Genomic DNA, 56,998 nt, shown 5'->3' on the forward strand with positions numbered 1-56,998 from the left:
GGCGGCAAAGACGTCTTCGTCCACATCTCGGCTGTCGAGCGTTCGGGCCTGACCGGTCTGGCCGACAACCAGAAAGTCACGTACGAGCTGCGCGCTGGTCGTGACGGCCGCGAAAGCGCCGACAACATCCAGCTTGCATAAGCTTGAGATCGGGTGAGGGAACTCCCCTCGCCCTTTTTTCCGCCTCGCTGCCAGTGGCAGGCGGGACACATCACAACCGCGTGATGTTTGCCCTAGAATTGACCAAATATCATACCATGATGAAACTGAAACGCAGGTTTCTTCGGTCATTTGATGAGGGTTTCGATGTTCACACGCCGTATTTTTCTGGCCGGGACCGCGGCCAGCCTGTTGCCGGGTATAGCCAGCGCCAAGAAAGCGGTCGAGTATGATCCGACGCCGCAATTCGTGCGCATCAAAAAGCAGTTTGTACCTGGGCAGCTGTTGGTCGCACCCCGCTCGTTCTATCTCTATTTTGTCACTGAACCGCGCAAGGCGATCCGTTATGGCTGTGGTGTCGGCAAAGCTGGGCTGGAATTCACCGGCACAGCCACCATCGACGTGAAAAAGGAATGGCCCACTTGGCGGCCAACCGAGGAGATGATCGAGCGCGACCCGGTGGCTTATGCTAAGTTCAAAGATAACGAGTATGTCCAGCCCGGCGGAGGAGATAATCCTCTGGGCGCTCGGGCTCTGTATCTGTTCCAGAACGGTGTCGATACTTATTTCCGCATCCACGGCACAACGCAGCCACAGACCATTGGCCGAGCAGTATCGAACGGATGCATCCGGATGCTGAACGAGCATGTTGTAGATTTGTACAACCGGGTTCCGATCGGAACCGTTGTTACGGTCGTCTGAGTTTACGTGGAGGAGTTGTTACCCTTCACCGTCCGCCTTATCCACAAGCTTCAATACAGACGGACCCAGCGCGTCTACTATCATTGCCACACCAGCTGCATTCGGGTGAATTCCATCGGGTTGCATGAACTGCGACACGGCTCCGGGGTCGCCCTGTGCGGCAAGCCCTTCAAAGAAATTGGCGGCAAAAAGAACGCCAAACTCTTGCGACAAGTCAGGATACATATCGTCGAAGGACTGTTTGTATTCGGCGCCGTAATTTCCCGGTGCCTGCATGCCGACGAGCAAAACCGCGACATTCGCGTCGCGTGCAGCTTCAAGGATTTTGCGCAGATTGGCCCGCGAGGCGGCGGGGTCGATCCCGCGCAACAAATCGTTGCCACCAAGGGCAACGATCATACCGTCCACATCCGGCGTCAGGGTCCATTCCACCCGCGCAGCCCCGCCCGCTGTCGTATCTCCGGAAGCCCCCGCATTGATAATCCGAACATTCGCGCCATGTGCCCGCAGCCAACGGTCAAGCTGGGGAACAAATCCCTCCTCTTGAACCAGCCCATAACCATGGGTCAGTGAGTCTCCCAAAGCGGCAATCACCACCTGTTCGGCTGTGGCAGCGAAACCGCAGCACGTAATAAGACATGTCATCAAAGCCTTGCGCAACGTGGTGATCGCTCCATATCCCAAAAGACCGCTCCTTTTTCGGGTAGACCCATGACCTCTGCTGTTCTCACCCTTCAAAATGCCGCTTTGTCTCTGGATGGCAATGCCGGACGGGTCGATATTCTGCATGACATTACGTTGACTGTGAACAGGGGTGAAACGCTAGGGCTTGTTGGGCCTTCCGGGTCAGGCAAATCTTCGTTGCTGATGTTGATGGGCGGGTTGGAACAAGCGACGCGCGGTCAGGTCGCCGCTTTGGGTCAGGATCTGACCGACATGGATGAGGACGCCCTGGCCCGATTTCGACGCAATAGCATGGGAGTAGTATTTCAGAACTTCCACCTGATCCCGACAATGACGGCGCTTGAAAACGTGGCGACCCCCTTGGAATTGGCGGGGCACGAGGATGCGTTCGATCGGGCCGCGCAAGAGCTGGACGCGGTTGGCCTGTCGCATCGTCGCGATCATTACCCAGCACAACTGTCGGGTGGCGAACAGCAACGTGTTGCTCTGGCGCGGGCGTCTGCCCCGCGTCCCAAAATTCTGCTGGCGGACGAACCGACCGGGAACCTGGATGAAACAAATGGGACCGCGATTGTTGATCTGCTGTTTGGGCTGCGCCGGAGATACGATGCAACCCTCGTTCTGGTGACACACAGCCATACGCTGGCAGAACGGTGTGATCGGGTGATCCGCCTGCGCGACGGCAGGATCGCGGAAGAAACCCGGCAGGAGGCCGCAGAATGAGCCTGCGGCTTGCCGGGCGGTTGGCCCGTCGAGAGCTTCGCGGCGGACTGCGCGGTTTTCGGATATTTCTGGCATGTCTGGCACTGGGGGTTGCAGCCATTGCAGCGGTCGGGTCGGTGCGGCAGGCCATCCAGGCCGGGCTTGCGCAAGAGGGGGCATCACTGCTGGGCGGCGATGCCGAGCTTGAATTCACCTATCGTTTTGCCGACGAGGCCGAGCGTGCCTGGATGCAGCAGACGTCCGAGCAGGTATCCGAGATTGTCGATTTCCGCTCGATGGCCGTTGTGCCCGGTGCCGCCGGACCGGAACGGGCGCTGACGCAGGTTAAGTCCGTCGATGATTCTTATCCCCTGATTGGATCAGTTGCGCTAAAGCCGGACATCACGCTGAACGATGCTTTGAGCGCCAGTTCCGGTTTACCCGGGGCCATTATGGAGCCCCTGCTGATAGATCGGCTTGGGTTATCTGTCGGTGATCATTTTACGCTTGGCACGCAAGAGTTCATCCTGACGGCAGCCCTGCTGAACGAACCTGACAGCGCAGCGGACGGGTTTGGCCTTGGGCCACGCACATTGGTTCGGACAAAGGCGTTGCAGGCGTCCGGTTTGCTGGAACCCGGAACTCTGTTTTCGACGAAGTACAGGTTGTCGCTGCCCCAAGGCGTCAACCTTTCGGATGTGGCGGCAAAGGCCAGTGGGGCATTTGAAGGTACCGGGATGCGCTGGACCGACGCTCGAAATGGCGCGCCCGGAATATCCGAGTTCGTCAACCGCCTCAGCGCCTTTCTTGTCCTTGTCGGGCTGTCCGGTCTTGCCGTCGGTGGTATCGGCGTATCCGCTGCCGTGCGTGCTTACCTGACCCAGAAAACAGAAACCGTTGCAACACTGCGCACATTGGGGGCGGATCGCGCCACCATCTTCCAGACTTACATGATCCAGATCGGGGTGCTTTCCGTCATCGGCATCTTGATCGGCCTTGCGCTGGGTGGGCTGGCACCGCTTGTGCTTGCCCCATTGCTGGAAAGCCAATTGCCTGTTCCGGCAATATTTTCCCTGTATTCGAAACCGCTTATCGAAGCGGCAATCTATGGTTTGCTGACCGCATTTCTGTTCACACTTTGGCCACTGGCCCGAACCGAGGACGTGCGCGCCGCAACTTTGTTTCGCGATGCGTTAAGTTCGGCCCGTCCTGTTCCGCGCCTGATTTATGTCGTGGCATCGGGTATCGGGCTGGCGCTGCTCATCGCCATTGCATCGTGGTTCAGCGGTTCAACCCGGCTCACCCTCTGGACCAGCAGCGGGCTTGTTGGCGCGTTGGCATTGCTGACCTTCGCAGCCTATGCCATTCGCAAACTAGCCCGGGCTGGCACTCCCCTTGCCCGCGGCCGCCCCGCCCTGCGATGGGCCTTGTCCGCCATTTCAGACCCGCGTGAAAGCGCAGGGTCGGTGGTTCTGTCACTCGGGCTGGGCTTGTCGGTGCTGGCTGCGGTCGGACAGATCGACGGCACGCTGCGCAATGCGATCTCAGGCAATTTGCCGGATGTCGCGCCTTCGTATTTCTTCGTAGACATCCAGAAGGATCAAATGCCCGGCTTCACCGAACGCCTTCAAACTGACCCTGCCGTCAGCCGCATTGAAAGCGCACCGATGTTGCGCGGGATCATCACGCAGATCAACGGTAGACCTGCGCGGGACGTGGCCGGAGATCATTGGGTGTTGGAGGGGGATCGCGGCGTAACCTATTCGGTTGAACCTCCCTCGAATGCGCGCGTGACTGCAGGGGACTGGTGGGCCGAAGACTATGCAGGTGCGCCTCAGGTCAGCTTTGCCGCCGAAGAAGCCGAAGAGATGGGGTTGAAGCTTGGCGACCAACTGACCGTCAATATCCTCGGGCGCGACATCACAGCAGAACTGACCTCGATGCGCGAGGTGGATTTTTCTACGGCGGGCATGGGGTTCATCATGTCGATGAACCCGTCTGCGCTTGCCGGTGCGCCGCACAGCTTTATCGCGACAGTCTATGCTGAAGAACAGGCAGAGGCCGCCATCCTGCGAGACCTTGCAGGCCAATTCCCGAACATCACAGCCATTCGAGTACGCGACGCCATTGACCGGGTCTCGGGTCTGCTGGCAGGCATCGCCGCTGCGACTTCTTATGGCGCGGGCGTGTCCCTGCTGACCGGATTTCTGGTTCTGATAGGCGCGGCGGCGGCGGGTGAACCTGCCCGCAGGTACGAGGCGGCAGTCCTCAAGACACTCGGAGCGGACCGTGGCCGCATCCTGCGGAGCTTTGGCTTGCGGTCTGTCCTGCTGGGGGCCGCAGCGGGCTGCGTCGCTTTGCTGGTTGGCATCCTGGGCGGCTGGGCCGTAGCCACCTACATCTTTGAAACGGAATTCACAGTCATCTGGTCTTCGGCCTTCAGCATAGTTCTGGCCGGAATCAGCGTCACATTATGTGCAGGGCTAGCTTTCGCCCTGCGCCCCCTCTCCGTTCGACCGGCCCGGATTCTACGCGCCAGCGATTAGTTTTAACGAACGCAGGCCACAGGCTGCAAAAGCTTTAGCAACGGATCATTGTCACAAACCAGCGCGTCCAAAGAAACGTCGTCAAGAGACGCATAGAACACCTCAGCCGCGTCTTGCAACGCCAGCCGCAACCGACAGGCGTCCGTCAAAGGGCAAGTGTTGTCTGCATCAGCAAAACACTCGGCAATGGGCAATGCACCTTCGACATGCCTAAACACTGCGCCAATACGTATCTGGTCCGCCGGGCGCGCCAGTGACATCCCGCCGTTACGGCCGCGCTGCGTGCTCAGGTAGTTCAACTGGCTTAGCTGATTGATCACCTGCGCCAGATGGTTTTCCGAAATATTGCATACTTCGGCGATTTCGGATTTCGTGACCAACCTGTCCGGGTGAGCTGCGCAATACATCAACAGACGCACTGCGATATTCGTCCGCTTGGTAATCCGCATGAGGGCCTCCCTAATTTCAAGATACAACCTTATTGCATGTCCGGGAAAAAAGCGGTTTGACATACATCAATCGATGAAAAGGAAGCCCTTTCGATGGCTGATCCCTACTTCTTTGGCTATGGCAGCCTGGTGAACCTGGCGACGCATGATTTCCCCAACCCCCGCCCCGCGAGGCTGAAAGGCTGGCGACGAGCATGGCGCCACACTGACCTGCGCCCTGTGGCCTTTCTGACCGCTGTACCTGACGCAGAGTCCGAGATCGAAGGTATGATTGCACATGTGCCAAAAAACGACTGGGCCGCACTGGATGAGCGTGAATGGGCTTACGACCGAATTCTTGCGACGGATGCAATTTCCCATCCACTGACGCATGAGGTCGAAATCGCTGTCTATGCAGTTCCGCAAAGCCGACACAATGAACCCAGTAACCACCACCCGCTGTTGCTCAGCTATATCGATGTAGTTGTGCAGGGGTACTTGCGGGCGTTTGGAGAGGACGGCGCTGATCGCTTCTTTGCGACCACAAGCGGCTGGGAGGCCCCGATCCTGAATGATCGCGCCGAACCACGTTATCCGCGCCACCAGCAGCTCAAATCTGCCGAGCGTGGTTTTGTTGATGATCGCCTGACCAGTTTGTCGGTTCGAATCGTGCACCCGGCCTAACGATAAAGGGCCACGCCCGCGACGTGACCCCTACCTGCAATTCTTCACCGCGTTAGCCCCGCGCGCGTATCACCTGCATCAGCGGCAACAGAGCGGCCATTTCCGGCCCGCGCTCCATACCGGTCAGCGCCTTGCGCAGCGGCATGAACAGGTCTTTGCCTTTGCGACCAGTCGCCTCTTTCACGGCTTTGGTCCAGATACTCCAGGTCTCGCCATCGAATGGGCCTTCGGGCAACAACGCGATTGCATCGGCGATGAACTCACGATCTTCGTCGGCAACCATCGGCTCAGCCCCATCGCGGCAGAGCTCCCACCAGCCCTTGAGATCAGCCAGAGTGGTGATGTTTTCACGCGCCATGGCCCAGAAAGGCGCGGCCAGCTCCGAAGGAACGCCCGCATCAGCCACAGCGTCAGCTACATCCACCAGTGGCAGCGATTGCAAATGCTTGGCGGTCAGCGGGAACAGGTCCTGCACATCAAACTTTGTCGGCGCCGCGCCAAACCGGTTCACATCGAACCCTTCGATCAGTTCTGCCATGTCCGACCGCAGCTCAACCGGGTCAGACGAACCCAGCCGTGCCATCAAGCTCAGCAGAGCCATCGGCTGGACACCCTGTTCACGCAGATCTCGCAGGGCCAATGTACCCAGTCGTTTCGACAGCGCTTCGCCCTGTGGCCCTGTCAGTAGCGAATGATGCGCAAAGCGTGGGCAATTCCCGCCCAGCGCTTCGATGATCTGAATCTGCGTCGCCGTGTTGGTCACGTGGTCCGAGCCACGTACAACATCGGTCACTCCCATCTCGGTGTCATCCACTACAGACGCAATCGTATAGAGAACCTGGCCGTCGCCACGGATCAGAACCGGATCAGACACCGAGGCCGCATCGATCGAGATGTCGCCTAGAATACCATCAGTCCATTCGATCCGCTCATGGTCCAGCTTGAAGCGCCAGACACCGTTGCCACGCTCGGCGCGCAAAGCCTCTTTCTCGGCGTCCGACAGGTTCAGCGCAGCACGGTCATAGACCGGTGGCTTGCCCATGTTCAGCTGCTTCTTACGCTTCAGATCCAGTTCGGTTGGCGTTTCAAACGCCTCATAGAACCGGCCCATCTCGCGCAGTTTGTCGGCGGCCTCGGCATAACGATCCAAACGATCCGACTGCCGCTCGACCTTGTCCCAATGCAGACCCAGCCACTCCATGTCCTGCTTGATGGCATCGACGTATTCTTCTTTCGACCGCTCAGGATCGGTGTCGTCAATGCGCAAGATGAACGTACCGCCAGCCTTGCGGGCGATCAGATAGTTCATCAGGGCGGTGCGCAGGTTGCCCACATGTATATATCCGGTGGGCGACGGGGCAAAACGGGTGGTTGTCATGGGTGTCTCCTGTTGGCGCGGCTCTTGTCACATAGGGGCGATTTTGTCCAGCCGCCGCTTGGTCCTTCAGGCGTTTCAGGAAGGTTCTACTGGCCACAACTTGTTGAGATCGTCCAACCCTGCGCGAATTAACTCGGACAATACACCTGTATCGACATCCGCCAGCTTGTTCACATAAAGGCACGACTTACCCAGCTTGTGCTTACCCAATCTGGACGTGATATCCCCGAAATCTGCGTAGCCTGGCATGATGTAGATCACCAACGCCGATTTGCGTGGGGAAAACCCGGTTGCCAGGAAATCCCCTTCACGACCCGATTTGTAACGATAGTGGTACCGGCCATACCCGATGATCGACGGCCCCCACATGACCGGAGCATATCCGGTAACGGTACGAAAAAGATTGTCCAGCGCCTGTGCGTCTTCGGCCCGGCGTGCCGGTTTGATCGTCGCCAGGAAATCTGCAACGGCTTGATCCGTTGGAACCGTCTTGTTTTCTGATCGCGCCATGAACAAAAATTAACACGTAATGTTCATCCACGCACCCCATCTGGATGGCATATAAGCTGGCAAGAGACTCACGACGCCCTAATTGAACCGAAGATGTCCTGACAGGGAGAACGAAAATGACGATTAAACTCACTCGCCGCAGCGCCTTGGGGGCTGCCGCCGCCTTGCCGTTTGCATCCGCAGCAGCACCGGTTCTGGCCGCAGGGACGGAATCCAAAGCAAACTCGACCATCGCGAAGTCATTTCAAGTTGGCGATTTCACCGTCACGACCCTGCTGGATGGCAGCTTTCCGCGCGACGGCGCCAAAGAGATTTTCGGTGGCGGAGCATCAGACGAAGAATTCGCCAAGATTTCGGCGGAAAACTTTATTCCGGCGGATGCCGCGCAGTTTTTCTTTACCCCCTCATTGGTCAATACCGGCTCAGAGCTGGTTCTGTTTGACACCGGGCTTGGGCAAGGTGGCATTCAGGCCGCGCTGGCTGATGCGGGCTTGACCCCGGATCAGGTCGATGTGGTTGTGATCACCCATATGCACCCCGACCACATCGGCGGCATGACGACCGATGGCGCGCCTACTTTCGCCAATGCGCGCTATGTGACGGCTACACCGGAGTATGATTTCTGGGCAGCGCAGGACGCAGGCAATCGTGTCGGTGATCTGGTCGCCGAAAAAGTAACGCCACTGGCCGAGAAAATGACGTTTGTCGGGGATGGGGGCGAGATTGCATCGGGCATCACCGCAGTTGCCGCTTTCGGCCACACGCCGGGTCACACAGTGTATCATCTGGAAAGCAACGGGCAGCGTCTGGTGCTGACGGCGGATTTGGCCAATCACTATGTCTGGTCTTTCGCCCATCCTGAATGGGAAGTCCGGTTTGACATGGACAAAGCCGCGGCAACCGCTGCGCGCCGCAATGTTCTGGGTATGCTGGCGGCCGACAAAGTGCCGATGGTCGGCTATCACATGCCCTTCCCCGGTGCAGGCTATGTCGAACCTCGCGGTGACGGGTTCCGCTTTGTCCCGGTCAGCTATCAGATGATGGGTTAAGCTATCAGTACCCCGGATCCGGCCGCACTTTTGAACCATCGGTAAACCGCGACAGGCGAAAGGCGGCCGGGTCCACGCAAGGCGTTGTTTCGGCAACCAGATCAGCCATCAATCGCCCCGCTCCGGGTCCGATGCCAAAACCATGGCCGGAAAACCCTGTGGCAATGTACATTCCCGGCAAGTCATCCACACCCGAGATGACTGGAATGGCATCCGGGGTCACATCGATCATGCCCGCCCAGCTTTGAACGATCTCGCCGTTCAGCAAAATGGGATACCCCTTGCAAGCGCGGGCCCAAGCGTTGCGCAATACTTTTTGTGACGGCTCCGGGTCCAAAATCCGGCAATGCTCGAACGGTGTCACATCTGTCGGCAGCCATCTCCGGTCCTGCCGCGCTTCGATGGCCCAGCGTTTAGAGAGGCGAAAACGCAGGGACTTCCATTCCTGTGCGAAGGCGGGCAGGAACCGCATCGCCAGGCGGAAACTGTCGGGCACAATGTCCACTGTGTTTTCGTGACCGGAAGCAATTGTGTAACCGCCATCGGCCCGTTTTCGGATCGCAAAATCATCCGACCACAACGATACCTCGGGCCCGTCCGCAACCGGAGATGTGCGCAGGACCGTATTCAGAACCTTGAGCTGCGGCAGCTCAATTCCCGCATTGCCCGCAAACAGGCGCGACCACGCCCCCCCGGCCAGAACGACGCGGCCACAAGCAACCTTGCCGCGTTCCGTGAACACACCGGCAATACGGCCATCCTGTTCGTCCACACTCCGCACGGCACAGTTTGTCATGATAACTGCACCTTGGTTTCGCGCGGCCTCGACGATGGCCGGGGCAGTCCATTGTGGTTCGGCACGTCCGTCCTGCGGCATATACAACGCTGTTTCAAAACCCGTTTGGTTCCTTTGCAGAAGACCTGCCAACTGACCGCCCGAAACTATCCGTGCACCGGTCTGCAAACCTTCCACATGGCGCAACCAACGCTTCAAATTGCTCGCGTCCCTCTTGCCTGACGCGCCAAAAAGGATGCCGGATTGACTATAGCCCGTTTTGCGTTCCAGCCGGTCATCAAGGGATTGCCAGATGCGCAAAGCTTCTTGCATCAGGGGTATTTCCCGTGGATCCCGCATCCCCAAACGTACCCACCCCCAGTTGCGAGAACTTTGTTCAGCGGCGATCTGCCCCTTTTCGCACAGAAGGACCGAGGCACCCCGCTCAGCCAGTTCCAGCGCGGTTGAAACACCGATGATGCCGCCGCCAATGACCACAACATCGACGGATTTGGGAAGGGCAAGATCAGATTCTACAGGAGTCGGTTTAGGAGCGGTCATCAATAGGCCTTACTCTGTCGCTTGGACCGCTATGGAGACCAAGACACAAAGCAAAGGCAATATCCATTGCCGTGATGACCACAGGAAATTTGGCGTCAGTGACCTAGACGCCAAAGGTTATGAATGCAGCAGGAAGGTTTACGCCGCGCCGGACAGTTCTGCCCATTTCTGACGCAGAACAGCAGACAACCGCTTGTCTTTCATTGCTGCTTGCGCGGTCACGTCTTCCTGCGGAATCAAAATCGGAAACTCGGGCCGCAACGTGGCCACAGTCCGATCCTCTGACTGCCGCTGCTCGTTCAACAAATCGGCAATCGCTGCATCCAGCTTCTCTTCATCCAACTCTTGCGGCGGAGACTCCATCGTCCGCCATTTCAAAAGTGGATGAACAGGTCTTTCATATTCCTCGTACATTTTAACACCAAACCATTCACTCAGATATCCAACCCCGGATACGTCGCGTTCACCAAAATCAGCTTTGCAACTGCAACAAACAATGCGTCGCATCCGCCCCACATTGGGCAACTTCCAAGCAAAAATGTGTCAGAAAAATGTCATCCAAACAAGTCTGGGGTGGCCTTTTTTGCCTCTTTCCACAGGCAATACCCCCCGACCTGAGAACAATGCGCGCAAAGGAAACTTCACTGTTTCCAATTGCCTGGTGAACCTTCGGCTTTCAGCGACGTTCGCGCCAGCGATTCACGATCGGGTACCGCCGGTCCAGCCAGAATGCCCGGTTGCTCAGGCGCGTACCCGGAGCGGACTGGAAACGCTTGTACTCGCTGATATAGATCAGATGTTCGACCCTTCTCGCATCCGCCTCGTCAAATCCAGCGGCGACACAATCCGCGGTGGACCCATCCTGATCGACTAGAATATCAAGTATCCCGTCCAGTACGGGATAGTCCGGCAGGCTGTCGCTGTCCTTCTGATCCTCACGCAGTTCGGCGCTAGGTGGCTTGTCGATGACTGACGGGCGAATGACCTCACCGTCAGGTCCCATCATCCAGTCGCGATGATTGGCGTTGCGCCAGCGGCAGGTTTCGAACACGCGGGTCTTGTACATATCCTTGATCGGGTTATAGCCGCCATTCATGTCGCCATAGATCGTGGCATAGCCCACCGCGACCTCGGATTTGTTGCCAGTGGTCAACAGCATTTCGCCGAACTTGTTCGAGATCGCCATCAGTAGCAACCCGCGCAGGCGCGACTGAATGTTCTCTTCAGTCAGCCCTTCCTCCAGCCCTACAAACAGCGGGGCCAGAGTGTTGGTGACAGCTGTCCGGCTTTCAGCAATCGGCACAAAGTCATAGTGTACACCCAGCGCCTTGGCGACGGCCTCGGCATCTTCCAGTGATTCCTGGCTGGTATACTCCGATGGCAGCATCACGCAGCGCACGTTGTCAGCACCGATGGCGTCCACCGCAATGGTCGCGACTAACGCGGAATCGACCCCGCCAGATAATCCCAGCAACGCCTTTTTGAAGCCGGTCTTGCCCATGTAGTCACGCAAGGATTGAACCATCGCGCGATAGTCCTGCTCCCACACATCCGGCTGAGGCACGATCTCGGCAGGCACAATCTGCCAGCCATCATTGCCACGCTCAAGATCCACCTGAGTAACCGCTTCGTCGAACACAGGCATCCGGAATGCCAGTTCTCCGCCCGGGTTCAGGCCAAAGCTGGCACCGTCAAAGACCTGATCATCCTGCCCACCAACCATGTTCAGGTAAATCAGCGGGAGGCCAGTCTCGACCACACGCGCGACCATGTGGTTCAGGCGCACATCGTATTTGTTCCGGAAATAAGGCGATCCATTGGGGATCAGCAGAAACTCGGCACCAGTTTCCTCCAGTGTTTCGGCCACATCCGGGTGCCAGCCATCTTCGCAGATCGGGCTGCCTATTCGGAAATTTCCTACCGAGTACGGCCCGCCCAGAGGGCCTGCATTGTACAGGCGCACTTCGTCAAAGACGGTCTCATTCGGCAAATGGTGTTTCAGAACCTTGCTGGTGATCCGCCCACCCTTCAGGATCAGATAGGCGTTGTAGAGCTTTCCGTCATCGACCCAAGGACCACCTATGGCAATGGCGGGACCTTCGGCACATTTCTCGGCCAGCGCCTCGACCGCAGCCATGGCCGCCCAATGAAACACCGGTTTCAGAACAAGATCCTGCGTGTTGTAGCCGGAGATAAACATTTCGGGGTAGGCCACCAGATCGGCACCCGCCGTTTTGCCTTGTTCCCAGGCGGCAAAGGCTTTGGCGGCATTGCCGTCGATGTCCCCCACGGTCGGGTTCAGTTGCGCCAGAGTAATACGGAAACGGTCGGCCATGCTGCCCTCTTGCCTCGTCTGTCCTATTGCCATTTAGCAGATCACCGCGCGAGTAAAAGGCCAATGCGCCAAAACCCGTTGCCCTGCCCTCGACGGTATCCTAGTTTTGCGGCCAAAGATGCAATCAGCGATGACCCGGCAGGCAGGACCAACAATGAACATGATCCGAAACTCAATTCTGGCAGCGGGGATGAGCCTGACCGCCGCGACCGCTTTCGCACAGGACGGAACGGTTATCGTCAAGGATGACGAAGTTGGTGGCGTCTATGAAGGCACCTATGAAAACGGTTTGCGCCACGGAACGGGAACATACCGTCTGCCGAACGGATTCGAATACACCGGTCAGTGGATGGAAGGCGAAATTCAGGGTCAGGGCGTTACGCGCTACCCGGATGGATCAGTTTACGAGGGCTCGTTCGCCAAAGGTCAGCCCGAAGGGCGCGGCAAGATCATCTATGCCAATGGCAGCAGCTATGACGGCGAATGGTCTGGCGGCTCCATCAACGGCGCTGGTATCGCTGAATTTGCCAATGGCTCGCGCTATGAGGGTGAGTTCAAAGACGCTCAACGGTACGGCAAGGGCGTGCTAACCTTCCCAGATGGATACATCTATGATGGCGACTGGGTGGATGGCCAGCGGCAAGGCAAGGCGAAGATTACCTATGCAGATGGCAGTAAATACGAAGGCGATATCAGCGCAGGGCTACGTGATGGTACGGGTACTCAGACGATGCCCGATGGAATGGTATATGCGGGTGAATGGACGCAGGATCAGATCACCGGGACAGGTCGACTTACCTATGCCAATGATGACGTCTACGAAGGTGATCTGGTTGAAGGACGCCGCCAGGGCAGGGGCAAGGTCACTCACGCTGCAGGGGACGTATATGAAGGCGATTTCGTCGATGATCGTCGCCATGGGAAAGGTACTTTCACCGGAACGGATGGCTTTGTGTACACAGGTGACTGGAATCAGGGTCAAATCGAAGGCCTTGGTGAGGTAACCTATCCCGACGGCTCTGTATATGTCGGCGACTTCGTGGCCGATCTGGCGGAAGGAAATGGCCGTATCACCTATCCTGACGGTTCAACCTACGAAGGAGAGTGGATCGCGGGTGTGATCGAAGGTCAGGGCACAGCAACCTATGCCACCGGTATGATCTACAAGGGTCAGTTCAAAAACGCGCAAAGCCACGGCAAGGGCGTTGTAACCCGTGCAGACGGTTCGATCTATGATGGTGAGTGGGTCGACGGTGTCCGTGAGGGCAAGGGTAAGGCAACTTACTCGGATGGCACTGTGTATACCGGAGATTTCCTGAACGGAAAACGGCACGGCAAAGGCGAAATCGTAACCCCTGCCGGGTTCAAATATGACGGTGACTGGTCCGAAGGCAAAATCAATGGCGAAGGCATCGCGACCTACTCGAACGGCGACGTCTACGAAGGCAACTTCGTCGAAAACAAACGGCAGGGCAGCGGAACCATGCGCTATGCAAACGGGCAGGAAGAAACCGGCATTTGGGAAAACGGTGTCTTGCCAAATCAAACCCCGGCACAGCAGAGCGGGACAGACACACCGGCACAGCAGAGCGAACCGGATGCAGGAACCACAGAACCTGAAGCCTCTGACGGTTGATCACTCACCAGGGAACAGGTTTCCCGGCCCAGTCATAGAACCCACCGGTATTCTCCGGTTTTAACCCGTTGATCACAGACAACAGGTTGATGGCGGCTTCCTCAGGTTCAACGGCGGGATGTCGGTTCAGATACTCCTGAGTGAACTCCGTCTTGACCGTACCGGGATGCAAAGAAACACAGATCGTCTGTTTATGTGTCCGGGCCAATTCAATGGCCGCAGTATGGACGACCTGATTAACCGCTGCCTTGGCCGCGCGGTAACTGACCCAGCCACCCATCCGGTTGTCCCCGATGGATCCGACCCGCGCGGACAATACCGCGAAGACCGAACGCTTCTTTCTTGGCAACAAGTGATGTGCCCGGCTCACCACCAGCGCCGGACCAACAGTATTCAATGCAAACTGATCCAACATCGCCTTGGCTGAAACAGACCGAATGGTTTTTTCTGGCGCGCCGCCATCTATTTCCAGCGCCCCTGAAGCGACCAGAACAAGGTCGAATGGACCCGAAAGGCAGTCAAGCATCTGGAGCGCTCGGTTTGAATCCGTCAGATCAAACCCATCAACCGAGCGGGAGAGACGCGTCACCGAAACGCCCTGTGCTTCCAACTGCTTGCAAATTGCCGCGCCAATCCCGCCGGAAGCACCAATAATCAAGGCCGTATCCATTTGCGACCAGCTAGCGGCATCGGCGGATCAATCAAGAGAAATGGAATAAAGAAACTCTTACACTTCAACCTGTCGAAAATTCGTTCTTTTCATTCCTGTCGTCGTCTGTATAACCTCAACCCCATGATCAACCGCGCAGATATCCCTTTTGCCGACACCGCCCTTCGCGGTGCGTCTCTGCGTGGCCTACTGATCCTAATCCGCCTCTGAGCGTGCCATCCGGCGCGCCCGCTCAGAGGAGGACGCCAGCGCGCCAAAAAGGCTTTAGGACAGACAAGAAAGAGATTCCCATGACCAACGTGACCGACCAAGACCGCGTCTTGATCTTCGATACCACTTTGCGCGACGGCGAGCAAAGCCCCGGCGCGACCATGACCCATGCTGAAAAGCTTGAAATTGCCGAGCTGTTGGACGACATGGGCGTCGATATCATCGAAGCCGGTTTCCCTATCGCTTCGGAAGGTGACTTCAAAGCGGTCTCCGAGATCGCCCAGCGGTCGAAGAACAGCCGCATCTGCGGTCTGGCTCGTGCCAATATCAACGACATCGACCGCTGCTGGGAGGCGATCAAACACGCCGAAAAAAGTCGAATTCATACCTTTATCGGCACCTCTCCGCTGCACCGCGCCATTCCGAACCTGACTCAGGATGAAATGGCTGACAAGATCCACGATACGGTCAGCCATGCGCGCAACCTGTGTGAAAACGTGCAGTGGTCGCCGATGGATGCAACCCGAACCGAATGGGATTACCTGTGCCGCGTGATCGAAATCGCAATCAAGGCGGGCGCAACAACCATCAACATCCCCGATACTGTGGGTTATACCGCCCCGCTGGAATCCGCTGACCTGATCAAGCGCCTGATCGAAACCGTTCCCGGCGCCGATGAGGTGATTTTTGCGACCCACTGCCACAATGATCTGGGCATGGCGACGGCAAACTCGCTGGCGGCTGTTATCGGCGGAGCGCGCCAGATCGAATGCACCATCAATGGTCTGGGCGAGCGTGCTGGCAACACTGCGCTGGAAGAGGTCGTGATGGCAATGCGTACACGCAATGACATCATGCCCTTCCACACTGGCATCGACACCACCAAGATCATGCATATCTCGCGTCGGGTCGCCACCGTGTCAGGCTTCAACGTGCAGTTCAACAAGGCCATCGTCGGCAAGAACGCATTTGCTCACGAAAGCGGCATCCATCAGGACGGGATGCTGAAGAACCGCGACAATTTCGAGATCATGCGCCCCGAGGATATCGGATTGTCGGGAACGTCCCTGCCGTTGGGCAAACACTCAGGCCGCGCGGCGCTGCGCGACAAGCTGGAAACCTTGGGATTTGAAGTTGGCGACAACCAGCTCAAGGACATCTTCGTGCGGTTCAAGGATTTGGCGGACCGTAAGAAAGAAGTGTTCGACGACGACATCATCGCGCTGATGAGCTTGGATGATGATGAAGGCAATGATCACTTGCAGTTGGTGTCGATGAAAGTCACCTGCGGTACCGGCGGTCAGGCTGAATCAACGGTTGAGCTGGAAGTCGACGGCACGGACGTTATTGCTACTGAACATGGTGACGGGCCGGTCGATGCGACCTTCAAGGCGATCCGTGCGATTTTTCCCAACACGGCCCGCCTGCAGCTGTATCAGGTTCATGCTGTGACCGAGGGCACGGATGCACAAGCCACGGTTTCCGTCCGTCTGGAAGAAGATGGCATGATCGCCACCGGTCAATCAGCAAATACCGACACGGTCGTGGCCTCGGCCAAGGCGTACATCCACGCGCTGAACCGCCTGATTGTGCGCAGGGAAAAGGCAGGTCCGGGCGCGGACGCTCGCGAAATCAGCTATAAAGACCTGACCTGATCGCAAGAAGGCGCGGCCAAGGGCTCCCGCATCCTCGGCTGCCCGGCTGCGCCAAACACCCAATGTGTTTGGCGGCATCTCTGATGCAGACAAACAGTGCGGGAGTATCTGTTGAATTTTGTCGACTAAAGTCAGAGCCTCGCGAATAGCTGTGATAGTCGTCTCGTTTCGTCTTCGATGCCGAACGGCGCATTCAGTACGAACATCCCTGAACCCACCATCCGATGCCCCTCGCGCGCTGGGGGGAACATCACCTCATGACAAACGGCCTTGGAGTAGTTTTGCGATTTGAGCGCCTCGATCATAGGAACGTGGCGTTTATCCGTCAGAACAGGGTACCACAGCGCAATTATTCCGACATTCCATTTGCGATGCAGCTTGGCAATCACAGCAGGCAGGCGATCGTAATCAGCCTTCACCTCATAGCTTGGATCAATCAGAACCATTCCCCGGCGTGGTGTAGGGGGCAGCAAGGACTGCACCAGTTCAAACCCGTCCTGTTGATACACCTTGGCCCCAAAGGGCGACATTGCCAAAGACAGCGCCGCATGTTCCTGAGGGTGCAGTTCTGCGAAATGCAGACTGTCTTGTTCCCGCAACAAGCTGGCCGCAATCATCGGTGACCCCGGATAGGCTGCAGTGCCACGTCGGGCCTGCACTTTTTCCAAGACACGAGCCATCGGATGGTCCGGTCCGAACCACCCTTCTCGCTGGGCGCGCTTGATCCCGGCCGCAGCCTCGCCTGTCCGCACGGATTCTGCCGCGTCCAGCTGGTACAGCCCGCGTCCGGAATGCGTTTCGATATAGCTGAGCGGCTTGTCCTTACGTGTCAGATAATTCAGCACCCACGCCAGCAAAGCGTGCTTTTGTACATCAGCCAGATTACCAGCGTGGTAAATGTGTTGATAAGAGAGCATTTTGCCTTCTAAAGTCCCATTCAATAAGGCGGAAAGGTGCTGATTGTCGCGGAATCAGCCCTTTTACCGGGCGTGATGGCACCCTATAAGACATCCGTCCCGGAACCGTCGAGTCGCGGGCAGTAGAAAACATCTGACAACAGGATCAGGGGACACATGGGGATCTTTGGCAATCTGGGCGGCCTGTTCACAGCGGACATGGCTATCGACCTTGGAACAGCGAACACGCTGGTTTACGTCAAGGGGCGCGGTGTCATCCTGTCGGAACCCTCGGTGGTGGCCTATCACGTCAAGGACGGAGTGAAGAAAGTGCTGGCCGTTGGCGAAGACGCCAAGCTGATGTTGGGCCGAACGCCTGGTTCGATCGAAGCGATCCGCCCGATGCGTGAAGGCGTGATCGCGGACTTCGACACTGCGGAAGAAATGATCAAGCACTTCATCCGCAAGGTGCACAAACGTTCGACCTTCTCAAAACCCAAGATCATCGTCTGTGTCCCCCATGGCGCGACACCCGTTGAAAAACGCGCAATCCGTCAGTCGGTTCTGTCCGCAGGCGCGCGTCGTGCCGGCCTGATTGCCGAACCGATTGCCGCCGCGATTGGTGCTGGCATGCCCATCACCGACCCAACCGGCAACATGGTCGTCGATATCGGTGGTGGTACAACCGAGGTTGCGGTTCTGTCGCTGGGCGACATCGTGTACGCCCGCTCGGTCCGCGTGGGCGGAGATCGCATGGACGAGGCCATCATCTCGTACCTGCGCCGTCAGCAGAACCTGCTGGTTGGTGAATCCACCGCTGAACGTATCAAGACCACCATCGGCACCGCCCGTATGCCCGATGACGGGCGTGGACAGTCGATGCACATCCGTGGGCGCGACTTGTTAAATGGTGTACCCAAGGAAATTGAGATCAGCCAGGCTCAGGTTGCCGAAGCGCTCTCGGAACCCGTGCAGCAGATTTGCGAGGCGGTGATGACCGCTCTGGAAACCACTCCGCCCGATCTGGCGGCGGACATTGTGGACCGGGGCGTCATGCTGACCGGCGGTGGTGCGTTGCTGGGTGATCTGGATCTGGCCCTGCGCGAACAGACTGGTCTGGCCGTGTCCATTGCCGATGAAAGCCTGAATTGTGTGGCTTTGGGCACCGGGAAAGCCCTAGAATACGAAAAACAGCTGCGCCACGCGATTGACTACGAAAGCTAAGGCGCGCACCCTTTGAACACAGGGTAAATTCGGCACGAGCAGCACGGGAAGGTAACCTGTGGCAAAAGACCGATCACAGCGTGATGATTACACGACTCCTCTGCGTCGGTTGTTGCTGGGGATCGTTATCCTGTGTCTGATGGGTATCTTTCTGGTCTGGCGGATCGATAGCCCGCGCGTAGAACGGTTCCGCGCGCAGGTGGTGGATGCTGTGGTTCCTTCGATGGAATGGGCCATGGTTCCCGTAACCGCCGCCGTGAACCTTGTACGCGATTTCCAAAGCTACCAGCGCCTGAGCGAACAAAACCGCGAGTTGCGCAGTGAATTGCGCCTGATGCGCGCCTGGAAAGAGGCAGCGCTGCAGTTGGAACAGGAAAACGCGCGGCTTTTGGACCTGAACAATGTGCGCCTTGACCCGCGCCTGACTTACATCACAGGTGTTGTGATGGCCGACAGCGGCTCGCCGTTCCGGCAATCTGTCCTGTTGAATGTAGGTGCGCGCGACGGGATCGTCGACGGTTGGGCCACCATGGATGGCATTGGTCTGGTCGGCCGGATTTCCGGCGTCGGGCCTGACACCGCCCGGGTGATGCTGGTGACGGATGCCACAAGCGCCATTCCCGCAACCATCCAACCTTCTGGTCAGACCGCACTGATCAAAGGGGATAACAACCCGACCCCCGTGGTCGAGTTCCTCGAGAACCGAGAGCTGGTCCGCCCCGGCGACCGGGTGATTACATCCGGCGACGGTGGCGTGTTCCCTGCAGGTTTGCTGATCGGTCAGATTGCTGCAGACCCTGGCGGTCGGTTGCGCGTACGCCTGTCGGCGGATTTTGAAAGGCTCGAGTTTCTTCGGGTTCTACGCTTTCATTCAGCCCTTCCCATTCAGGATCCGGGTGGGATTGTCGGCCCAACCCGCCCAGAGGCGGCGTTTGTCCCGGATGATGTGAACGATGGATAGGCCCATCTCACATAACTGGGCCATGCGCAGCCTGTTTGTCGTGCTGGCGATTGTCGTCCTGTTTTTGCATATGCTACCGCTTGACGCGCAACCGGATCGCTGGCCCTTCCCCGATGTGCTGATTGCACTGACCTTTGCCTGGGTATTGCGGCGACCAGACTATGTCCCAACCCTGCTGGTTGCTTTTGTCATGCTGATGGCGGACCTTCTGCTGCAACGCCCGCCCGGTCTTTTGGCAGCATTGGTTGTATTTGGCTCCGCCTATTTGCGCTCCGCAGCGCCGGGGATGAGAGATGCGGGATTCGCCGGTGAATGGATGTCTGTCAGCGTCGTGATCTCTGCGATCTTTCTGATGAACCGGGTTATTCTGTCACTCTTATCCGTGCAACAGGCCGCGCTCCTGCCAGTTGTGATCCAACTTGTACTGACACTCGCGTTCTACCCTGTCATCGTAGTGCTGAGCCAAAGCGTTTTTGGTGTCCGCCGCATGTCCGCTGCGGATGCCGGAGCTGTAGGAGGCCGGGCATGAAGCAACGCAAACCCAAATCGCAAGGCCTTGCCTATAAACGCTTGCCACGCAGGGCACTGTTGCTGGGCGGTTTGCAGGCGGTTTTTGTCGGTGGGTTGGCCGCGCGGATGCGATTCATGCAGGTGGATCAGGCTGATGAGTATCGCCTGCTGGCCGAAGAAAACCGTATCAACATCCGGCTGATACCGCCGACCCGCGGACGCATCTATGACCGCAACGGTCAGATCATCGGTCAGAATTCACCATCGTACCGAATCGTCGTTGTGCGTGAAGACGCAGGTGACGTGGACAAAGTGATCGCCAAATTGTCGGAACTGATCCCTCTAAATGATGATGAGATTGAGCGCGCCCAGACCGAGATGCGCCGCTCGGCCCCATTCCTGCCGGTCACGCTGGCGGATCAGGTCACGTGGGAAGATATTTCGAAAGTCGCCGTCAATGCCCCGGCCCTGCCGGGTGTGACGCCCGAGGTGGGCTTGACGCGGCAGTACCCACGCTATGAGGATTTCGCCCATATCGTAGGCTATGTTGGTCCGGTCAGCGACTATGATCTCAGCAAGCTCGAAGACCCCGAACCGGTTCTGCGTATTCCCCGTTTCCAGATTGGTAAGGTCGGGTTGGAGGCCAAACAGGAAAATTCACTACGCGGTAGAGCCGGTGCAAAGCGTGTCGAAGTCAATGCCACAGGGCGCGTTATGCGCGAGCTGGACCGGCAGGAAGGTCAGCCTGGCGCAGATTTGCAACTGGCGATCGATGCTGAGCTGCAGCAATATGCCCAAGCGCGACTGGCAGGCGAAAGCGCTGCTGCGATTGTCATAGATTGCGAAACCGGGGATCTGCGCGCTGTCAGTTCCACACCCAGTTTCGATCCAAATCTGTTTGTTCGCGGAATCTCGGTCGCCGACTACCGGGCATTGACGCAGGACAAGTATCGCCCTCTGGCCAATAAGTCCGTGCAAGGCACTTATCCTCCGGGATCGACCTTCAAGATGGTCACTGCACTGGCCGCGCTGGAGGCTGGCGTGATTGGCCCCGGCAACACAGTGTATTGCCCCGGGCACCTGAAGGTCGGCAGCCGCCGGTTCCATTGCTGGAAGCGTGGTGGGCACGGCACGGTCGATCTTAACCTCTCGCTGAAACGGAGCTGCGACGTCTACTATTACGACGTGGCTCTGCGGGTGGGTATTGACAAGATTTCCGAGATGTCCCGAAAGCTGGGTCTGGGGGTCAAGCACGATATCCCGATGTCAGCGGTTGCATCAGGACTCGCCCCTAATCAGGAATGGAAGCAGCGGACACATGGGCAGGACTGGCTGGTGGGCGACACGGCCAATGCGTCCATCGGGCAAGGATTCATGCTGGCTTCACCGCTGCAACTGGCCGTAATGACGGCCCGTATCGCCACCGGCCGATCCGTTACGCCGCGCCTTGTCCGCTCGATTGACGGTGTCGAACAGCCTTCGGGCGCGGGAGAGCCGCTGGATATCAACCCGTACAACCTCGAACAGGTTCGCAAGGCCATGTTCTCGGTCTCGAATGACCGGCGCGGGACGGCCTATCGCAGCCGTATCATCGAGGATGAGTTCCGAATGGCTGGAAAAACCGGCACCAGTCAGGTCCGAAACATCACCAAGGCAGAGCGCGCGGCGGGTGTGATCCGCAACGAGGACCTGCCATGGGAACGACGCGACCATGCGCTGTTCGTCAGCTTCGCGCCCTATGACAACCCGAAATATGCAGTTGCCGTGGTCGTGGAACATGGCGGCGGAGGATCCAAAGCGGCGGCTCCGGTGGCCCGCGATATCATGCTGCAGGCACTCTATGACGGCACTCCTCCGCTCGAGGCTTACCCTGTCGCCGACCGCGAACGCATCAAGGAACAGCAAAAACGGCTTGAAGGCGACCGTCGGCCCAAAGCGCGTCCGGACGGAAAGGATCGCGCATGAGCTATCTTGAATATGCGGTCAAATCCACGCCGTCTGGGTTCCGAAAATTCCTGTACATGAACTGGCCCCTGACCCTGCTGCTGATCAGCACGGCCAGTGCAGGGTTCCTGATGCTGTATTCAGTGGCGGGCGGGTCGTGGACACCCTGGGCCGAGCCGCAAATGGAACGTTTCGGACTTGGCCTGACTGCGATGTTCATCATTGCGCTGGTGCCGATCTGGTTCTGGCGCAACATGTCCGTTCTGGCCTATCTGGGCTCAGTCGCGTTGCTGGTCTTTGTTGAACTGTTCGGGACCATCGGTATGGGCGCGCAGCGCTGGATCGACCTTGGTTTCATGCGTCTGCAACCTTCAGAAGTCATGAAGGTCGCGCTGGTCATGGTTCTGGCGGCCTATTACGACTGGTTGCCATCACACAAGACCTCTCGCCCGCTGTGGGTTTTTATCCCGGTGGCCCTGATCATCCTGCCCACCTTGTTGGTTCTGAAACAGCCGGACCTTGGTACGTCGATCCTGTTGTTGGCCGCAGGTGGCGGCTTGATGTTTCTCGCAGGTGTTCACTGGGCCTATTTTGCAGCCGTTATCGCAGCGGTAGTGGGGTTGATCGCCGCTGTGTTCAATAGCCGAGGAACCGAGTGGCAATTGCTCAAGGACTATCAGTTCCGCCGGATAGACACGTTTCTGGACCCCTCAACCGATCCATTGGGCGCGGGATACCATATCACCCAGTCCAAGATCGCCCTTGGGTCCGGCGGCTGGAACGGGCGCGGGTTCATGCAAGGGACACAGTCCCGGTTGAACTTTCTGCCTGAAAAGCACACCGACTTCATTTTCACGACGTTGGCGGAAGAATTCGGATTTGTCGGCGGCATTACACTGTTGATCCTCTACGCGCTGATCCTTTTGTTCTGTATGGTCACAGCCTTGGCAACCAAGGATCGGTTTTCTTCACTGGTCACTCTGGGCATTGCATTGAACTTCTTCCTGTTCTTTGCCGTCAACATGTCGATGGTGATGGGCATGGCCCCAGTCGTCGGCGTGCCGCTGCCAATGGTCAGCTATGGGGGCTCAGCCATGTTGGTTCTGATGACCGCATTTGGCATCGTCCAAAGCGCACATATCCACCGTCCCCGCTGATTTGAAAGGCCCCTGATGCCCGTAAACGTTCTGTTTTCTGCGCGCCCTGCCCTTTGGTCTGTCTATGAACCGCTGCTGACGAAATATCTTGATGATGCCGGTGTGGACGTCCAGCTTGGAACGGATTTTGAACCGGATCAGGTCGATTACGTAATCTACGCTCCAAATGGCGGGTTGCTGGATTTTGCACCCTTCACGCGTCTGAAAGCGGTACTGAGTCTCTGGGCCGGGGTCGAAAAGATCGCGGATAATGAAACGCTGGCCGTTCCGCTGGCGCGGATGGTAGATCACGGGCTGACGCAGGGTATGACCGAGTGGGTGGTGGGCCACGTTCTGCGATACCATCTGGGGATGGACCGGCACATCACTGAACAGGATGGCGTCTGGGATCCTGACAGCCCGCCACTTGCACAAGAACGCAAGGTCTGCATTTTGGGCCTTGGCGCACTGGGTGAGGCGGCGGCGCGCGCACTGACCGCGCTGAATTTTCAGGTCATCGGTTGGAGCCGCACCGCCAAGGAAATCCCCGGCGTCACATGCCTGCACGATTCAGACGGGTTGCGCGATGCGCTCTCTCAGGCTGAGATCACTGTGCTGTTGCTGCCCGACACCCCCGCGACGGAAAACGCGCTGAATGCCGAAACATTGGCTTTACTGCCCAAAGGTGCACGGATCATCAACCCGGGTCGCGGCCCACTGATCGATGACGACGCGCTGATGGATGCCCTAAACTCTGGTCAAGTCGGGCACGCAACGCTGGATGTGTTTCGCGTCGAGCCCCTGCCCGAAGACCATCCCTATTGGGCGCATCCAAACGTGACTGTGACGCCTCATATCGCGTCCGAGACCCGCCCGGTCACAGCCGCGCAGGTCATTTGCGAAAACATCCGACGTGGCGAGGCCGGTGAACTCTTTGTGCATCTGGTGGATCGCACTCTGGGCTACTGAACTCAGGCCGCGATCAAGCCGCGGCCCTTCAACAGGGCGTCCACACCCGGCAATCGACCCCGGAACGCCAGATACAGGTCTTCCGCCTCGCGCGACCCGCCGGTGGACAGGATATTGTCCTCTAGCGCCTTGGCACGTTCCGGATCAAAGGCACCACCCGCCTCTTCAAAGGCGGCGAAGGCATCTGCATCCATCACCTCGGACCACATGTAGCTGTAATAACCCGAACTATAGCCATCACCCGCAAAGACATGCGCAAAATGCGGGGTCGCGTGGCGCATTCCGATGGCACGCGGCATCCCCAATTCCGCCAGAACTTCGCCTTGTTTTGCCATCGGATCTGTCGGGGCATCGCCATCATGGAAAGCCAGATCAACAAGGGCCGAGGCGACATACTCCACCGTCTGGAACCCTTGATCGAAATTGGCGGCGTTTAGTACCTTTTGCAGCATCTCTTGCGGCATCGGCTCGCCCGTTTCGGCATGTGTCGCAAACTCGGCCAGAACCTCGGGCACTTCCAACCAGTGTTCGTAAAGTTGGCTGGGCAGTTCGACGAAATCGCGCGCCACGGACGTGCCCGAGATGCTTTCATAGGTCACATCGGACAGCATCTGATGCAGGGCATGGCCGAATTCGTGGAACAGCGTCCGCGCGTCATCATAAGACAGCAGCGCCGGATCGCCCTTGGCAAAGTTGCAGACATTGATGACAACCGGCGCCTGAACTTTCGGGAACTTCGCCTGCGCCCGCATCGCGCTGCACCACGCACCAGATCGCTTGGAACCTCGTGCAAAGTAGTCACCGATGAAAACGGCAATGTGCTTCCCGTCACGTGTGACGTCCCAAGCTCGGCAGTCAGGGTGATAGAGCGCTACATCCAACCGTTTGAACTCTAGCCCGAACAGCCGGTTTGCGCAGGCAAAAGACGCCTCGATCATACGATCCAGTTGCAGGTAGGGTTTCAACGCCGCCTCATCCAGATCATGTTCCGCCTTGCGCCGTTTTTCGGCATAATAGCGCCAATCCCAGGTTTCCAGCGGGCCATTGAAGCCGTCGTCTTGCATCATCTGCGTCAGGATTTCAGCGTCGACGTTGGCGCGGGACTTGGCAGGTTCCCACACTTGCATCAACAAATCTCGCACGCGGTCCGGCGTGCGGGCCATTTCGGTTTCCAGCTTATAATTGGCGAAAGTGTCATAGCCCAGTAGGTTGGCGCGTTCCTTGCGCAGCACCAAAATCTCAGCCGCGATGTCGCGGTTGTCAGTCTCGCCACCATTGGCCCCTCGTGCTGCCCAGGCGCGATAAGCCTTTTCACGCAGGTCCCGGCGGGGCGAGAACTGCAGGAACGGAACAATCAATGACCGCGACAGGGTAACAACTGGCCCCTTTGCATCCTTCTCTTGCCCCGCAGCGCGGGCCGCGTCCACGACAAAATCCGGCAAACCCTGCATATCCTCTTCGGTCAAATCCATGAACCAGTCCCGCTCATCCGCCAGCAGGTTCTGGGTAAAGGATGTGCCCGATGAGGCGAGACGCGATTTGATCTCTTGCATACGGGCGTCAGCGTCCCCTTCCAACGCCGCACCGGCACGCACGAACCCCCGATGAGTCAGCATCAGCACGCGGGCCTGTTCTTCGGAAAGGTTCAGATCATCACGCCGCGTCCAAAGATCGGCAACGCGTTTGAACAGCGCCTTGTTCGAGGAAATGCCTGAAAAATGTGCCGAAAGTTTGGGGGAAAACTCCCGTTGCAGCTCTTCCCGCTTGGGGTTGCTGTCTGCACCTGCGACAGTAAAGAAAACCGACAGAACCTTGTCCAACTGCTCGCCTGCGGCCTCAAGCGCCTCAACCGTGTTGGCAAATGTAGGCATCTCTGGATTCGCTGCAATTGCGTCAATCTGGGCATTGTGCGCTTTCATCGCCTTATCCAGCGCAGGCGAGAAATCATCATCCGAGATATCAGCGAAAGGCGCGATTTCGAATGGGGTGGTCCAATTGGACAGGATCGGGTTGGTCATGCGGATCTCCTTTGACCCTATAGCTAAGGCGCCATGGCCGGGTGTTCCAGAACCCTCAGCCTGCGTAAAGAAAGGTTAATCGTTTGCGGAACCACAAACGGGGCAATCGTCGCGGCGGGTCAGAGTGATCTTGCGGCTTTCCCCATATAACGCATCATAGATCAGCATCTCGCCACGCAACGCCATTCCTGCACCCGTAATCACCTTGATCGCTTCGACCGCCATCATCGATCCAACAACGCCCGGCAGCGGGCCGATCACTCCGGCCTCGGAACAGGACGGGGCCAGACCGGGGGCCGGAGCCTCGGGGAAAATGCACTGATAGCAGGGGCTGCCATTGGTCGGGTCAAACACACTCAGCTGCCCCTCCCACTGCGACAAGGCCCCCGAGATCAGCGGCTTGGCCAGCGCGACAGCCGTGCGGTTCGCCAGATAGCGGGTCCCAAAATTGTCGGTGCCGTCAAGGATCAGATCAAATTCAGCAAACAGATCGGTCGCGATCTCATCGCTCAACCGGCGATGATAGGGCAGAACCACCACGTTCGGGTTTTGCGCTTCCATTGCCTGCTGGGCCGAGAAAACCTTGGGCATTTCGATATCTGCATCACGGTGAATGACCTGTCGCTGCAGGTTGGCATTTTCGACGACGTCATCATCGACGACACCGATTGTGCCCACTCCTGCCGCTGCAAGATATTGCAACGCCGGTGCACCCAGACCACCAGCACCAATCACCAGTACCCGGGCCTTTTTCAGCTTTTTCTGTCCCGGCCCACCAAGTTCGCGCAACACGATATGGCGGGCATAGCGGTCCAGCTCGGTCTCGGTGAATCGGTCACTGGGCATGGCAGGTTCCTGCTCTGAAGCTGATCCCGCGCGTTTGCGCAGGGCTTTCAACCCTCTGCCATACAGCAAAGCCAATGCGGCGAAACCCACAAGAATCAGCCACAGCGCCGCAGACCCACCGGTTGCTTCTCGAAGAGGGTGCCCATCCGGCAAGATTAAATGAGATAGAATGACCCCGGCCAAGAGCACACTCACCGACACCACACGCGCTGTTTTCGAAGTGCCCGCGACATAACCAACACCCCAAAGCCCCGTAGCCAGAATGAGAACCAGAAGCATCAGCCGCGCCCGGTCGAGCCGAAACCGCCCGCCCCGCGAGCTGTGTCGCCCAGCGCCTCGGTCAGCTCAAACAAGGCCTGCACGACCGGCGCGACCACCAGTTGCGCGATACGGTCGCCATGAGCGATTTCGAACCGGTCCTGACCCGCATTCATAACGATTACACCCAATGGCCCGCGATAATCGCTGTCGATGGTGCCCGGCGTGTTGGGCAGGGTAATCCCGTGTTTCAACGCAAGGCCCGAGCGGGGTCGGACCTGAACCTCATACCCCGTTGGGATTTCGATACGCAGCCCTGTCGGCACAAGCGCCCGCTGACCAGGACCCAGTACAATCGGAGTGCCATCGGGCAGATTGGCACGCACGTCAGCCCCAGCCGCCCCAGACGTTTCATAAGACGGCAACGCGACAGCGGGGTCCGCTCCGTCTTCGCGGATCACTCGAATTGCAACCATGCCTTTGCCTTTCCTTCAGCCTGCCAACGCGTCTGCGATCTTTGCCGCCAGCCGCCGGGCAACTTCGTCCTTCCCCAGACGCGGCCATTCTTCGGCTCCGCTATCCGAGATCAGGATGACCGCGTTCTCTGACCCGCCCATGATACCAGTTGCCGGGCTGACATCGTTGGCCAAAATCCAATCGCAGCCTTTGCGCAGGCGCTTGGCTGTGGCGTGTTCAACCACATTGTCGGTCTCAGCTGCGAAGCCAACCACCAGCGGTGGGCGGCCCACATCCAACTGGGATACACGTTTCAGAATGTCCGGGTTTTCGGTAAATTCCAGGTCAGGCATACCATCCCGGCTTTTCTTAAGTTTTTTGTCCGACGCGCTGGCCACACGCCAATCCGCGACTGCTGCTGCGAACACGCCTGCATCGACGGGCAGAGCGGCATCGACGGCATCCGACATCTGTTGCGCCGTCTCGACCGATACGACCTGCACACCTTCCGGAGGAGGCACATCTGCAGGACCGGTGACGAAGATCACCTCGGCCCCCAAATCCGCCAGTGCCCGCGCCACAGCGGCGCCCTGCGCCCCGGATGATCGGTTCGCAATGTACCGCACAGGATCTATCGGCTCATGTGTGGGGCCAGAAGTCACCAGTAAGCGCTTGCCCAGCAAAGGGCCAGCGGTTAGCTGCGCCTCAATCGCCGCGACAATTTCCAACGGCTCAGACATGCGGCCTGGACCATATTCACCGCAAGCCATGTCGCCTTCGGTCGGGCCAACAACGCGCACCCCATCTTCCTGAAGCTGCTTGAGGTTTCGTTGCGTTGCCGGATGATCCCACATCCGCACATTCATCGCGGGCGCACACAGAACAGGTGTGTCCGTGGCCATCAGAAGGGTCGATGCCAGATCGGTGGCCAGTCCGGCGGCCATCTTGCCCATCAGGTCTGCCGTTGCAGGGGCCACGACGATCAGATCAGCAGAGCGTGACAATTGAATATGCCCCATCTCGGCCTCATCGGTCAGATCGAACAGATCGCGATAGACTTTTTGACCCGCAAGCGCAGACACCGACAGGGGGGTCACAAACTCTTCTGCTGCGCGGGTCAAAACAGGGGTCACTGCCGCGCCACGTTCACGTAGCCTGCGGATCAGGTCCAACGATTTGTAGGCCGCGATCCCGCCACCGATGATCAGCAGAATGCGTTTGGATGACAGCATGTTCAGCCCTTCCTGTCCCGGTCGGCCCCGACATTAGGCAAGGCCAGCAGGTAGTTCCAGCGATTAATTCTGAACCTGAAACGCCGCACAGGGGTCTTCGCGCTCTACTGTGGGACTGTCGATTACGACATCGAAACCCCCGTCGATCACTCCATCCTCTGATTGGCCCACTGTCACCACCTTCCATCCAGGCTGAAGGCGCGCGAGATACGTAGGAACACCCCGGTCCTTTCGCGCATGACCGTTTCCGGTGATCACGGCAACCGGACCCCCGGTTTCCTCCATCGCACGCACCACCGCGCGGGCCAAAACAGCGTCACGCAGACGCTGGATCGCAACCATCTGGGGCAACATTTCAGTCGGCAGAGCATCGCAATGCGCGGCCAGCTGGTCGGCCTCACGCGCGGCCTGCTCCTCGGGCGTCAGCGGTACAGTCAAACCATAGCGCGCCGCGTCTGCGCCCAGCGCCGTGGCAGCACCCCGTTCCATCGCGGCACGTGCGGCGGAACGCGGAACCATGGCCCCGTAAACCGGGGCGCTTGAGGCCTCAAACACTGGATAGTACATACTGAGTGGAGGCCACCCGCTTTCCGCCCATTTCAGAATACGGTTCAACTCCTCAGGGTCTGCTACGGCTTTTTGCGCAAGCCGCTGTGCACCCTCTTCAGTGACCATTTCCCATACGACGGCCGAAGGCGAGATAGCCTCAAGCGCTTCGGCCTGAACAAGATGATGCCTGGGGTTGTCGTGGACCTCTCCGAGGATCACAACGTCGGCGTTCTGCATCGCAGACATCACATCATCAGGAATAAGTTCCTCCGACGACCCCGGTCGCGCTACCGCAACTGTAAGGCCAAGAACACACGCAAGAATCGCAAGCTTTTTCATGCGATGAAGTGTTGCACCTCGCGCGACTGGGCTTCAAGGTTCTTGCGCATCTTAGCGAAGGCTGCGGCTTCAAGCTGTCGCACGCGTTCTTTGGACAGGCCCAGCTCCCCGCCAAGGCTTTCCAATGTGCGCGCGGGCTCTCGCAGCTTGCGTTCGCGCACAATGAAACGCTCACGATCGTTCAACGCATTCATCGCCGTCAACAACCACTCGCGCAATTGTTCGGTATCGTGGCTGTTTTCGACCGCTTCAGCAGCCTGTTCACGATCGTCTTCCAATGCGTCGATCCACTCTCGCCCATCTTCATCCGCCGATTGCACGGCGTTCAGGGAAAAGTCCGAGCCCGAAAGCCGCCCTTCCATCATTTCAACGTCACGCAGGGGAACTCCGATTTCCGTAGCGATCATCTGATGAAGTTGATGGCGGTCCAGATCCAGGCCATCTGTGGCGGCCTCGCGTTCTAATCGAGCCTGGACGCGACGCATGTTGAAAAACAGTGATTTCTGAGCCGAGGTCGAGCCGGTTCTGACCATGGACCAGTTCCGCATTACGTAGTCCTGAATGCTCGCCTTGATCCACCACACGGCATAAGTCGAAAAGCGCACGCCGCGATCCGGGTCAAACTTGTCGGCGGCCTTCATCAAACCCAGACCGGCCTCCTGAATGAGGTCGTTCATTGGCGCGCCATAACGCTTGAACTTGGCTGCCATCGAAATCGCCAAACGCATGTACGCGGTAATCAGGCGGTGTAACGCCTTTTCATCTCGCTCATCGCGCCAGGCATACGCCAGCTTCAGTTCTGTTTCCGCATCCAGCAGCTCGGCCTTCATCGCCTGCCGGGACATCGAAAAGTCCGTCGCATTGTCCAGTGCCATAAACCTCTCCCCTGTTTGCAGGCGATGGTCGGACTTGCCTTGCCGACCTAAGACCGATACGCAAAACAGCACCAATCGGATCAACTATAGGTAAGAATTGTGTCGCCGGATTTAACCTTGGTTCTGGGTGGGGCTGCGTCGGGAAAGTCAGTTTTCGCTGAAGAACTTGTTGCTTCTTCAAGGAAAAACCGCGTTTACCTTGCGACATCACAAGTGTTTGATGACGAGATGCGTCAGAAAATAGACCGTCACCTGAAACAACGCGGCAACGGCTGGAGCACGGTTGAAGAACCCTTTGACTTGGGGCCGGTTCTGGCGCGATTGTCGCCCGATCAGATCTGCCTTATCGATTGCGCCACCATGTGGCTGAGCAATCATCTGCCAGCCGAAACCGAGCTGGAGCAGGCACAAGCCGACCTGCTTGAAGCACTGCGCGCATGCCCTGCCCAAATCGTAATTGTCTCGAACGAGGTTGGCTACGGCATTGTTCCGGACAATGCCCTAGCCCGCCGGTTCCGCGAAGCGCAAGGTCGGTTGAACATCGCACTTGCGGCACAGGCTGATCTGGTGGTGCAGGTTGCCGCCGGGTTGCCTCTGGTATTGAAAGGGCAATTGCCGTGACACATCTGCACCTTGTCCGGCACGGGCCAACACATGCAAAAACCATGGTCGGCTGGTCCGATTTGCCCGCAGACCTAAGCGATACAGCGGCCCTGCAACGCCTGAACGACCATTTACCGCCCGAGGCTCTTGTGATCTCGTCCGATCTGTCGCGCGCAATCGACACCGCCTCAGCCATACAAGGTCAACGCCGTCGCCTGCCCCACAATCCGGATCTGCGCGAAATCCATTTCGGCCGCTGGGAGTTGCGTGGATTTGCCGAGATTGAAGCAGAGGACCCAGAACTTGCCTTTGCATATTGGGACAACCCCGGCGATGTCCGCCCGCCACAAGGCGAAAGCTGGAATGACGTGCGCAATCGGGTCGATTCTGCCATCGACGCGCTTATCGCCACGCATATGGGCCGCGATCTGGTGATCGTTGCGCATTTCGGCGTGATCCTCACTCAGGTACAGCGCGCCCTTGATCTGGACGGGCAACAGACATTTTCGCATCGGATCGACAACCTGTCGGTGACAGACATCGCTTTGGAAGGTGGCAGCCGGTCGATTGGCGCGATCAATCACCTTCCGTGAACAGGCCGCGCACAAATCACTGTTTTACCGGGCCGTGAACCTGCGGCATCGTCTTCGTATGACTTATGATTTGTTTATCGGCGACCGCCTCTTCTCCAGCTGGTCCATGCGTGGTTGGTTGATGCTCGAAAAGTTCAATCTGCCCTATCGCAGCCACATGACCGGCCTCTATTCGGGCACCATGGCACAGGACATGGAGCCGCTGGCCCCGGCCCGCCTGGTTCCGGCCCTGCGACTGCCGGACGATACAGTTGTGGGCGAAAGCCTGGCCATGGCCGAAACGCTGGCCGAGCGCCACCCAGATGCCAGGTTGTGGCCGTCAGATCCCACGGCCCGGGCAACAGCTCGCTGGCTGTGCGCTGAGATGGTGGCCGGGTTCGGGGCTTTGCGAGGTGAATGCCCCATGCAATTGCTGCATGTGTGGCAGGGTTTCAAACCGTCAGATGAGACGTTGGCAGATCTTGCTCGGATCGAAACACTCTGGGCCCATGCACGTGGAATATCCGGCACAGCCCAAGGCCCGTTGTTCGGCGCCTACTCAGTGGCGGACGTGTTCTACACGCCCGTCGCGGCGCGGATCATCGGGTACGGGCTGCCCGTTTCAGAGGCCAACCAGGCCTATTGCCTGGACCTGCTGTCGGACCCGATCGTCAGACAATGGCGCGCAATGGGTTTGACCGTTCAATATGAACCCTTCCCCTATCCGCAAGGCTTGCCCTCCGGATCCTGGCCAATCGGCGGGGTTTCAAGCGCCAAACCGGTGCCCGGCCCGTCAATCAACGATGCTTGCCCGTATTCCGGCAATCCGGTTGCGGATTTTTTGGACCTGGACGGCCAATGCTGGGGATTCTGTAACCCATTCTGCCGCGACAAAACCGTGGCCGACCCCAACGCGTGGCCCAAATTCATTGCTTTGCGCGCGGCCGTTAACGAAACTTAAACCACAACCGTGGCAGCAACGTCCTGTTAACCAAGAACAGGACTGCCATGGTCTCCCGAGCCCACACTGTTGCCTTTCAAGGGGTCGACGCCCGCCCGGTCGAGGTGCAATGTGCCGTCTCACCCGGCTTGCCAGCCTTTTCCATCGTGGGCCTACCGGACAAGGCGGTGTCCGAAGCGCGCGACCGTGTCCGAAGCGCGCTGAGCGCGATGGCCATCGCCCTGCCCTCGAAACGAATTACCATCAACCTGTCCCCTGCCGATCTGCCTAAGGAAGGCAGCCATTTCGACCTACCTATCGCAATCGCGTTATTGTCGGCGCTCGAGATCATTCCTGCCGACGCCGCCGAAGGCACTGTTGCACTGGGAGAATTGTCGCTGGACGGCTCTCTTGTGCCCGTTGTCGGCGCTCTGCCCGCCGCCATGACGGCTGCTTCCGATGATCGCATGTTGCTGTGTCCCAAAGCCTCCAGCGCCGAAGCCGCCTGGGTTGATGCCACACAAGTGATCGGCGCGCGTTCTCTGGGCGATGTTGTTCGCCATTTCTCGGGCCAGTCACCTCTGCCGGCAGCGCAACCCGGCGAAGTGAACCTGACACCAAGCGCACGTGATCTGCGTGATGTAAAAGGGCAAGAACGGGCAAAACGCGCTTTGGAAATCGCGGCAGCCGGGCGTCACCACCTAATCATGATTGGCACGCCGGGCTCGGGAAAATCCATGCTGGCAGCGCGGCTTCCGGGCATCTTGCCGCCTTTGACGGCCGTAGAAGCTTTGGAAACTTCGATGATCCAATCCCTTTGCGGTTTACTTGACGAAGGCGGCATCAATCGCACACGTCCGTTTCGCGAGCCTCATCACACCGCCTCGATGGCGGCCATCGTCGGAGGCGGCAAAGGAGCCAAACCGGGCGAAATCTCACTGGCCCATAACGGCGTGCTGTTTATGGATGAATTCCCCGAGTTTCCCCGCACCGTTCTGGAAACCCTGCGCCAACCCGTTGAATCAGGCGAAGTGATGGTGGCGCGCGCAAATGCCCATGTGAAATATCCCTGTCGCTTTATGCTGGTGGCAGCTGCGAACCCATGCAAATGCGGCTACCTAACCGATCCTTCCCGCGCTTGCTCACGCGCACCCGGCTGCGGCGAGGATTACCTGAACCGTATCTCAGGCCCTTTGATGGACAGGTTCGACCTGCGAATCGAAGTTCCGCCCGTGGCCTTCACTGATCTTGATCTGCCCCCGTCCGGCGACAACTCGGCCACTGTCGCCGCGCGAGTCGAAAACGCCCGCGCCGTACAGGCAGACCGGTTTCGAGATTCGTCGAACCTGCGCCAAAATTCCGACGCTGAAGGCAAGGTTCTGGAAGAGATCGCAACACCCGACGCCGAGGGCAAAGAGGTGTTGCTGAAAGCGGCGGATCAGTTCGGTCTGTCGGCCCGCGCCTTTCACCGCATCCTGAGAGTGGCCCGTACGATCGCCGATCTGGAAGGCGCCGCCGACATTCGCAGGCCACATGTGGCAGAGGCGTTGAGCTTTCGCATCAGCGCCCGGGTCATGGCTTAAACCTTGGCTTCGATCGCCTGCCAGATCTTCTCGGCAATGTTGACTCCGTCGAACCGTTCCAGCTCCTGAATGCCGGTCGGCGAAGTCACGTTGATCTCGGTCAGATAGCCGCCAATGACGTCGATTCCGACAAAAATCTGGCCTTTCTCTTTCAGCAACGGTCCGATGGCTGTGCAGATCTCAAGATCACGGTCTGACAAGCCGATCTTTTCCGGGCGTCCGCCAACATGCATGTTCGACCGCGTTTCCCCTGCCGCAGGAACCCGGTTGATCGCACCAACGGGCTCGCCGTCCACCAGAATCACCCGCTTGTCGCCATTGCTGACATCCGGCAGGAATTTCTGCACGATCAGAGGCTCACGCGAGAACCCTGTGAACAGCTCGTGCAGAGAAGTCAGGTTGCGGTCATTGGCATCCAGCCGGAACACGCCGGCACCGCCATTGCCATAAAGAGGCTTCAGGATGATGTCGCCGTGTTTTTCCTTGAACGCCTTGATCGTCTGCAGATCGCGCGCAATTGTCGTGGGCGGGGTCAGATCAGGGAAATCCAGAACCAAAAGTTTTTCAGGGTAGTTGCGCACCCAGAACGGGTCATTGACCACCAATGCCTGCCCATTGAGGCGATCCAGCAGATGCGTCGACGTGATGTAGTGCATGTCAAACGGTGGGTCCTGACGCAACCAGATCACATCGAAGTCGGCCAGATCCACCTCGCGCTCAGGGCTTAGAACCGCCGGATCGCCCGCAACCCGCTGTACAGTCATGTCATGGCCGCGCGCCGTAATGCGACCTTCCTCATAGGCCAATTGATCCGGCCCGTAGAAAAACAGCGAATGCCCGCGCGCCTGAGCCTCTTCCGCCAGACGGAATGAGCTGTCGGCGTTGATGTCCACGATCCCGATCGGGTCCATTTGAAAGGCAATTTTCATGGCGAGTCCTTCAGTTTCACGCCAGATACATGGCCCAGCAGGCCTTAGGGTTCAATGGGGCTTAGGCGTGACCGAATGCGTTTTCGATGATTTGAACCGCGCCAGAGCCATCCACAAGCGCCGCGTCAAAGCGCACATTGGTCAGCTGCCCGCCCGGTTCGTTTTCCAGAAATTGCGCTGCGGAGGCACAAATTCGGTCAATTTGTCTTTGGCTGATCCGGGCCGCAGCACTTTCAAAGCTTGTGCTTTTCTTGACTTCTATGAACACAAGCCCACTGCCGTTCCGCGCGATCAGGTCGATTTCACCACCAGCACCCCGCCAACGGCGATGCGCAATGGAAAAACCCCGACGCTCGTAATCCGCGGCAACCCGAAGCTCGGCCGCATGCCCGGCATGATAGGAAACTGAACCCTGACTTGTCCGCCGACCCATGTCATCCCTTTCCCAGTTTCAGAGCTTTCTGGTAAATCGGACGGCGCGGCAGATCATACATTTCCGAGACAAGATCCGCCGCGTCCCGAACCGAATGGGTTTCCAGAGCGCGCTTCAAGGCCTCTTCTACATCGGATTCGTTAACGCTTTGCGAATGGCTCCGGTCCACAAGCAGAACGATTTCACCCTTTGCTGGTTTGTCCTGAATTTCAGCTGCCAGATCGGCCAGGCTTCCACGTCGGATTTCTTCGAACTTCTTGGTCAGCTCACGACACAGCGCCGCCTGACGGTCCCCCCCCAAACCCTCGGCCAGATCAGACAGGCTGGCGGATACGCGTTTCGGAGATTCGTAAAACACCAACGTGCCGGGAATGTCCTTCAACGCCTGAATCCGGGTCCGACGCGCGCCGGACGCGTTTGGAAGAAAACCAGCGAAGAAAAATGCATCCGTTGGCAATCCCGCCAATGTCAGGGCGGTCACGGCGGCGGATGCGCCGGGGGCACAGGTCACCATATGCCCGGCCTCTGCCGCCTGCTTGCCCAGATCATAACCCGGATCGGCGATCAGAGGCATACCCGCCTCGGATGCATAGGCAACCGAGTGCCCCTGCGCCAGCGCGCCCATTAGCTTGCCGCGCGCACTGGCCCCGCTGTGGTCGTGATAGGCTTGGATCCGACGGCCTTCCAGCGGGACACCGTGTATTTCCATCAACCGCCGCAGACTGCGGGTGTCTTCCGCCGCAATCACGTCGGCTGAAGCCAGAACATCCAGTGCCCTGAGCGTAATGTCGCGTGCTGTTCCGATCGGGGTGGCAACAAAATACAGGCCCGCAGCCAATCTGATCTTTTGAAAATTCAAAGCTGGACCCTCACTGCGTGACGTTTATTATCGCGGCTCGACAGAACAGAAGCATTCACAGCCGCCGGATCAGGGAGTTTTCATTTAGATGTTTACCGTTTGCAAGCCCGTAAGCAAGCTGGCGAAAGCCGCCGCTGCCCTGACAATCGCAGCGTTTCTGTCTGCCTGTGAACCGGGCGGCCTTGGTGGAGGGCCCTCAATCAATACGTCAAATCCGGTTCCGGTTGCGTTGCTGGTTCCTCGCTCTGGCGACGCCGCTCTGGCGCAGAGCCTCGAGAATGCCGCTCGTCTGGCAATGACCGATCTGCCCAATGTCAAAATTGACCTGCGCGTTTACGATACGGCCGGGAACCCGACAACAGCGACAGCCGTGGCTCAACAGGCAGTCGCGGAAGGGGCGAAAATCATCGTCGGCCCGGTTTACGCACAGGCGGCAAATGCGGCCGGGCTGGCCGTACTGAACAAGAACATCAATGTCCTTTCGTTCTCGAACAACACCAGCATTGCGGGTGGCAATGTGTTTGTGCTGGGACCCACTTTCGACAACACCGCCAACCGGCTGGTGAATTATGCAGGCCGTCAGGGCAAAACCAATACCGTCATCTTGCACAGCAATGACGCTGCAGGGCAATTGGGCCGATCAGCTATCGCAAATGCGCTGGCAAACAGCCGGGTCAACAACGCGGGAACCGTCGGATACGACCGGTCCCAACAGGGCGTTATCAACTCAGTCCCGGCGGTCAAAGCGACTGTGGATTCGACCGGAGCAGACTCGATTTTCATGACGGCAACCACGGCCGGCGCATTGCCGCTGTTTACGCAATTGCTGCCTGAGGCTGGCGTATCTCCGGCGACCACGCAATTCATTGGCCTGACACGTTGGGATATCCCGCCGCAGACGCTGGAACTGCCGGGTGTACAAGGTGGGTGGTTCGCCCTGCCCGATCCGTCCAAAGCACAAGCTTACCGTCAACGTTACAACGCGACTTATGGCGAAGCGCCTCACCCGATCAGCGGTTTGGCGTATGACGGCATAGCGGCTATCGGAGCTCTGGTCAGTCAGGGAAAATCCGACGCTCTAACCGCAGCAGCCTTGACACAAAACGCTGGCTTCCAAGGTGTCGGCGGCATCTTTCGCCTTCGTCCGAATGGCACCAACGAACGCGGTCTGGCCGTCGCAACAATTCAGAACAAACAGGTGGTTGTGATTGACCCTGCCCCACAAAGCTTCTCTGGTGCCGGTTTCTGAGCGGTCGGGCGTGACGACCGCGCCCGGGGGCGCTCTGATCTGCCGCGCCGAGGACATCTTTGACAGCGTCAGCGTCAATGATGCGTTGGCTGAGACATTCGAGACCTGCCCGGACAACAGTAAAATGCGCGCTGAAACAGTGCGCATTCTGCGCGACGCTCAGAAAGTCGGCCGCAAAGCCATTGCTGATGCCTTCGGCGAGCGTCCGTTCGACGCGCGCGCGCTGACACGTTCCTATACTTACCTGACGGATCAACTGGTCGGGACTGCAATGCAGGTCTCCTGCACGCGCCTGCATCCGCTTGCGACGCCAACACAGGGTGAAAAAATCGCGGTTCTGGCCGTTGGCGGGTATGGACGTGGTGAAATGGCGCCGTCTTCGGACGTCGATCTGCTGTTTCTTACCCCGTACAAAATTACGGCCTGGGCCGAGAGCGTCATTGAATCCATGCTTTATATTCTATGGGACCTGCGGCTTAAGGTCGGGCATGCGTCACGCACGATCAAAGACTGCCTTCGGTTGGGCACCGAGGATTTCACAATCCGTACGGCGATGCTGGAACAACGGTATCTGGCGGGCGACAGGGCACTGGCGAACGAGTTGGACCAACGTCTGAAAACCGAGCTGTTCAAAGGAACAGAACGCGAATTTATCGAAGCCAAACTGAAAGAACGTGATGAGCGGCATCTGAAACAAGGTGAACGCTATATGGTCGAGCCCAACGTCAAAGAGGGTAAGGGCGGTCTGCGCGACCTCCAATCGCTCTATTGGATCGCGAAATACATCTATGGCGTTCAAGACGTGGCCGAACTGGTGCCGTTGGGTCTGTTCACACCTGATGAATTCAGGACCTTCGTCACAGCTGAAGACTTCCTGTGGGCCGTTCGCTCACACCTGCATCTGGTGACGGGGCGCGCAACCGAACAGCTGACTTTTGACATGCAGGTCGAAGTGGCTGCGCGCATGGGCTATGAAGATCGCGCCGGTCGCCGCGCGGTCGAGGTGTTTATGCAACGCTATTTCCGCGAAGCCACTCGCGTGGGTGAGCTGACGCGGATTTTTCTGACAAAGCTTGAGGCGCTGCACATGAAAGGCGCACCATTGCTAGAGCGCATTTTCCGCAGACGACGACGGGTGAAAGCAGGCTACAAAGTGGTCCACGGTCGCCTGGACGTTGGAGACCCGGACAAATTCCTGTCTGACAAAGTGAACCTTTTACGTCTGTTCGAGGAAGGCTTGCGGACCGGAATGCTGATCCATCCGGACGCCATGCGTCTGGTGGCGGCAAATCTGCATTTGATCGATGACGAGATGCGCAACAACAAAGAGGCACAGCGCATCTTTCTGGATCTGATGCTGAAACACGGCAATCCAGAACGTGCATTGCGGCGGATGAACGAATTGGGTGTCCTCTCCGCTTTCCTGCCCGAGTTCGAGTACATCGTGGCAATGATGCAGTTCAACATGTATCACAGCTATACGGTGGACGAGCATACGATCCAGTGCATCATCAACCTGGCCCAGATCGAACGCGGTGAGCTGATTGAATCCCTGCCGCTTGCTTCTTCGATCCTCGAACGTGGGGTCAACCGCAAGGTTTTGTATGTCACGCTGCTGCTGCACGACATAGCGAAAGGCCGCCCCGAGGATCATTCGATTCTGGGTGCACAGATCGCGCGTAAAGTGGCGCCGCGACTGGGTCTGAACAAAGCGGATTCGGAAACGGTCGAATGGCTGGTTCGCTATCACTTGTTGATGTCCGACATGGCGCAGAAACGCGATATTTCAGACCCTCGCACAGTGCGTGATTTTGCAAAAGCTGTTCAAACCGTCAAACGGCTGGATATGTTGACCGTTCTGACCGTCTGCGACATTCGCGGGGTGGGGCCAAACACCTGGAACAACTGGAAAGCCACGCTGTTGCGTGCCCTTCACGCGGAAACTAAACGAGCGCTGGAGACCGGGATGGAGGACCTCAACCGCGCCAATCGCGGGGCCGAGGCCAAGAAAGCCCTGCGTGCCGAATTGTCGACCTGGTCCAAGGCCGACCTCAAGGTCGAAACAGGTCGCCACTATGACCCCTATTGGCAAGGTTTGAATCTGGCAACGCATGTCGAGTTCGCGGACATGCTGCGCGCGTTGGAACACAGCGGCGATCCCGGCGCGATGGAAATTCGCCTGGAGCTTGATGAAGACCGAGATGCTACGCGGGCCTGTTTTGCGATGGGCGATCATCCCGGTATTTTTGCCCGCATCGCCGGCGCTCTGGCCCTGGTCGGCGCGAATGTGGTGGATGCCCGCAGCTATACCACCAAAGACGGTTATGTGACCGATGCGTTCTGGATCCAGGACGCCGAAGGGCACCCGTTTGAAGCTGCGCGCCTGCCGCGCCTGACCCAGATGATCCACAAGACGCTACGCGGAGAAGTGGTTGCAGGGGAAGCGCTGAAATCACGAGACAAGATCAAGAAACGCGAGCGCGCGTTCAACGTGCCAACCCATATCATGTTCGACAATGACGGTTCAGAAATCTACACGATCATCGAAGTGGACACCCGCGACCGCGCGGGATTGTTGTTTGATCTGACCCGGACCCTGGCCGCAGCGAACGTCTATATTGCCAATGCTGTGATCGCGACTTATGGCGAGCAGGTGGTCGATACGTTTTACGTCAAGGACATGTTTGGCCTGAAGTACCATTCAGAAAGCAAACAGCGCGGGCTTGAAACGAAGCTGCGCAAAGCGATCACCGAAGGCGCGGAGCGTGCGGCCTCATGAAGCAAATCCGGTTGTTTTCGGGCCTGTTCACGGTTGGTTTCTGGACGCTCGCCAGCCGAATTCTGGGGTTTCTGCGGGAAATTCTGCTGACGGCCTTCATCGGTCCGGGACCGGTGATGGACGCTTTTGTCGCGGCCTTCCGCCTGCCGAACATGTTCCGACGTTTTTTTGCCGAAGGGGCTTTTAATGCAGCCTTTGTACCGATGTTCTCAAAACGGCTGGAGGCAGACGAGGATCCGCAGAGGTTCGCGCAGGATGCATTCAACCTTCTGGCTGTGGCGGTTCTTGCGCTCGTCGGGTTAGCGATGGTTTTCATGCCCGGTCTGGTATGGCTGACCGCCGAAGGGTTTTATGGCGATGAACGGTTCGATCTGGCCGTGGATTATGGGTATGTCGTATTCCCGTATATCCTTTTCATGTCTCTGGCGGCGCTGTTTTCCGGCGTCCTGAACGCAACCGGCAGGTTCGCGGCGGCTGCAGCGGCGCCGGTCCTGCTGAACATTTTTGCCTGCACCGCGCTGATCGCCGGGGCCATGTCCGGCGGTGAGGTGATAAGGTGGTTGATCTCGGTCATTCCGGTTGCCGGTGTCGCACAGTTGGCGCTGGTCTGGGTGGCGACCGAGCGCGCCGGTATCAGCATTCGCCCCAGCCGACCCCGCCTGACGCCCGAGATGCGCCGGATGGTTCGCATCGCTGTTCCGGCCGCCTTGGCTATGGGCGTCACACAGGTCAATCTGGTGGTCGGACAATTGGTGGCGTCGAAGACTGAAAAAGCCGTGAGCTGGTTGTTTGCTGCGGATCGCCTCTATCAATTACCGTTAGGCGTGGTCGGAATCGCCATTGGCATTGTCCTGCTTCCCGATCTGTCGCGCCGCCTGCGTGCCGGGGACAAAGACGGCGCGCGCAACGCCTTTTCCCGCGCTGGGGAATTCATGCTGTTGCTGACTCTGCCCTCTACAGTTGCATTCCTGATCATCCCGAACCCGCTGGTTTCGGTGCTGTTCGAACGAGGGCAGTTCAGCGCCGAAGATACCGCTGCCACAGCCCTGGCAGTTGCGATCTATGGCGTCGGTCTGCCCGCCTTCATGCTGCAAAAACTGCTTCAACCGCTTTTCTTCGCGCGCGAAGATACGCGTTCCCCGTTCCGCTATGCCGTTGTTGCTATGGTTGTGAACGCGGCTTTGGCGTTTGGACTTTTCCCGTTACTGGGCTGGATCGCCCCCGCGATTGCGGCGTCAACTGCTGGCTGGGCCATGGTTGTGCTGCTGGCACTGGGCGCACGTCGCATGGGCGAGGAGGCACGTTTCGATGATAGGTTCAAAAAACGCGCGGGACGAATCGTGCTGGCCTCAATTGGTATGGGGGTGGTCTTGTTTGCAGTGATCCACTTTGTTGGTTGGACGCTGGATATTCCCGGCTGGCGCTATCTGGCGCTTCTGGTCCTGATCATGGTCGCTGCCACTTCATATTTCCTTTTGGGTCACATCCTCGGCGCCTTCAAACTCTCTGAGTTCAAAGGCGCTCTGCGGCGATCCTGATCAATCCCGGCGAATGCGTCCGACGATCCGGGCCCACGCCCCCGGCGCTACTAGGAAGGACATCCCAAAACCGGTAGCAAACCCGCCCAGATCGGCGACCCATTCCCAGTTTGCGCCAAAGATCAGACCAAACAGGAGTTGGATACCCATCAGAACGGCAATCAGCTGAAATGCCCGCGCCTGATTTGCGCCAACAAGCGATAGTTTGCGCCACAACAACCACGTGAATGCTCCGATCAGCCCGTAGACCGGAGGAAATCCTCCGATCAACGGATAGCGCGGGTCCAGAAGAACGGCATAGGCCAATGCGCCGCCTATACCCGACACCACAAAAATCAATAGCATGGGGAAGCCGCCAAACACCTCACCGACCATCTTGCCCATGGCCAGTACGAAAACACATACAAAAACCGCCTGCGTGAAAGTCGCCGACACGAACGGATAGGTCACGAACCGGATCACATGTTCGAATGGCCAACGCCCGTTCAGCACCATCCAATCGAATATATCCGCAGAGAAGGCATAGTGTTGTATCGCGTCCAAGCGCCAGCCCACTGCCGTTGGGCCCCCGACCAGCCCCCGGGACCCAAGCGTGAAAGCGATTTCAATCCCTATGATGAACAGAACCAGTGCCACCACAACGGGTGGCAGGGGGTTCACAGGCGGCGTGTAGTGTTCACTGCTCATTGGGCTGGCCTTTCCCGGCTGTTGACGTCCCGTTGCCTCATGGGTAAGCGACGAGGGCTGATTTTTCCAGACGGGAGTTCCCTTTGATGACCGAGACCCAGTTCACGCCGCGCGTGTTTTCCGGCATCCAGCCTTCGGGCGGGCTGACCCTGGGCAATTATCTGGGCGCGATGAAGCGCTTTGTGGATATGCAGGGTGCAGAGTTCGAAACCATCTATTGCATGGTCGACCTGCATGCGATCACCACATGGCAAGACCCTGCGGCGCTGTCTCACAATACTCGTGAACTCTGCGCAGGTTTCATCGCAGCGGGCATCGATCCCGAACAATCAATCTTGTTCAATCAAAGCCAAGTGCCCGAGCATGCGCAATTGGCGTGGATATTCAACTGTGTCGCCCGCATGGGCTGGATGCAGCGGATGACCCAATGGAAGGACAAGGCGGGCAAGAACCAGCAAAATGCCTCGCTGGGGCTGTTTGCCTATCCGTCTCTGATGGCGGCCGACATTCTGATCTATCACGCGACCCATGTGCCGGTTGGCGAAGACCAAAAACAGCACCTTGAGCTGACTCGTGATATCGCCATCAAATTCAACAACGATTTTGGCGTCGATTTCTTTCCTGTGACCGAGCCGGTGATCGAAGGCGCGGCCACTCGGGTCATGAGCCTGCGAGACGGCTCAAAGAAAATGTCGAAATCCGACCCGTCGGACATGAGCCGGATCAACCTGACTGACGATGCCGAAGCGATTGCCAAGAAAATCCGCAAGGCCAAGACTGACCCTGACGCTCTGCCGTCGGACGTCGAAGGGCTGGAGGACCGCCCCGAAGCGCGCAATCTGGTCAATATCTACGCAGCCCTGAACGATCAAAACGTCGAACAGGTTCTGGCCGAGGTTGGTGGAAAGCAATTCGTTGATTTCAAACCGATGCTGGCCGATCTGGCCGTGGCAAAACTAGCCCCGATCTCGTCTGAGATGTCCCGTCTGATGGCAGATCAGGTCGAGATTGACCGTATTCTGGCGCGCGGGGCCGAACGCGCCCGCGAAATCACGGCTCCGGTCCTGCAAAAGACCTATGAAATCGTAGGCATGGTTGGGTCAGCATCGCGCTGATTGCACTGGACCTTCGTGTGACGCCCTCCTAGGGTTTGCCTGAATAAAAGGAGGGCGTCATGGCAACCGGCAAGAATATCCGGACCTATTTTGAAGGCCAATGGCATGAAGGGGACGCCCCCATCATGCGCGCAGCGGATCACGGTGCCTGGCTAGGATCTTCGGTCTTTGACGGCGCCAGATATTTCGATGGCGTAGCCCCCGATTTGCACGCGCATTGCGCCCGCGTGAACAGGTCTGCCGAAGCTCTGATGCTGACCCCGACCATGCCAGCCGAGCAGATGGTGGAGTTGGTCCGCGAAGGGTTGCAGGCGTATAACCCGGATGCGGCCGTTTACATCCGCCCTATGTATTGGGGCATCGATGGCGACAGTACGGCAATTGTCCCAAAAGAAAACAGCACCGGCTTTGCGATCTGTCTGGAAGAAATCCCGATGGCAGCGGAAACCGCTTCGGTCACGCTGGCAACGACGCGGTTTCGCCGCCCGATTCTGGAATCGGCTGTGGTGAACGCCAAAGCCGGGTGCCTTTACCCCAACAACGCCCGCATGCTGCAGGAGGCGCGCTCCAAAGGATTTTCAAACGCTTTGGTCGCCGATGCGATGGGTCACGTCGCCGAAACGGCGACGGCCAACATCTTCATGGTGAAAGACGGCGAAGTCTTCACCCCGATCCCCAACGGCACCTTCCTGGCTGGCATTACGCGGGCGCGGCACATTAAGAACCTTCGCGAAGATGGTGTGACGATCCACGAAAACGTATTGAGTTTCGAAGATTTCCACGGGGCCGACGAGGTCTTCATGTCAGGTAATATGAGCAAGGTCACACCAGTAACTGCGCTGGAAGGCACACAATTTCAGGTTGGCCCTATTGCCCGCCGTGCCCGCGCGCTTTATTGGGATTGGGCTGCAAGCGAACGCTAGCTCAACACCGGAGGTTCGCCTGAGTTGCCAGCGCGCAATCGGTCGGGCATGATCCCTGAAACTTAAAGAGGATACCCATGCGTAAGTTCCTAGTTGTTCTGGATGACAGCCGCGAATGCCTGAACGCTATGCGGTTTGCCGCAATGCGGGCAGCTCATACCGGTGGTGGCGTGACAGTCCTTTCCGTCATTCCACCTGACGAATTCAATCACTGGATCGGTGTGGCTGAAACTATGCGTGAAGAAGCCCGCGAGCGCATTCACGCGCATTACGAGGTTTTCGCCAAGTGGATGCGCGACAAACAGAGTGTGGAACCTGAACTGGCCATTCGCGAAGGCGATCCGGTACCGCAGATCATTGAACATGTTCAGTCCGATCCCGAAATCGGTGTTCTTGTCCTTGGGGCTGGTTCCGATAAGAAAGGTCCCGGTCCGTTGGTGACTCAGCTGACAAAAAACTCGGGCAGTCTGCCGATTCCTATCACGATCGTTCCCGGTGATCTGAGCAAAGAAAAGCTGGAAGAGATTACCTGAGGATCGGCAATGGCGAAGACGATACAGTTTTGGTTCGAATTCGCCTCGACATATTCTTACCTCAGCGCCATGCGGATCGAAGCGGCCGCGCAGGCAAAGGATATTTCCGTCGAATGGCACCCCTTTCTGTTGGGACCGATTTTCGCGGATCAAGGATGGCGCAACTCACCATTCAACATCTATCCTGCCAAGGGGCGGTACATGTGGCGCGACATGGAGCGTCTGTGCGCGGCGCGAGGGCTGCCTTTTGTGCGGCCTGATCCGTTCCCGCAAAACTCGCTGAATGCAGCGCGTCTGGCTTTAGCCATTGAGGACCACATGGAACGAGCGGTCTTTGTTCGGGCCATCTACAGTGCCGAATTTGGTGCCGGGCAAGATATCTCCGATAAGAGCGTTCTGGCGGCATGCCTCAAGGCGGCAGGGCTATCGACCAGCGTGATGAACCGTGCACAGGACCCGGATGTCAAAAAGGCCCTGTTCGAACAATCAGCCCGCGCCAGAGAACTCGGCCTGTTTGGTGCACCAAGTTTTCTGGCAAGAGAAGAGCTGTTCTGGGGCGATGACCGCCTGGACGATGCAATTGATTACGCCTTGGCAATTTAGAATCGTTCCAAATCTTGACTTCCCGGCTCCCGGCGCGCATATCAGAAGCACATCAGACGGAGCTGCCTCATGTTCATCCAGACCGAATCCACCCCAAACCCGGCCACGTTGAAATTCCTGCCCGGCCAGACGGTGCTTGAGGCTGGAACAGCAGATTTCCCGACTGCGGAAGCGGGTGAGAAATCTCCGCTGGCCAAGCGCATCTTCGCGGTAAATGGCGTGACCGGCGTGTTTTTTGGCAATGATTTTGTCACTGTAACCAAAACGGATGACGTTCAGTGGGACCACATCAAACCGGCCATTCTAGGTGCGGTGATGGAACATTATCAATCTGGTCAGCCAATCATGGGCGCAGATGCCGTAGCGGCGTCGGGTCACGCCGAGCATACCGGAGAGGATTCGGAGATCGTCAATCAGATCAAAGATTTGCTGGACAGCCGTGTACGCCCTGCGGTTGCTCAGGATGGTGGCGACATCACGTTCCACGGATTTGATCGCGGCGTGGTCTACTTGCACATGCAGGGTGCCTGCGCAGGGTGCCCGTCTTCGACGCTGACCCTCAAGATGGGGATCGAAAACCTTCTGCGCCACTATATTCCGGAAGTGACCGAGGTTCGCCCTGTTGCCGTCTAATCCGACGATTCTGGCATTTGATACATCGGCCGCGCATTGCGCGGCCGCTTTGCTGCGTAACGGTGAGATCGTGGCATCCCGCGCCGAAGCGATGTCTCGCGGGCAGGCCGAACGTCTGATGCCCCTGCTGGAAGAAGTATTGACCGAAGCCAGTTGTGAGTGGAGCGATCTGAGTGCAATCGGTGTTGGAATCGGACCGGGCAATTTCACCGGCATCCGCATTTCGGTCTCTGCCGCACGAGGTCTTGCATTGGGGCTCGGTGTCCCTGCTGTCGGGATCTCGGGGTTCGATGCGCTGAAAGAACTGTCTGCAGACGGACGAATACCGGCCGTCCCCGCCCCGCGTGACCAGGTTTATGTGCAAGTGCCGGGAACCGGTCCTTGCCTATTGCCAAAAGTCGAGGCGGACCTTCTAGGGCCTTTGTTTTTCTGCTCCGACCCAATCTTGCAGGCCCAGGCCATTGCTCGGCTGGCCGCACAGCGCTGGCGCAGTGTCAGCACACCTCCGGCACCTTTGTACGTCAGGCCAGCGGACGCAGCCCCGTCACGCGAAGTGCCCCCTGTACTGTTGGACGAATGACACCGCGCGAGATGGCGTCGACTCATGCCGCTGCGTTTACGCAGCCGCGCCCCTGGACAACCGATGAATTCGCCAGCCTTCTGGAAAACCGATTCATTCATATTGTTGGGGATGCAGGTTGCTTTGCTCTTTTTCAGGCGATCGCTGGCGAGGCTGAACTGCTGACTGTTGCGACTCATCCCACGGTCCAGCGTCAGGGACTTGCGTTGCAAATAATGCACCAATGGCACGAACAGGCCGCTGCGTTGCATTCAACCCGAGCTTTTCTGGATGTTGCGGCCGACAACTTTGCGGCCATCGCCTTGTACAAACGATGCGGGTATTGGCAGTGCGGCCTACGCAAGGGCTATTATTTGCGCGAAACAGGTCCAAAAATCGATGCCCTTGTAATGGAACGTCACTTGCCCTAGCGGCAATCAGGCATTTTTTAGACCATTTGGTCAGAAATCAGTTGACCATGACGGTTGCAAACGCCCTTAATACCCGCCATCACAACAGTTATGCTCGCTAAAAGTGGGTAAACGGGGCTAATCTGACCCCGTGCCAACAAAATAAACTGGGAGACTGAAATGACCCTGATGAAATCCTTGATGGGTGCCGCCGCTGCGGTCGCAATGTCAGCTGGAGCGGTTCTGGCCGAGCCAGCCGTAATCTTTGACCTGGGTGGCAAGTTCGACAAATCCTTCAACGAAGCTGCTCATAACGGCGCGCAGCGTTGGGCGAATGAGACCGGCGGCAAGTATCTGGAAATCGAAATTCAGGCAGAACCGCAGCGCGAACAGGCTCTGCGCCGTTTCGCGGAATCCGGTGCAAACCCGATCATCACCATGGGGTTTGGAATAGCAGACGCTTTGACCGCCGTCGCCAGTGATTACCCTGACACCAAATTCGTCGCTGTGGACGTAACTTGGCTGGACGCACCGAACATCCGCCAGATCGGCTTTGCCGAGCACGAGGGTTCATACTTGGTGGGCATGATGGCTGCTATGGCGTCGGAGTCTGGCACCGTCGGGTTCATCGGCGGCATGGACATCCCCCTGATTCGCCATTTTGGCTGCGGCTATGCCCAAGGCGCGAAGGCCGTGAATCCGGACATTAACGTTGTCGCCAACATGACCGGCACAACTCCTGCTGCCTGGAACGACCCTGTAAAAGGTTCGGAGCTTACCAAAGCGCAGATCAGCCAGGGCGCTGACGTGATTTACGCCGCAGCAGGCGGAACCGGCGTTGGCGTTCTGCAAACTGCGGCTGACGAAGGCATCCTGTCGATCGGTGTCGACAGCAACCAGAATCACTTGCATCCGGGCAAGGTTCTGACTTCAATGCTGAAACGCGTGGACGTTGCCGTTTATGAAGCGATGAAGGCGGGTGATAACGTAGAAACCGGCGTATTCACCATGGGTCTGGCCGAAGAAGGTGTCGGCGTTGCCATGGATGACAACAACAAAGAACTTGTTTCGGTCCGCATGAGCGATGCCGTGGACGAAGCCCGCAAGGGTATCATCAACGGCGACATTAATGTTGTAAGCTACTACGAGAACGACAGCTGCCCGGCACTGCAGTTCTGATAATGCGCGGGGCGGGAAGACCCTTTCCGCCTCGCTACCCACTTCGTCATCCGAGCCACCAGCCGGATGGGTTTTTCGGCAGTTGAGGGCAAGACATGACCGTCCCAGCCATTGAGCTCAAAGGGATTTCCAAAGCCTTTGGGCCGGTTCAGGCCAACAGAGACATCTCCATCAGCGTCGCCCCCGGTACGATCCATGGGATCATCGGTGAAAACGGTGCAGGCAAATCCACGTTGATGAGCATCCTCTTCGGTTTCTATAAGGCCGACAAAGGTGAGATTTGGATCAATGGATCCAAGACCGACATCCCTGACAGCCAGGCGGCCATTGCCTCGGGCATCGGGATGGTGTTCCAGCATTTCAAACTGGTGGAAAACTTCACCGTTCTGGAAAATATCGTTCTGGGCGCCGAGGATGGCGGACTGCTGGCCCCGTCCCTGGCAAAGGCTCGCAAAGAACTGAAAGAGCTTGAAGAAGAATACGAGCTGTTCGTCGATCCTGACAAACGCATCGACGAGATTGGTGTGGGGATGCAGCAGCGGGTCGAGATTCTCAAGGCCCTCTATCGCAAAGCCGAGATTCTGATATTGGACGAACCAACGGGCGTGCTGACCCCGGCTGAGGCCGATCAGCTGTTCCGAATCCTTGATCGTCTGCGGGCCGAGGGGAAAACGATCATCGTGATCACCCACAAGTTGCGCGAGATTATGGAAAATACCGACACCGTCTCGGTCATGCGGCGCGGGCAAATGACAGCGACTGTCAAAACGTCCGAGACCAGTCCGGAGGAACTTGCCGAACTGATGGTGGGCCGCAAGGTTCTGCTGCAGGTCGACAAGGTACCTGCGAAACCCGGCAAACCCATCCTCGAGATCGAAAAGCTGAGTGTTTTTGATTCCGCTGGTGTTGAAAGGGTCAAAGGCATCGATCTGACCGTACGCGCGGGTGAGATCGTCGGCATCGCTGGCGTGGCTGGCAACGGGCAATCCGAATTGCTGGAAGTTCTTGGCGGAATGCGTCCAGGTCAGGGCATGATCAAACTAAACGGCGAACCGCTGGCACTGAGTGGCGCAGGATCAGATGGTCAGGCCCGGCGCGCGCAGCACATCGCCCATGTGCCCGAAGACCGGCAGCGCGAAGGTCTGATCATGGATTTCCATGCCTGGGAGAATGTGGCCTTCGGGTATCACCGCGACCCGGCCTATAAACGCGGTATCTTTATGGACAACGCAGCGTTGCGTGCCGATACCGAAGCCAAGATCGAGAAATTCGACGTCCGCCCACCCAATCCCTGGTTGGCAGCCAAGAGTTTCTCGGGCGGCAACCAGCAGAAAATCGTTGTAGCACGCGAAATCGAACGCAACCCTGACTTACTGCTAGTCGGCCAACCCACACGGGGCGTGGACATCGGCGCAATTGAGTTCATTCACAAACAGATTGTTGCGCTGCGCGATCAGGGCAAGGCGATCCTGCTGGTCTCGGTCGAACTGGAAGAGATCTTTTCGCTCTCGGACCGGATCGCTGTGATGTTTGACGGACATATCATGGGTGAACGTTGGCCCCATGAAACAGATGAAAAAGAGCTGGGCCTGTTGATGGCCGGTGTTGCCGGAGAGGCCGCGTAACATGGAAAAAATGCCTAAATGGGCCGATGTCATTCTGATCCCGTTGATCAGTCTGATGCTGGCCGCAATACTTTCGGCGCTGGTCATCCTGGCCATCGGAGAGAACCCTGTCGAGGCCGTTCAACTGATGGTCACCGGTGCGCTGGGTTCGACTTATGGCTGGGGCTATACGCTCTACTATGCAACAAACTTCATGTTTACCGGCCTTGCGGTAGCTGTCGCCTTCCATGCCCGTATGTTCAACATCGGGGGCGAAGGTCAGGCGATGCTGGGCGGGCTGGGCGTAGCCATGGTCTGTCTGTATGTCGACTGGCCGCATTGGAGCATTGCTTTGCTTGCAGCCTGCGCAGCGTCGATGCTGTTCGGCGCGCTTTGGGCCGCCATTCCGGCCTATCTGCAGGCCAAGCGCGGCAGTCATATCGTGATCACCACGATCATGTTCAACTTTATCGCTGCTGCTTTCCTGAATTACATGCTGGTCAACGTCATGCGTCCCCAGGGTTCGCAAGACCCCGCCACAGCGCGGTTCCCCGATAATGTGAATCTGCCTTCCTTCCAGACGATGTTCTCGACCGCAGAGAACGTGGTGTTCCGGGGGGCTCCGGCGAACATCACCTTCTTCATCGCCTTGCTGGCCTGTGTCGTTGTCTGGGCGCTGATCTGGCGCACGCGTCTGGGGTATGAAATCCGCGCCTACGGCCATTCCGAGACCGGTGCTGTCTACGCCGGTATTTCGCCAGTGCGCATCACCATTATTGCGATGCTGATCTCGGGCGGGCTGGCCGGTCTGATGGCCATCAACAACGTCATGGGCGAGGCGGAGCGTCTGGTTCTGAACTCGACCGAAGGCGCCGGCTTCATTGGGATTGCCGTGGCACTCATGGGGCGATCGCACCCGTTTGGTGTATTTCTGGCCGCGCTCCTGTTCGGCTTCCTGTATCAGGGTGGTGCCGAGCTGGCGCTGTGGGCATCTATCCCGCGCGAACTGATCGTGGTCATCCAGGCGCTGGTCATCCTGTTCACGGGTGCATTGGATAACATGGTTCGAATGCCGCTTGAGAAACTGTTCCTTGGTATGCGGAAGAGGGCAGAGTGATGGAATTCTTCGTTACCCTCATCCAGGTTCTGGATTCGACCATCCGCCTGTCCACTCCGCTGCTGCTGGCCTGTCTGGCCGGTCTTTTTTCAGAACGCGCTGGTATTTTCGACATCGGTCTTGAAGGCAAGATGTTGATGGCAGCATTCTTTTCCGCAGCCATCGCAGCCGTCACAGGGTCGGTTTGGCTGGGCCTGCTTGCCGGTATCGCATCCTCATTGTTACTTTCGGGCCTTCATGGGCTGGCGTCCATCACGTTCCGGGGCAACCAATTGATCTCGGGTGTGGCCATCAACTTCCTCGCCTCGGGGCTGACTGTTCTGGTCGCCCAAAGCTGGTTTCAGCAAGGTGGGCGGACACCGTCGCTTTTTGGCGGAGGGCGGTTCGAGCCCATCAACTTCCCGTTCGCCGAATCCCTCAGCGGCGTGCCGATATTCGGTCCCATCTACTCTGAATTGCTCTCTGGCCATTCGATCCTGGTCTATGTGGCCTTCCTGATGGTTCCGGCCACCTGGTGGATTCTGTATCGCACCCGGTTTGGCCTGCGTCTTCGGGCGGTGGGTGAGAATCCTGCGGCGGTGGACACGGCAGGTGTCTCTGTGGTTGGCTTGCGCTTCGCAGCCGTCGCCATCTGCGGCGTGTTGTGCGGTATTGCCGGTGCGTATCTGGCCACGGCCCTGCAGGCGGGTTTCGTCAAAGAAATGACCGCCGGTCGGGGCTTTATCGCGCTGGCTGCCCTGATCTTCGCCAAATGGCGCCCATGGCATGCCATGTGGGCCTGTTTGCTGTTTGGTCTGCTTCAGGCCGTCGCCCTGCGGTTCCAGAACATCGATCTGGGTGGCGTTGTGATTCCGGTGCAGGTTATGGACGCCCTGCCCTACATCCTGACGGTGGTGATTCTGGCAGGGTTTGTCGGCAAGGCCATTCCACCTCGGGCGGGCGGAGAACCCTACGTGAAAGAGCGCTGATAGGGCCAGTTGCGAACTGAGTTTCAGTCCTGTTCGCTGCAGAGCGGCATGCAGAGTTGATTTTGCAGGCCGCAACGGCTCTAAGAGGGTATGAGTGTGGACCTTTCAAAAATCTGGCGTTTGCCATCCGTCCCTAGCAACGCGTTCAAGCGGGCTGGTGCGTATGTGCCGATTAGTCACATTCATCTTTTGAAATATTTTGGTGCATGCAACGCCAAGGCGTTGTGCCTCCGAACTCAGTGCGACTAGAAGAGCCCATGCAAATTTACCTTCCCATCGCCGAAGTCTCAGTAAATGCCTTCCTCCTCTTGGGGTTGGGCGGCATGGTCGGCGTCCTGTCCGGTATGTTCGGTGTCGGCGGCGGCTTTCTGATGACACCGCTACTATTTTTCATCGGCATTCCCCCGGCAGTGGCCGTTGCGACCGAAGCAAATCAGATTGTCGCATCGTCCTTTTCCGGTGTTCTGGCGCATTTCAGACGAAAGACCGTGGACCTCAGGATGGGAACGGTGCTGCTGATAGGTGGTCTGATCGGGGCCGCATTGGGCGTTGTTGTCTTCAACTACCTTAAAAGCCTGGGCCAGGTCGATCTGCTGGTGACACTCTGTTACGTTGTCTTCCTTGGCATTATTGGCAGCCTGATGTTTATCGAAAGCCTCAGGGCGCTGCGCAAGGCCAAGAAAGGTGGTGCGGCCCCCGCAAAGCGCCGCCAACGTGGTTGGGTTCATGCCATGCCCTTCAAGATGCGGTTTCGCACATCGGGCCTGTATATCTCGGTCATTCCACCGGCTTTGGTCGGTCTTTGCGTCGGTGTCCTGTCCGCGATCATGGGTGTAGGCGGCGGTTTCATCATGGTTCCGGCCATGATCTATCTGTTGGGGATGCCGACCAAGGTTGTTGTCGGCACGTCGCTGTTTCAGATCATCTTTGTAACTGCCTTTACGACGATGTTGCACGCCACCACCAACTACACGGTCGATGTCGTATTGGCGGTTTTGTTGCTGGTTGGCGGCGTTATCGGCGCCCAGATCGGAACTGTAATTGGCGCGCGGATGCCGGCTGAGCAATTGCGCGTGTTGCTGGCCGCTCTGGTTCTGGCCGTTTGCGGCAAACTGGCGCTTGATCTGCTTCTGGAACCTGCCGAGCTTTACTCGCTTGTCAGCGGCGGGGGACATTAAGGATGCTGCGTTCGTTCATAGCTGCAATGTGCCTGTTCTGCCTGCCCGCTGCGGCAGCAGAAGAGCAGGTGGTTCTTGGCCTCAGCCAGGATCGCGTTGCCATCACCGCCACGTTTGATGGATCCGAGATTCTTATCTTTGGGGCCATTAAACGTGAAACTCCGATTCCATCCGGTCCGCCGGTAGAAGTTATCGTCTCAATTGCCGGCCCGTCCGAACCCGTCACTGTACGCCGCAAGGAACGCAAACTGGGGATTTGGGTAAACACCGACAGCGTTCTGGTCGACCTTGCGCCCAGCTTTTATGCCGTCGCAACCAGTGGGCCTTTCAGAGAAATCCTGTCTGATACCGAGGACCTGCGTTACCGGGTCTCGATTGAACGTGCGATCCGCTCGGTCGGAGCATCGATGCATGTCCGGGGCGCACAGGATTTTGCCGATGCCGTAATACGCATCCGCGAGGCTGAACACCTGTATTCCATCCGTGAAAACACTGTGGCTGTGGACGAGCAGACATTGTTCCGCACCTCAATCGATATGCCTGCAGACCTGACGGAAGGCGAATACAGCGCCCGGATATTCCTGACCCGCGGCGGAGAAGTCATCTCGAGCTATGAAACGATCATTGATGTCCGCAAAGTTGGGCTGGAGCGGATTTTATTCAATATGTCTCGCCAACAGCCTGTCTGGTACGGCCTTATGTCACTGGTCATCGCAATTTCAGCGGGCTGGGGCGCTTCCACTGCATTCCGTCTGTTGCGGGAGAAGTAACGGTCAACCTCTGCCGATATATGGCATGGTCGTGGCCATGACGGTCATGAACTGCACGTTCGCCTCAGGCGGCAGGGTTGCCATATGAAGCACCGAACGCGCGGCGTCTTCGACCGCCATGGTTGGATCCGGCGTCTCGCCCGCCGCTTGCGCAGCATCCACCAGGCCCTGAACCATCTGCGTACGCGCGTTTCCGATATCGATCTGGCCGCACGCAATTTCAAAGGGTCGCCCATCCAGTGACAGGCTACGCGTCAGCCCTGTGATGGCGTGCTTTGTCGCCGAATAATGCACCGAATTCGGGCGCGGAACATGGGCGGCAATCGAGCCGTTATTGATGATCCGCCCACCCTGCGGATTCTGGCATCGCATGATCCCAAAGGCCGCGCGCGCGCACAGGAACATGCCGTTCAGGTTGACGTTGACGCTGTGGTACCAGTCGTCCAAATCGATCTCGTCAATCGTGCCGCCGGGTGCAAATATTCCTGCATTGTTGAAAAGAACATCCAGTCTTGGCACCTGGTCCGTGAACGATCGGAACGCCTTTTCGACAGCATCCGGATTCGTTACGTCCGCGGGTAGCGGTATGGCCGCTTGATGGTCTCGTGCCAGCGCATTCAGCTTATCTGCGCTGCGGGCCAACAGACCAACCGTCCATCCCTGAGCCAGAAAAAGCTCGGCAGTTGCTCGGCCGATTCCAGAGCTTGCCCCTGTTACGATTATGGAACTCATATCTCTTCTGCCTCCAATATGAGAGAGGTCGCAGGAACGGTACGCAAATCGTCCACCCTCAGCGGATGAGTTGGTTTCGACAAACGATTGCGGACCACCCAGACCAACCGCTCTTGCGCGCGCGTAATCGCGACATAGGCCAGACGTTTCCACAAAGGCTGCCCTGCCTCGGTCCGGCCCATACGAGCAGCGGCATAGATGTCAGGGGCGAAGACCTGAACCGTATCCCACTGGGACCCTTGCGCCTTGTGGATCGTCACGGCTGCTCCATGCAAAAAGGTCGCCCCCATGCGAGCGGCGTAGGGAATGAAGGGCTCTTCCTCATCCGGTTTTTCGATCTGAACGATCGAGGCGGCACTGACCTGCGGGTCTTCGGCCCCCAATACGTGAAGGCGCGAGAATCCCGGCTTCCGCCCCGGCCCCAGAAAGACGACCTGAGCCCCCTTAATCAACCCGCGGGCCTCAAGATCCAGCCGTTTCTTGCGATGTTTCAACGGCAATTCGATCCCATCGCAAATCAGCGGCTCACCTTCCAGCAACTCTGTGTCTGGCGCACCATGGACGTTCCGGAAAGCCTGTATCAGGCGAATACGAGTGGCGTTGCGCCAGACCAGAACCGGGCTGCGTGCCATCAGATCGACCTCGACCCGCTGACCCCAAACAACCCGGTCATCCCGTCGTGCGGTTTCTTCTATCAGCCGTTCGAAATCCTCAAAGCCCAATATCGGGTCGGCGAGCGCATGCGCGAGATCGAGGATCGGGTTGTCCGCGTCCTGTCGGTGCACCCGCTGAAGTGTCAACTTCCTAGGCTCGGGTAATGTTTCGAAAACCATGCTACCGGATTGATTTACCGGCGCCAGCTGAGCCGGGTCGCCAAACAGAAGAAGCGTCGGGAAAATCTCTTTCAGATCTTCGAACTGACGGTCATCCAGCATCGACGCCTCATCGACAAACCCGATATCCAGCGGCTCTTCGCGACGCTTCCAACCTGTGATGAAATCTGACCCGCGCAAACCAGCCGCCGCCAACGCTCCGGGGATCGATTTGTTGTTCTGAAAGAACGCAAACGCACGATCCAAGGCCTCGTCCGTCAGGCCTTCGATCTCGGGGCGTTCGTCATTGCCAGCCAGCCATTCGGCGATACGCTCGTATTCCGGGTCATAAACCGGCGTGTACAGGATGCGGTGAATCGTGGTTGCAGGCACTCCGCGTAGGCGCAGAACGCTTGCAGCTTTGTTCGTGGGGGCCAAAATGGCAAGGCTGCGCTTGTCCTTCGATTTGCGGCTTTCGAAGTCGCCGGAAACGATCTGCATACCCGTCTCAGCCAGGGCTTTGTAAAGCTCGGCCAACAGCAGGGTTTTGCCCGAACCGGCCTTACCGATCACGGCCATCACACCGGATTTTCCAACCCCTGGCAGCTTTAGAAGGGCATCATCTTCAAGATCGACACCTGCTGACCGCAACATCTCAGCGATGCTGTCATACGCGGCGGCCTGATCATCTGAGAAAGTCACATTCGGCAAAGACATGGCGCGACCCTACAGGGCCGCGCCAGCCATCACCAGATATGGAATTGCGTTTTCCGGCACTTAGGCAGACAAGGCA

The 56,998-nt window shown here is 58.0% G+C and carries 56 protein-coding genes (2 of these 56 only partly in view); 34 read left to right on the forward strand and 22 right to left on the reverse strand.

Going from position 1 to position 56,998, the window contains the following annotated elements; translation table 11 throughout:
* Both Q0816_RS11320 and Q0816_RS11325 read left to right on the forward strand, forming a co-directional pair.
* Positions 1-141 carry the 3' portion of a cold-shock protein gene (locus Q0816_RS11320; RefSeq protein ID WP_298850459.1) on the forward strand. 66 nt of this gene lie to the left of the window's left edge, so the window shows 141 of its 207 coding nt (coding positions 67-207); the start codon falls outside the window, past its left edge; its stop codon occupies positions 139-141.
* Between the two features lie 165 nt (positions 142-306).
* Positions 307-861, forward strand: coding sequence for a L,D-transpeptidase (locus tag Q0816_RS11325; RefSeq protein WP_298850461.1), 555 nt, complete (start codon positions 307-309; stop codon positions 859-861).
* Between the two features lie 18 nt (positions 862-879).
* Here the strand turns inward: Q0816_RS11325 and Q0816_RS11330 are convergent, their stop codons facing one another.
* On the reverse strand, positions 880-1,506 hold the full coding sequence (locus tag Q0816_RS11330) for an arylesterase (RefSeq protein ID WP_298850904.1): 627 nt from the start codon (positions 1,504-1,506) through the stop codon (positions 880-882).
* Positions 1,507-1,572: 66 nt separating this feature from the next.
* Between Q0816_RS11330 and Q0816_RS11335 the strand changes: the two genes are divergently transcribed.
* Both Q0816_RS11335 and Q0816_RS11340 read left to right on the forward strand, forming a co-directional pair.
* On the forward strand, positions 1,573-2,268 hold the full coding sequence (locus Q0816_RS11335; RefSeq protein ID WP_298850462.1) for an ABC transporter ATP-binding protein: 696 nt from the start codon (positions 1,573-1,575) through the stop codon (positions 2,266-2,268).
* Positions 2,265-4,793: an FtsX-like permease family protein gene (locus tag Q0816_RS11340; RefSeq protein ID WP_298850464.1), complete on the forward strand. Its 2,529-nt coding sequence runs from the start codon at positions 2,265-2,267 to the stop codon at positions 4,791-4,793. The genes Q0816_RS11335 and Q0816_RS11340 overlap by 4 nt, the downstream gene beginning before the upstream one ends.
* Positions 4,794-4,795: 2 nt before the next feature.
* Here Q0816_RS11340 and Q0816_RS11345 read toward each other — a convergent pair whose 3' ends face one another.
* Entirely contained in the window at positions 4,796-5,242 is a 447-nt protein-coding gene (locus Q0816_RS11345; protein ID WP_298850466.1) for an Rrf2 family transcriptional regulator, read from the reverse strand.
* A gap of 93 nt (positions 5,243-5,335) precedes the next feature.
* Here Q0816_RS11345 and Q0816_RS11350 point away from each other — a divergent pair, with 93 nt between their 5' ends.
* A complete protein-coding gene (locus Q0816_RS11350) occupies positions 5,336-5,905 on the forward strand; it encodes a gamma-glutamylcyclotransferase family protein (RefSeq protein ID WP_298850468.1) in 570 nt (189 codons plus the stop codon).
* 52 nt (positions 5,906-5,957) lie between these two features.
* On the opposite strand, the gene gltX is transcribed toward Q0816_RS11350, so the two are convergent.
* Together gltX and Q0816_RS11360 are read right to left on the reverse strand one after the other, a co-directional pair.
* On the reverse strand, positions 5,958-7,283 hold the full coding sequence (gltX, locus tag Q0816_RS11355; protein WP_298850470.1) for a glutamate--tRNA ligase: 1,326 nt from the start codon (positions 7,281-7,283) through the stop codon (positions 5,958-5,960).
* Positions 7,284-7,358: 75 nt separating this feature from the next.
* Entirely contained in the window at positions 7,359-7,793 is a 435-nt protein-coding gene (locus tag Q0816_RS11360; protein ID WP_298850472.1) for a DUF1801 domain-containing protein, read from the reverse strand.
* 116 nt (positions 7,794-7,909) lie between these two features.
* Between Q0816_RS11360 and Q0816_RS11365 the strand changes: the two genes are divergently transcribed.
* Positions 7,910-8,842: an MBL fold metallo-hydrolase gene (locus tag Q0816_RS11365; protein WP_298850474.1), complete on the forward strand. Its 933-nt coding sequence runs from the start codon at positions 7,910-7,912 to the stop codon at positions 8,840-8,842.
* 4 nt (positions 8,843-8,846) lie between these two features.
* Here the strand turns inward: Q0816_RS11365 and Q0816_RS11370 are convergent, their stop codons facing one another.
* The 3 genes from Q0816_RS11370 to Q0816_RS11380 all read right to left on the reverse strand — a co-directional run bounded on the left by Q0816_RS11370 (position 8,847) and on the right by Q0816_RS11380 (position 12,513).
* Positions 8,847-10,178, reverse strand: coding sequence for an FAD-binding oxidoreductase (locus Q0816_RS11370; RefSeq protein WP_298850476.1), 1,332 nt, complete (start codon positions 10,176-10,178; stop codon positions 8,847-8,849).
* Between the two features lie 138 nt (positions 10,179-10,316).
* On the reverse strand, positions 10,317-10,685 hold the full coding sequence (locus tag Q0816_RS11375; RefSeq protein ID WP_298850478.1) for a hypothetical protein: 369 nt from the start codon (positions 10,683-10,685) through the stop codon (positions 10,317-10,319).
* Positions 10,686-10,854: 169 nt separating this feature from the next.
* Positions 10,855-12,513, reverse strand: a complete 1,659-nt coding sequence (locus Q0816_RS11380) for an NAD+ synthase (protein WP_298850479.1) — start codon at positions 12,511-12,513, stop codon at positions 10,855-10,857.
* A 154-nt stretch (positions 12,514-12,667) separates the two neighbouring features.
* Between Q0816_RS11380 and Q0816_RS11385 the strand changes: the two genes are divergently transcribed.
* Positions 12,668-14,149: a 2-isopropylmalate synthase gene (locus Q0816_RS11385; RefSeq protein ID WP_298850480.1), complete on the forward strand. Its 1,482-nt coding sequence runs from the start codon at positions 12,668-12,670 to the stop codon at positions 14,147-14,149.
* A gap of 4 nt (positions 14,150-14,153) precedes the next feature.
* Here Q0816_RS11385 and Q0816_RS11390 read toward each other — a convergent pair whose 3' ends face one another.
* A complete protein-coding gene (locus Q0816_RS11390) occupies positions 14,154-14,819 on the reverse strand; it encodes an SDR family NAD(P)-dependent oxidoreductase (RefSeq protein ID WP_298850482.1) in 666 nt (221 codons plus the stop codon).
* Between the two features lie 290 nt (positions 14,820-15,109).
* On the opposite strand from Q0816_RS11390, the gene Q0816_RS11395 reads away from it, so the two are divergent.
* Entirely contained in the window at positions 15,110-16,684 is a 1,575-nt protein-coding gene (locus Q0816_RS11395; RefSeq protein WP_298850484.1) for a 2-isopropylmalate synthase, read from the forward strand.
* A 131-nt stretch (positions 16,685-16,815) separates the two neighbouring features.
* Here Q0816_RS11395 and Q0816_RS11400 read toward each other — a convergent pair whose 3' ends face one another.
* Entirely contained in the window at positions 16,816-17,601 is a 786-nt protein-coding gene (locus Q0816_RS11400) for a 23S rRNA (adenine(2030)-N(6))-methyltransferase RlmJ (protein WP_298850486.1), read from the reverse strand.
* A 156-nt stretch (positions 17,602-17,757) separates the two neighbouring features.
* Here Q0816_RS11400 and Q0816_RS11405 point away from each other — a divergent pair, with 156 nt between their 5' ends.
* The 6 genes from Q0816_RS11405 to Q0816_RS11430 are packed head-to-tail and all read left to right on the forward strand — an operon-like array spanning position 17,758 to position 24,324.
* A complete protein-coding gene (locus tag Q0816_RS11405) occupies positions 17,758-18,804 on the forward strand; it encodes a rod shape-determining protein (RefSeq protein WP_039523195.1) in 1,047 nt (348 codons plus the stop codon).
* 58 nt (positions 18,805-18,862) lie between these two features.
* The gene (gene mreC / locus Q0816_RS11410) at positions 18,863-19,765 is read left to right on the forward strand and encodes a rod shape-determining protein MreC (RefSeq protein WP_298850490.1); all 903 of its coding nucleotides are present in this window, start codon (positions 18,863-18,865) and stop codon (positions 19,763-19,765) included.
* Complete coding sequence (locus Q0816_RS11415) at positions 19,758-20,294, forward strand: rod shape-determining protein MreD (RefSeq protein ID WP_298850492.1); 537 nt, start codon at positions 19,758-19,760, stop codon at positions 20,292-20,294. Before mreC ends, Q0816_RS11415 begins: the two co-directional genes overlap by 8 nt.
* On the forward strand, positions 20,291-22,240 hold the full coding sequence (gene mrdA, locus Q0816_RS11420) for a penicillin-binding protein 2 (RefSeq protein ID WP_298850494.1): 1,950 nt from the start codon (positions 20,291-20,293) through the stop codon (positions 22,238-22,240). The genes Q0816_RS11415 and mrdA overlap by 4 nt, the downstream gene beginning before the upstream one ends.
* Complete coding sequence (rodA, locus tag Q0816_RS11425) at positions 22,237-23,376, forward strand: rod shape-determining protein RodA (RefSeq protein WP_298850496.1); 1,140 nt, start codon at positions 22,237-22,239, stop codon at positions 23,374-23,376. The genes mrdA and rodA overlap by 4 nt, the downstream gene beginning before the upstream one ends.
* Positions 23,377-23,391: 15 nt before the next feature.
* Positions 23,392-24,324: a glyoxylate/hydroxypyruvate reductase A gene (locus tag Q0816_RS11430; protein ID WP_298850497.1), complete on the forward strand. Its 933-nt coding sequence runs from the start codon at positions 23,392-23,394 to the stop codon at positions 24,322-24,324.
* A 2-nt stretch (positions 24,325-24,326) separates the two neighbouring features.
* On the opposite strand, the gene Q0816_RS11435 is transcribed toward Q0816_RS11430, so the two are convergent.
* The 6 genes from Q0816_RS11435 to Q0816_RS11460 form a co-directional block, all read right to left on the reverse strand.
* Entirely contained in the window at positions 24,327-26,342 is a 2,016-nt protein-coding gene (locus Q0816_RS11435; protein ID WP_298850498.1) for a M3 family metallopeptidase, read from the reverse strand.
* 75 nt (positions 26,343-26,417) lie between these two features.
* Positions 26,418-27,467: a molybdopterin-synthase adenylyltransferase MoeB gene (locus Q0816_RS11440; protein ID WP_298850499.1), complete on the reverse strand. Its 1,050-nt coding sequence runs from the start codon at positions 27,465-27,467 to the stop codon at positions 26,418-26,420.
* Entirely contained in the window at positions 27,467-27,922 is a 456-nt protein-coding gene (dut, locus tag Q0816_RS11445; protein ID WP_298850501.1) for a dUTP diphosphatase, read from the reverse strand. The genes Q0816_RS11440 and dut overlap by 1 nt, the downstream gene beginning before the upstream one ends.
* A 15-nt stretch (positions 27,923-27,937) precedes the next feature.
* On the reverse strand, positions 27,938-29,134 hold the full coding sequence (gene coaBC / locus Q0816_RS11450) for a bifunctional phosphopantothenoylcysteine decarboxylase/phosphopantothenate--cysteine ligase CoaBC (protein WP_298850503.1): 1,197 nt from the start codon (positions 29,132-29,134) through the stop codon (positions 27,938-27,940).
* Positions 29,135-29,197: 63 nt separating this feature from the next.
* Positions 29,198-30,022: a ChaN family lipoprotein gene (locus tag Q0816_RS11455; RefSeq protein WP_298850505.1), complete on the reverse strand. Its 825-nt coding sequence runs from the start codon at positions 30,020-30,022 to the stop codon at positions 29,198-29,200.
* Entirely contained in the window at positions 30,019-30,897 is an 879-nt protein-coding gene (locus Q0816_RS11460; RefSeq protein ID WP_298850507.1) for an RNA polymerase factor sigma-32, read from the reverse strand. The genes Q0816_RS11455 and Q0816_RS11460 overlap by 4 nt, the downstream gene beginning before the upstream one ends.
* 99 nt (positions 30,898-30,996) lie before the next feature.
* Between Q0816_RS11460 and cobU the strand changes: the two genes are divergently transcribed.
* The 4 genes from cobU to Q0816_RS11480 are packed head-to-tail and all read left to right on the forward strand — an operon-like array spanning position 30,997 to position 34,595.
* Positions 30,997-31,518 carry a bifunctional adenosylcobinamide kinase/adenosylcobinamide-phosphate guanylyltransferase gene (gene cobU / locus Q0816_RS11465; protein WP_298850510.1) on the forward strand — a complete coding sequence of 174 codons (522 nt, stop codon included), beginning with the start codon at positions 30,997-30,999 and terminating at the stop codon, positions 31,516-31,518.
* Positions 31,515-32,093 (forward strand): histidine phosphatase family protein, encoded by a 579-nt coding sequence (locus tag Q0816_RS11470; RefSeq protein ID WP_298850512.1) that lies wholly within the window; start codon positions 31,515-31,517, stop codon positions 32,091-32,093. Before cobU ends, Q0816_RS11470 begins: the two co-directional genes overlap by 4 nt.
* Before the next feature lie 58 nt (positions 32,094-32,151).
* Positions 32,152-33,033, forward strand: coding sequence for a glutathione S-transferase (locus Q0816_RS11475; protein WP_298850906.1), 882 nt, complete (start codon positions 32,152-32,154; stop codon positions 33,031-33,033).
* Between the two features lie 47 nt (positions 33,034-33,080).
* Positions 33,081-34,595 carry a YifB family Mg chelatase-like AAA ATPase gene (locus tag Q0816_RS11480; protein WP_298850514.1) on the forward strand — a complete coding sequence of 505 codons (1,515 nt, stop codon included), beginning with the start codon at positions 33,081-33,083 and terminating at the stop codon, positions 34,593-34,595.
* Here the strand turns inward: Q0816_RS11480 and gshB are convergent.
* The 3 genes from gshB to rsmI form a co-directional block, all read right to left on the reverse strand.
* Positions 34,592-35,524 carry a glutathione synthase gene (gene gshB / locus Q0816_RS11485; protein ID WP_298850516.1) on the reverse strand — a complete coding sequence of 311 codons (933 nt, stop codon included), beginning with the start codon at positions 35,522-35,524 and terminating at the stop codon, positions 34,592-34,594. The genes Q0816_RS11480 and gshB overlap by 4 nt on opposite strands.
* Before the next feature lie 61 nt (positions 35,525-35,585).
* Entirely contained in the window at positions 35,586-35,957 is a 372-nt protein-coding gene (locus tag Q0816_RS11490; RefSeq protein ID WP_298850518.1) for a YraN family protein, read from the reverse strand.
* A gap of 1 nt (position 35,958) precedes the next feature.
* On the reverse strand, positions 35,959-36,816 hold the full coding sequence (rsmI, locus tag Q0816_RS11495) for a 16S rRNA (cytidine(1402)-2'-O)-methyltransferase (protein ID WP_298850520.1): 858 nt from the start codon (positions 36,814-36,816) through the stop codon (positions 35,959-35,961).
* Positions 36,817-36,904: 88 nt separating this feature from the next.
* Here rsmI and Q0816_RS11500 point away from each other — a divergent pair, with 88 nt between their 5' ends.
* From Q0816_RS11500 to murJ, 3 genes are read left to right on the forward strand one after another with little or no spacing between them, the layout of a single operon-like run.
* Positions 36,905-38,065, forward strand: a complete 1,161-nt coding sequence (locus Q0816_RS11500; RefSeq protein ID WP_298850522.1) for a penicillin-binding protein activator — start codon at positions 36,905-36,907, stop codon at positions 38,063-38,065.
* Positions 38,025-40,844 carry a [protein-PII] uridylyltransferase gene (locus tag Q0816_RS11505; RefSeq protein WP_298850524.1) on the forward strand — a complete coding sequence of 940 codons (2,820 nt, stop codon included), beginning with the start codon at positions 38,025-38,027 and terminating at the stop codon, positions 40,842-40,844. Before Q0816_RS11500 ends, Q0816_RS11505 begins: the two co-directional genes overlap by 41 nt.
* The gene (gene murJ / locus Q0816_RS11510) at positions 40,841-42,382 is read left to right on the forward strand and encodes a murein biosynthesis integral membrane protein MurJ (protein WP_298850526.1); all 1,542 of its coding nucleotides are present in this window, start codon (positions 40,841-40,843) and stop codon (positions 42,380-42,382) included. The genes Q0816_RS11505 and murJ overlap by 4 nt, the downstream gene beginning before the upstream one ends.
* Here murJ and Q0816_RS11515 read toward each other — a convergent pair whose 3' ends face one another.
* A complete protein-coding gene (locus Q0816_RS11515) occupies positions 42,383-43,069 on the reverse strand; it encodes a rhomboid family intramembrane serine protease (RefSeq protein ID WP_298850528.1) in 687 nt (228 codons plus the stop codon). It lies immediately after the preceding gene.
* A gap of 86 nt (positions 43,070-43,155) precedes the next feature.
* Here Q0816_RS11515 and trpS point away from each other — a divergent pair, with 86 nt between their 5' ends.
* The 13 genes from trpS (at position 43,156) to Q0816_RS11580 (ending at position 54,661) form a co-directional block, all read left to right on the forward strand.
* Complete coding sequence (gene trpS / locus Q0816_RS11520; RefSeq protein WP_298850530.1) at positions 43,156-44,184, forward strand: tryptophan--tRNA ligase; 1,029 nt, start codon at positions 43,156-43,158, stop codon at positions 44,182-44,184.
* A 59-nt stretch (positions 44,185-44,243) separates the two neighbouring features.
* A complete protein-coding gene (locus Q0816_RS11525; protein WP_298850532.1) occupies positions 44,244-45,107 on the forward strand; it encodes a branched-chain amino acid aminotransferase in 864 nt (287 codons plus the stop codon).
* A 77-nt stretch (positions 45,108-45,184) separates the two neighbouring features.
* Positions 45,185-45,640 carry a universal stress protein gene (locus Q0816_RS11530; protein ID WP_298850534.1) on the forward strand — a complete coding sequence of 152 codons (456 nt, stop codon included), beginning with the start codon at positions 45,185-45,187 and terminating at the stop codon, positions 45,638-45,640.
* A 9-nt stretch (positions 45,641-45,649) separates the two neighbouring features.
* On the forward strand, positions 45,650-46,243 hold the full coding sequence (locus Q0816_RS11535; RefSeq protein WP_298850536.1) for a 2-hydroxychromene-2-carboxylate isomerase: 594 nt from the start codon (positions 45,650-45,652) through the stop codon (positions 46,241-46,243).
* 69 nt (positions 46,244-46,312) lie between these two features.
* On the forward strand, positions 46,313-46,876 hold the full coding sequence (locus Q0816_RS11540; RefSeq protein ID WP_298850538.1) for a NifU family protein: 564 nt from the start codon (positions 46,313-46,315) through the stop codon (positions 46,874-46,876).
* Positions 46,866-47,456, forward strand: coding sequence for a tRNA (adenosine(37)-N6)-threonylcarbamoyltransferase complex dimerization subunit type 1 TsaB (gene tsaB / locus Q0816_RS11545; RefSeq protein WP_298850539.1), 591 nt, complete (start codon positions 46,866-46,868; stop codon positions 47,454-47,456). The genes Q0816_RS11540 and tsaB overlap by 11 nt, the downstream gene beginning before the upstream one ends.
* Positions 47,453-47,866: a GNAT family N-acetyltransferase gene (locus Q0816_RS11550; protein ID WP_298850540.1), complete on the forward strand. Its 414-nt coding sequence runs from the start codon at positions 47,453-47,455 to the stop codon at positions 47,864-47,866. Before tsaB ends, Q0816_RS11550 begins: the two co-directional genes overlap by 4 nt.
* A gap of 159 nt (positions 47,867-48,025) precedes the next feature.
* A complete protein-coding gene (locus Q0816_RS11555; RefSeq protein ID WP_298850542.1) occupies positions 48,026-49,024 on the forward strand; it encodes a BMP family ABC transporter substrate-binding protein in 999 nt (332 codons plus the stop codon).
* Between the two features lie 95 nt (positions 49,025-49,119).
* Positions 49,120-50,649 carry an ABC transporter ATP-binding protein gene (locus tag Q0816_RS11560; protein WP_298850544.1) on the forward strand — a complete coding sequence of 510 codons (1,530 nt, stop codon included), beginning with the start codon at positions 49,120-49,122 and terminating at the stop codon, positions 50,647-50,649.
* A 1-nt stretch (position 50,650) separates the two neighbouring features.
* Positions 50,651-51,745: an ABC transporter permease gene (locus Q0816_RS11565; RefSeq protein ID WP_298850546.1), complete on the forward strand. Its 1,095-nt coding sequence runs from the start codon at positions 50,651-50,653 to the stop codon at positions 51,743-51,745.
* Positions 51,745-52,713, forward strand: coding sequence for an ABC transporter permease (locus Q0816_RS11570; protein WP_298850548.1), 969 nt, complete (start codon positions 51,745-51,747; stop codon positions 52,711-52,713). Before Q0816_RS11565 ends, Q0816_RS11570 begins: the two co-directional genes overlap by 1 nt.
* A gap of 257 nt (positions 52,714-52,970) precedes the next feature.
* A complete protein-coding gene (locus tag Q0816_RS11575) occupies positions 52,971-53,891 on the forward strand; it encodes a sulfite exporter TauE/SafE family protein (protein ID WP_298850550.1) in 921 nt (306 codons plus the stop codon).
* Between the two features lie 2 nt (positions 53,892-53,893).
* Entirely contained in the window at positions 53,894-54,661 is a 768-nt protein-coding gene (locus Q0816_RS11580) for a TIGR02186 family protein (protein ID WP_298850552.1), read from the forward strand.
* A gap of 3 nt (positions 54,662-54,664) precedes the next feature.
* Here Q0816_RS11580 and Q0816_RS11585 read toward each other — a convergent pair whose 3' ends face one another.
* The 3 genes in view from Q0816_RS11585 to Q0816_RS11595 are tightly spaced (at most 60 nt apart) and all read right to left on the reverse strand, a layout consistent with a single transcriptional unit that may run on beyond the window.
* Positions 54,665-55,393 (reverse strand): SDR family oxidoreductase, encoded by a 729-nt coding sequence (locus Q0816_RS11585; RefSeq protein ID WP_298850554.1) that lies wholly within the window; start codon positions 55,391-55,393, stop codon positions 54,665-54,667.
* Complete coding sequence (locus Q0816_RS11590) at positions 55,390-56,922, reverse strand: AAA family ATPase (protein WP_298850555.1); 1,533 nt, start codon at positions 56,920-56,922, stop codon at positions 55,390-55,392. The genes Q0816_RS11585 and Q0816_RS11590 overlap by 4 nt, the downstream gene beginning before the upstream one ends.
* 60 nt (positions 56,923-56,982) lie before the next feature.
* Positions 56,983-56,998 carry the 3' end of an acyl-homoserine-lactone synthase gene (locus tag Q0816_RS11595; RefSeq protein WP_298850557.1) on the reverse strand. Its footprint extends 623 nt past the window's final position, so only the last 16 of its 639 coding nucleotides appear in the window; its start codon lies beyond the right edge, outside the window; its stop codon occupies positions 56,983-56,985.

The sequence above is a fragment of the uncultured Ruegeria sp. genome (assembly GCF_947497005.1).
In the GTDB taxonomy this organism is placed as follows: domain Bacteria; phylum Pseudomonadota; class Alphaproteobacteria; order Rhodobacterales; family Rhodobacteraceae; genus Ruegeria.

Bases quoted from the DNA above. Each gene is read 5' to 3' on its own strand.
- Q0816_RS11325 (WP_298850461.1), top strand. From the start codon at position 307: ATGTTCACACGCCGTATTTTTCTGGCCGGGACCGCGGCCAGCCTGTTG.
- Q0816_RS11330 (WP_298850904.1), bottom strand. From the start codon at position 1,506: ATGACATGTCTTATTACGTGCTGCGGTTTCGCTGCCACAGCCGAACAG.
- Q0816_RS11335 (WP_298850462.1), top strand. From the start codon at position 1,573: ATGACCTCTGCTGTTCTCACCCTTCAAAATGCCGCTTTGTCTCTGGAT.
- Q0816_RS11340 (WP_298850464.1), top strand. From the start codon at position 2,265: ATGAGCCTGCGGCTTGCCGGGCGGTTGGCCCGTCGAGAGCTTCGCGGC.
- Q0816_RS11345 (WP_298850466.1), bottom strand. From the start codon at position 5,242: ATGCGGATTACCAAGCGGACGAATATCGCAGTGCGTCTGTTGATGTAT.
- Q0816_RS11350 (WP_298850468.1), top strand. From the start codon at position 5,336: ATGGCTGATCCCTACTTCTTTGGCTATGGCAGCCTGGTGAACCTGGCG.
- gltX (WP_298850470.1), bottom strand. From the start codon at position 7,283: ATGACAACCACCCGTTTTGCCCCGTCGCCCACCGGATATATACATGTG.
- Q0816_RS11360 (WP_298850472.1), bottom strand. From the start codon at position 7,793: ATGGCGCGATCAGAAAACAAGACGGTTCCAACGGATCAAGCCGTTGCA.
- Q0816_RS11365 (WP_298850474.1), top strand. From the start codon at position 7,910: ATGACGATTAAACTCACTCGCCGCAGCGCCTTGGGGGCTGCCGCCGCC.
- Q0816_RS11370 (WP_298850476.1), bottom strand. From the start codon at position 10,178: ATGACCGCTCCTAAACCGACTCCTGTAGAATCTGATCTTGCCCTTCCC.
- Q0816_RS11375 (WP_298850478.1), bottom strand. From the start codon at position 10,685: ATGCGACGCATTGTTTGTTGCAGTTGCAAAGCTGATTTTGGTGAACGC.
- Q0816_RS11380 (WP_298850479.1), bottom strand. From the start codon at position 12,513: ATGGCCGACCGTTTCCGTATTACTCTGGCGCAACTGAACCCGACCGTG.
- Q0816_RS11385 (WP_298850480.1), top strand. From the start codon at position 12,668: ATGAACATGATCCGAAACTCAATTCTGGCAGCGGGGATGAGCCTGACC.
- Q0816_RS11390 (WP_298850482.1), bottom strand. From the start codon at position 14,819: ATGGATACGGCCTTGATTATTGGTGCTTCCGGCGGGATTGGCGCGGCA.
- Q0816_RS11395 (WP_298850484.1), top strand. From the start codon at position 15,110: ATGACCAACGTGACCGACCAAGACCGCGTCTTGATCTTCGATACCACT.
- Q0816_RS11400 (WP_298850486.1), bottom strand. From the start codon at position 17,601: ATGCTCTCTTATCAACACATTTACCACGCTGGTAATCTGGCTGATGTA.
- Q0816_RS11405 (WP_039523195.1), top strand. From the start codon at position 17,758: ATGGGGATCTTTGGCAATCTGGGCGGCCTGTTCACAGCGGACATGGCT.
- Q0816_RS11415 (WP_298850492.1), top strand. From the start codon at position 19,758: ATGGATAGGCCCATCTCACATAACTGGGCCATGCGCAGCCTGTTTGTC.
- mrdA (WP_298850494.1), top strand. From the start codon at position 20,291: ATGAAGCAACGCAAACCCAAATCGCAAGGCCTTGCCTATAAACGCTTG.
- rodA (WP_298850496.1), top strand. From the start codon at position 22,237: ATGAGCTATCTTGAATATGCGGTCAAATCCACGCCGTCTGGGTTCCGA.
- Q0816_RS11430 (WP_298850497.1), top strand. From the start codon at position 23,392: ATGCCCGTAAACGTTCTGTTTTCTGCGCGCCCTGCCCTTTGGTCTGTC.
- Q0816_RS11435 (WP_298850498.1), bottom strand. From the start codon at position 26,342: ATGACCAACCCGATCCTGTCCAATTGGACCACCCCATTCGAAATCGCG.
- Q0816_RS11440 (WP_298850499.1), bottom strand. From the start codon at position 27,467: ATGCTTCTGGTTCTCATTCTGGCTACGGGGCTTTGGGGTGTTGGTTAT.
- dut (WP_298850501.1), bottom strand. From the start codon at position 27,922: ATGGTTGCAATTCGAGTGATCCGCGAAGACGGAGCGGACCCCGCTGTC.
- coaBC (WP_298850503.1), bottom strand. From the start codon at position 29,134: ATGCTGTCATCCAAACGCATTCTGCTGATCATCGGTGGCGGGATCGCG.
- Q0816_RS11455 (WP_298850505.1), bottom strand. From the start codon at position 30,022: ATGAAAAAGCTTGCGATTCTTGCGTGTGTTCTTGGCCTTACAGTTGCG.
- Q0816_RS11460 (WP_298850507.1), bottom strand. From the start codon at position 30,897: ATGGCACTGGACAATGCGACGGACTTTTCGATGTCCCGGCAGGCGATG.
- Q0816_RS11475 (WP_298850906.1), top strand. From the start codon at position 32,152: ATGACTTATGATTTGTTTATCGGCGACCGCCTCTTCTCCAGCTGGTCC.
- Q0816_RS11480 (WP_298850514.1), top strand. From the start codon at position 33,081: ATGGTCTCCCGAGCCCACACTGTTGCCTTTCAAGGGGTCGACGCCCGC.
- gshB (WP_298850516.1), bottom strand. From the start codon at position 35,524: ATGAAAATTGCCTTTCAAATGGACCCGATCGGGATCGTGGACATCAAC.
- Q0816_RS11490 (WP_298850518.1), bottom strand. From the start codon at position 35,957: ATGGGTCGGCGGACAAGTCAGGGTTCAGTTTCCTATCATGCCGGGCAT.
- Q0816_RS11500 (WP_298850522.1), top strand. From the start codon at position 36,905: ATGTTTACCGTTTGCAAGCCCGTAAGCAAGCTGGCGAAAGCCGCCGCT.
- murJ (WP_298850526.1), top strand. From the start codon at position 40,841: ATGAAGCAAATCCGGTTGTTTTCGGGCCTGTTCACGGTTGGTTTCTGG.
- Q0816_RS11515 (WP_298850528.1), bottom strand. From the start codon at position 43,069: ATGAGCAGTGAACACTACACGCCGCCTGTGAACCCCCTGCCACCCGTT.
- trpS (WP_298850530.1), top strand. From the start codon at position 43,156: ATGACCGAGACCCAGTTCACGCCGCGCGTGTTTTCCGGCATCCAGCCT.
- Q0816_RS11525 (WP_298850532.1), top strand. From the start codon at position 44,244: ATGGCAACCGGCAAGAATATCCGGACCTATTTTGAAGGCCAATGGCAT.
- Q0816_RS11530 (WP_298850534.1), top strand. From the start codon at position 45,185: ATGCGTAAGTTCCTAGTTGTTCTGGATGACAGCCGCGAATGCCTGAAC.
- Q0816_RS11535 (WP_298850536.1), top strand. From the start codon at position 45,650: ATGGCGAAGACGATACAGTTTTGGTTCGAATTCGCCTCGACATATTCT.
- Q0816_RS11540 (WP_298850538.1), top strand. From the start codon at position 46,313: ATGTTCATCCAGACCGAATCCACCCCAAACCCGGCCACGTTGAAATTC.
- Q0816_RS11550 (WP_298850540.1), top strand. From the start codon at position 47,453: ATGACACCGCGCGAGATGGCGTCGACTCATGCCGCTGCGTTTACGCAG.
- Q0816_RS11555 (WP_298850542.1), top strand. From the start codon at position 48,026: ATGACCCTGATGAAATCCTTGATGGGTGCCGCCGCTGCGGTCGCAATG.
- Q0816_RS11560 (WP_298850544.1), top strand. From the start codon at position 49,120: ATGACCGTCCCAGCCATTGAGCTCAAAGGGATTTCCAAAGCCTTTGGG.
- Q0816_RS11565 (WP_298850546.1), top strand. From the start codon at position 50,651: ATGGAAAAAATGCCTAAATGGGCCGATGTCATTCTGATCCCGTTGATC.
- Q0816_RS11570 (WP_298850548.1), top strand. From the start codon at position 51,745: ATGGAATTCTTCGTTACCCTCATCCAGGTTCTGGATTCGACCATCCGC.
- Q0816_RS11575 (WP_298850550.1), top strand. From the start codon at position 52,971: ATGCAAATTTACCTTCCCATCGCCGAAGTCTCAGTAAATGCCTTCCTC.
- Q0816_RS11580 (WP_298850552.1), top strand. From the start codon at position 53,894: ATGCTGCGTTCGTTCATAGCTGCAATGTGCCTGTTCTGCCTGCCCGCT.
- Q0816_RS11585 (WP_298850554.1), bottom strand. From the start codon at position 55,393: ATGAGTTCCATAATCGTAACAGGGGCAAGCTCTGGAATCGGCCGAGCA.
- Q0816_RS11590 (WP_298850555.1), bottom strand. From the start codon at position 56,922: ATGTCTTTGCCGAATGTGACTTTCTCAGATGATCAGGCCGCCGCGTAT.